At 42.8% G+C, this 57,354-nt stretch carries 42 protein-coding genes and 1 pseudogene; 13 read left to right on the forward strand and 30 right to left on the reverse strand.

Annotation, left to right across the window (positions count from 1 at the left end):
- The 7 genes and pseudogenes from ATE34_RS09645 to ATE34_RS09680 all read right to left on the reverse strand — a co-directional run.
- The coding region (locus tag ATE34_RS09645) for an Sgo0707 family adhesin (RefSeq protein ID WP_084911889.1) at nt 1–2,160 on the reverse strand (2,160 nt) is incomplete at its 3' end.
- A 590-nt stretch (nt 2,161–2,750) separates the two neighbouring features.
- Entirely contained in the window at nt 2,751–4,097 is a 1,347-nt protein-coding gene (glnA, locus tag ATE34_RS09650; RefSeq protein WP_001122897.1) for a type I glutamate--ammonia ligase, read from the reverse strand.
- A 36-nt stretch (nt 4,098–4,133) separates the two neighbouring features.
- A complete protein-coding gene (gene glnR / locus ATE34_RS09655; RefSeq protein ID WP_000659550.1) occupies nt 4,134–4,490 on the reverse strand; it encodes a transcriptional repressor GlnR in 357 nt (118 codons plus the stop codon).
- A gap of 76 nt (nt 4,491–4,566) precedes the next feature.
- Complete coding sequence (locus ATE34_RS09660; protein WP_084853030.1) at nt 4,567–5,094, reverse strand: FUSC family protein; 528 nt, start codon at nt 5,092–5,094, stop codon at nt 4,567–4,569.
- A 133-nt stretch (nt 5,095–5,227) separates the two neighbouring features.
- A pseudogene (locus tag ATE34_RS09665) lies at nt 5,228–9,875 on the reverse strand (antigen I/II family LPXTG-anchored adhesin).
- 161 nt (nt 9,876–10,036) lie between these two features.
- Nucleotides 10,037–11,236, reverse strand: coding sequence for a phosphoglycerate kinase (locus ATE34_RS09670; RefSeq protein ID WP_001096767.1), 1,200 nt, complete (start codon nt 11,234–11,236; stop codon nt 10,037–10,039).
- A 242-nt stretch (nt 11,237–11,478) separates the two neighbouring features.
- Nucleotides 11,479–16,209 carry an endo-beta-N-acetylglucosaminidase gene (locus tag ATE34_RS09680; RefSeq protein WP_084911890.1) on the reverse strand — a complete coding sequence of 1,577 codons (4,731 nt, stop codon included), beginning with the start codon at nt 16,207–16,209 and terminating at the stop codon, nt 11,479–11,481.
- 333 nt (nt 16,210–16,542) lie between these two features.
- Between ATE34_RS09680 and ATE34_RS09685 the strand changes: the two genes are divergently transcribed.
- Nucleotides 16,543–18,174 (forward strand): Na/Pi cotransporter family protein, encoded by a 1,632-nt coding sequence (locus ATE34_RS09685; RefSeq protein WP_084911892.1) that lies wholly within the window; start codon nt 16,543–16,545, stop codon nt 18,172–18,174.
- Between the two features lie 93 nt (nt 18,175–18,267).
- Here ATE34_RS09685 and ATE34_RS09690 read toward each other — a convergent pair whose 3' ends face one another.
- The gene (locus ATE34_RS09690; protein ID WP_061598653.1) at nt 18,268–18,564 is read right to left on the reverse strand and encodes a bacteriocin immunity family protein; all 297 of its coding nucleotides are present in this window, start codon (nt 18,562–18,564) and stop codon (nt 18,268–18,270) included.
- An 18-nt stretch (nt 18,565–18,582) separates the two neighbouring features.
- Complete coding sequence (gene pepA, locus ATE34_RS09695; RefSeq protein ID WP_061598656.1) at nt 18,583–19,647, reverse strand: glutamyl aminopeptidase; 1,065 nt, start codon at nt 19,645–19,647, stop codon at nt 18,583–18,585.
- A gap of 237 nt (nt 19,648–19,884) precedes the next feature.
- On the opposite strand from pepA, the gene ATE34_RS09700 reads away from it, so the two are divergent.
- The 4 genes from ATE34_RS09700 (at nt 19,885) to ATE34_RS09715 (ending at nt 23,609) form a co-directional block, all read left to right on the forward strand.
- Nucleotides 19,885–20,844 (forward strand): ABC transporter permease, encoded by a 960-nt coding sequence (locus ATE34_RS09700; RefSeq protein ID WP_084911893.1) that lies wholly within the window; start codon nt 19,885–19,887, stop codon nt 20,842–20,844.
- Nucleotides 20,834–21,790 carry an iron chelate uptake ABC transporter family permease subunit gene (locus ATE34_RS09705; RefSeq protein WP_009730633.1) on the forward strand — a complete coding sequence of 319 codons (957 nt, stop codon included), beginning with the start codon at nt 20,834–20,836 and terminating at the stop codon, nt 21,788–21,790. The genes ATE34_RS09700 and ATE34_RS09705 overlap by 11 nt, the downstream gene beginning before the upstream one ends.
- Nucleotides 21,787–22,539, forward strand: a complete 753-nt coding sequence (locus ATE34_RS09710) for an iron ABC transporter ATP-binding protein (protein ID WP_084911895.1) — start codon at nt 21,787–21,789, stop codon at nt 22,537–22,539. Before ATE34_RS09705 ends, ATE34_RS09710 begins: the two co-directional genes overlap by 4 nt.
- A 98-nt stretch (nt 22,540–22,637) precedes the next feature.
- Nucleotides 22,638–23,609: a siderophore ABC transporter substrate-binding protein gene (locus tag ATE34_RS09715; protein WP_061598664.1), complete on the forward strand. Its 972-nt coding sequence runs from the start codon at nt 22,638–22,640 to the stop codon at nt 23,607–23,609.
- Nucleotides 23,610–23,641: 32 nt separating this feature from the next.
- Here the strand turns inward: ATE34_RS09715 and yidD are convergent, their stop codons facing one another.
- The 12 genes from yidD to treP form a co-directional block, all read right to left on the reverse strand.
- On the reverse strand, nt 23,642–23,884 hold the full coding sequence (gene yidD / locus ATE34_RS09720) for a membrane protein insertion efficiency factor YidD (RefSeq protein ID WP_061598666.1): 243 nt from the start codon (nt 23,882–23,884) through the stop codon (nt 23,642–23,644).
- On the reverse strand, nt 23,884–24,606 hold the full coding sequence (locus ATE34_RS09725) for a pseudouridine synthase (protein ID WP_061598668.1): 723 nt from the start codon (nt 24,604–24,606) through the stop codon (nt 23,884–23,886). The genes yidD and ATE34_RS09725 overlap by 1 nt, the downstream gene beginning before the upstream one ends.
- On the reverse strand, nt 24,593–25,162 hold the full coding sequence (scpB, locus tag ATE34_RS09730) for an SMC-Scp complex subunit ScpB (RefSeq protein ID WP_061598670.1): 570 nt from the start codon (nt 25,160–25,162) through the stop codon (nt 24,593–24,595). Before scpB ends, ATE34_RS09725 begins: the two co-directional genes overlap by 14 nt.
- A gap of 18 nt (nt 25,163–25,180) precedes the next feature.
- Nucleotides 25,181–25,909: a segregation/condensation protein A gene (locus tag ATE34_RS09735; protein WP_084911897.1), complete on the reverse strand. Its 729-nt coding sequence runs from the start codon at nt 25,907–25,909 to the stop codon at nt 25,181–25,183.
- Nucleotides 25,909–26,643, reverse strand: coding sequence for a site-specific tyrosine recombinase XerD (gene xerD, locus ATE34_RS09740; protein WP_324250055.1), 735 nt, complete (start codon nt 26,641–26,643; stop codon nt 25,909–25,911). The genes ATE34_RS09735 and xerD overlap by 1 nt, the downstream gene beginning before the upstream one ends.
- Nucleotides 26,640–27,101 carry a cyclic-di-AMP-binding protein CbpB gene (cbpB, locus tag ATE34_RS09745; protein WP_000560696.1) on the reverse strand — a complete coding sequence of 154 codons (462 nt, stop codon included), beginning with the start codon at nt 27,099–27,101 and terminating at the stop codon, nt 26,640–26,642. The genes xerD and cbpB overlap by 4 nt, the downstream gene beginning before the upstream one ends.
- A complete protein-coding gene (locus tag ATE34_RS09750; RefSeq protein WP_084911901.1) occupies nt 27,098–27,619 on the reverse strand; it encodes a metallophosphoesterase in 522 nt (173 codons plus the stop codon). The genes cbpB and ATE34_RS09750 overlap by 4 nt, the downstream gene beginning before the upstream one ends.
- Nucleotides 27,595–28,605 (reverse strand): nucleoside-triphosphate diphosphatase, encoded by a 1,011-nt coding sequence (locus ATE34_RS09755; RefSeq protein WP_394335042.1) that lies wholly within the window; start codon nt 28,603–28,605, stop codon nt 27,595–27,597. Before ATE34_RS09755 ends, ATE34_RS09750 begins: the two co-directional genes overlap by 25 nt.
- The gene (racE, locus tag ATE34_RS09760; RefSeq protein WP_000370379.1) at nt 28,563–29,357 is read right to left on the reverse strand and encodes a glutamate racemase; all 795 of its coding nucleotides are present in this window, start codon (nt 29,355–29,357) and stop codon (nt 28,563–28,565) included. The genes ATE34_RS09755 and racE overlap by 43 nt, the downstream gene beginning before the upstream one ends.
- Before the next feature lie 205 nt (nt 29,358–29,562).
- The gene (locus tag ATE34_RS09765; RefSeq protein WP_000364980.1) at nt 29,563–29,808 is read right to left on the reverse strand and encodes a YneF family protein; all 246 of its coding nucleotides are present in this window, start codon (nt 29,806–29,808) and stop codon (nt 29,563–29,565) included.
- A gap of 144 nt (nt 29,809–29,952) precedes the next feature.
- Nucleotides 29,953–31,578 carry an alpha,alpha-phosphotrehalase gene (gene treC / locus ATE34_RS09770; protein ID WP_084911905.1) on the reverse strand — a complete coding sequence of 542 codons (1,626 nt, stop codon included), beginning with the start codon at nt 31,576–31,578 and terminating at the stop codon, nt 29,953–29,955.
- 62 nt (nt 31,579–31,640) lie between these two features.
- A complete protein-coding gene (gene treP, locus ATE34_RS09775) occupies nt 31,641–33,608 on the reverse strand; it encodes a PTS system trehalose-specific EIIBC component (protein WP_180382698.1) in 1,968 nt (655 codons plus the stop codon).
- 184 nt (nt 33,609–33,792) lie between these two features.
- Between treP and treR the strand changes: the two genes are divergently transcribed.
- Nucleotides 33,793–34,506 (forward strand): trehalose operon repressor, encoded by a 714-nt coding sequence (gene treR, locus ATE34_RS09780; RefSeq protein ID WP_084911909.1) that lies wholly within the window; start codon nt 33,793–33,795, stop codon nt 34,504–34,506.
- A 252-nt stretch (nt 34,507–34,758) separates the two neighbouring features.
- On the forward strand, nt 34,759–39,879 hold the full coding sequence (locus ATE34_RS09785) for an SIALI-17 repeat-containing surface protein (protein ID WP_084911911.1): 5,121 nt from the start codon (nt 34,759–34,761) through the stop codon (nt 39,877–39,879).
- A gap of 68 nt (nt 39,880–39,947) precedes the next feature.
- Here ATE34_RS09785 and mraY read toward each other — a convergent pair whose 3' ends face one another.
- From mraY to rsmH, 4 genes are read right to left on the reverse strand one after another with little or no spacing between them, the layout of a single operon-like run.
- Entirely contained in the window at nt 39,948–40,928 is a 981-nt protein-coding gene (gene mraY, locus ATE34_RS09790; RefSeq protein WP_084911912.1) for a phospho-N-acetylmuramoyl-pentapeptide-transferase, read from the reverse strand.
- A gap of 1 nt (nt 40,929) precedes the next feature.
- Entirely contained in the window at nt 40,930–43,185 is a 2,256-nt protein-coding gene (gene pbp2x, locus ATE34_RS09795) for a penicillin-binding protein PBP2X (protein ID WP_084911914.1), read from the reverse strand.
- Between the two features lie 3 nt (nt 43,186–43,188).
- Complete coding sequence (ftsL, locus tag ATE34_RS09800) at nt 43,189–43,506, reverse strand: cell division protein FtsL (protein ID WP_000840799.1); 318 nt, start codon at nt 43,504–43,506, stop codon at nt 43,189–43,191.
- Nucleotides 43,507–43,516: 10 nt separating this feature from the next.
- Entirely contained in the window at nt 43,517–44,467 is a 951-nt protein-coding gene (gene rsmH, locus ATE34_RS09805) for a 16S rRNA (cytosine(1402)-N(4))-methyltransferase RsmH (RefSeq protein WP_000159386.1), read from the reverse strand.
- 165 nt (nt 44,468–44,632) lie between these two features.
- On the opposite strand from rsmH, the gene ATE34_RS09810 reads away from it, so the two are divergent.
- The 6 genes from ATE34_RS09810 (at nt 44,633) to ATE34_RS09835 (ending at nt 53,385) form a co-directional block, all read left to right on the forward strand.
- Nucleotides 44,633–44,827, forward strand: a complete 195-nt coding sequence (locus ATE34_RS09810; protein ID WP_001082470.1) for a helix-turn-helix transcriptional regulator — start codon at nt 44,633–44,635, stop codon at nt 44,825–44,827.
- Between the two features lie 15 nt (nt 44,828–44,842).
- Complete coding sequence (locus ATE34_RS09815; RefSeq protein ID WP_084911916.1) at nt 44,843–45,385, forward strand: DUF3278 domain-containing protein; 543 nt, start codon at nt 44,843–44,845, stop codon at nt 45,383–45,385.
- 10 nt (nt 45,386–45,395) lie between these two features.
- Nucleotides 45,396–45,737, forward strand: coding sequence for a hypothetical protein (locus ATE34_RS11250; protein ID WP_084911918.1), 342 nt, complete (start codon nt 45,396–45,398; stop codon nt 45,735–45,737).
- A gap of 12 nt (nt 45,738–45,749) precedes the next feature.
- A complete protein-coding gene (locus tag ATE34_RS09825) occupies nt 45,750–46,328 on the forward strand; it encodes a DUF3278 domain-containing protein (protein WP_084911920.1) in 579 nt (192 codons plus the stop codon).
- Nucleotides 46,325–46,801 carry a glutathione peroxidase gene (locus tag ATE34_RS09830; protein WP_084911921.1) on the forward strand — a complete coding sequence of 159 codons (477 nt, stop codon included), beginning with the start codon at nt 46,325–46,327 and terminating at the stop codon, nt 46,799–46,801. The genes ATE34_RS09825 and ATE34_RS09830 overlap by 4 nt, the downstream gene beginning before the upstream one ends.
- Before the next feature lie 341 nt (nt 46,802–47,142).
- Nucleotides 47,143–53,385 carry an alpha-L-fucosidase gene (locus ATE34_RS09835; protein WP_084911922.1) on the forward strand — a complete coding sequence of 2,081 codons (6,243 nt, stop codon included), beginning with the start codon at nt 47,143–47,145 and terminating at the stop codon, nt 53,383–53,385.
- A gap of 141 nt (nt 53,386–53,526) precedes the next feature.
- On the opposite strand, the gene ATE34_RS09840 is transcribed toward ATE34_RS09835, so the two are convergent.
- From ATE34_RS09840 to ATE34_RS09860, 5 genes are all read right to left on the reverse strand, one after another.
- The gene (locus ATE34_RS09840; protein WP_000900121.1) at nt 53,527–54,315 is read right to left on the reverse strand and encodes an ADP-ribosylglycohydrolase family protein; all 789 of its coding nucleotides are present in this window, start codon (nt 54,313–54,315) and stop codon (nt 53,527–53,529) included.
- A gap of 112 nt (nt 54,316–54,427) precedes the next feature.
- Nucleotides 54,428–54,712: a DUF5960 family protein gene (locus ATE34_RS09845; RefSeq protein WP_061598700.1), complete on the reverse strand. Its 285-nt coding sequence runs from the start codon at nt 54,710–54,712 to the stop codon at nt 54,428–54,430.
- Nucleotides 54,705–55,067, reverse strand: coding sequence for a hypothetical protein (locus tag ATE34_RS09850; protein WP_061598701.1), 363 nt, complete (start codon nt 55,065–55,067; stop codon nt 54,705–54,707). Before ATE34_RS09850 ends, ATE34_RS09845 begins: the two co-directional genes overlap by 8 nt.
- A complete protein-coding gene (locus tag ATE34_RS09855) occupies nt 55,064–56,479 on the reverse strand; it encodes a Y-family DNA polymerase (RefSeq protein WP_061598703.1) in 1,416 nt (471 codons plus the stop codon). The genes ATE34_RS09850 and ATE34_RS09855 overlap by 4 nt, the downstream gene beginning before the upstream one ends.
- 3 nt (nt 56,480–56,482) lie before the next feature.
- A complete protein-coding gene (locus ATE34_RS09860) occupies nt 56,483–57,169 on the reverse strand; it encodes a LexA family transcriptional regulator (protein WP_061598705.1) in 687 nt (228 codons plus the stop codon).
- Between the last annotated feature and the right edge of the window lie 185 nt (nt 57,170–57,354).

Consider the following 57,354-nt stretch of genomic DNA (forward strand, 5'->3'; position numbering starts at 1 on the left):
CACCTTACCATTGGCTGGAGCTGAGTCTGATGACAAAGCCTTAAACTCATAACCGTCGAAGGTCTTTTGCTCAGTCGTATAGTCTTCGCCCACTGGGGCATTGGTCTTCACTTGAGTTGGACCTTCCAATACATTGCCATCTTCGTCAACGTATTTCACGTCCACATTACCAGTTTTTGGTGTTGGAGTTGGATTTTTTGTTGTGTTCGTATCAGCAGCAACTAGCCCATCATCAACATGAGCAGTGTTATCAATACGTTGACCTTTGACATCGGCATCTACTTTGACTTGGAAAGTAACTTTGAAAGTTTCCCCGCTAGCTACATTTTTAGTCCAAGTGAGTGTCTTATCTGTCAGTGTTCCACCATTGTCAGCAGAATTTTCCACATATGTTGTATGTTCTGGAACATTATCTGAAATTGTGACGTCTCTCGCTGAATCCGTGGTATTTGTATAAGTCACAGTATAAGTCAATGTATCATTGGCATTTGTTTCTTGACCGTCAATACTTGTACCTGTACCATCCACAACATCTTTCACAGGTTTAGTAAATTCTTCAAGTACCCATTTACCGATGAACTTCACATCTCCATTTTCAACAACTTCTGAAACCTTATCGTAACCTTTGAATACCCAGTTTCCTTCTGGAACAGATACTTTAGTAGTTGTTGGTTGAGTAGGATTTACAGTCGTTCCATTTGCAAGACCTGATACTTTAGCTGGTAACAAGTTTGTAACTTCTTGTGGAAGGGTCTTACCAGGTGTACCGCTCTCAAATTCATGAATCTTGTTGTAAAGTAAGGTCGTTGTTACCTTGTTTGATGCGAAATAAAGGTTATCTGGTTGCATAGCTACAATGTTTTCGATAGGTCCTGAAGCTTTGTCACCAACCTTATTATTTGTTACTGTATTATAAGTAATACGAATAGGTGTTCCGGCCTTATCTTTGTTCAAGTAGGCAGCAGCCATCTTGACAGTTACTTTTTGACCTGACTTCTCAACAGTATAGTCTGTATCCTTTGCCAACACAACACCATCTGCATCAACTGTAAGATCTTTGAAATCTAAACGATCATCAAAGGTATCAACGAAATCAAGGCTTGATAAAGCTGCAATGATTTCTTTACCTGGTTTTGGAATCTTGAAAAGAGTTTTATAAGTAACTGCCTCTCCTGCTTGTGCTGGGATTTGAGCTGGATCTACCTCCTTTTCTGGGGCAAACTGTACTTGTTCCATGTAAAGAGAGAAAGTTGCAGAGGCATAGTTCGCTGAACGGTAACCAAAGTTCATGGTGTTGTTAACTGAGCGTAGGGCTAAACCGGAAATATTATTTTCGGCCTCCGCACCACTTGTACCACCACCTGGGCCTGCATTCCAAACAGTTTTATCACCTTCTTGAACCGCTTCCAAATTATTGCGGTTGTTCATCACTCGCTTGTCAACGCTAGTGTTGTAATTGGTAACATAGAAAGCTTCCTTGGTATTCCATAGACCATTTGCATCAATATCAGTTGGTTTCATCACCAATTTCATGTCAGGTTCTGAACCATCTGAATACTTAAGTTCTGCTGTTATATCTGCATCAACCGTAAAGGTATTTTTCATGACATCGTCATGTGCCTCATCAACATATGCGATATTCCCAATTTCAAATTGGTTTGCTCCCCATAAATTAGAAACGTTGAAAAAGTTAACTGTTTTCTTATTAACATCAGCCATTTGAGCCGGAGCTTCTGAGTTGTTGATATAATGAAGAGTAACTTTATTAATCGTTAAATAAGCATCTACTTGCTTACCATTGACTGTTCCAGCATTGGCAAATTTCAAAGACAAAGGTTTATCAAAGGTTTGATCTTCCTTTTTGGTTTTATCTACCTTGAGGGTGAAATTTTCCATTGGATAACCAGGATATTTATGTTGTAGATCTCCAAAACCTGGAGCATCCATATGGTATTGCTGCACGGCAGATGACTTAGATACAACACTCATGTTATCCGTAGTTAACTGAAACTGGTAAAGACTTAGTGCAGAAAGATCTGTGTCATCCTTTATTTCTTGCGGTGCCGCAAAAAGGCCTTGAAACGGCAGTAAGAAAAACGCTAAAACAAAGGTTATCATTCCAACGATTGTCTTTTTAAGCCTGTTTTTCGACTTTATCATTCTTTTTCTCCTTATTAAATTTCTTTTTACTTTTTATGATTACACATAAAAAGAAATTTATTGCCATTCTCCATATGGTAAGAACTCCGTTATTAGTACCCAAATTAGTAGTTTTCTCAGCTAACCTACCAATTCTTATCAAAAGAGCTTGTCAATAAATGCTTTTTAGTTTAGCACTCAAAGTAAAAGTTAAAGACAAGAGTTATAGCTCTCAGAGAGACTAGTAACCCACACTCAATTATATCATTAATCAAGCATTTTGGGCAAGCACTTCATTAAATTTTTCTTAAACAAAAAAAGGTCAATTAAAAGCAGATATAAAAAATATTTACTTTTTTTGTAGTGTTACAATAGATGTGAGACAAAGTAGAAAATCGCCATTAAATACCATCGTTATAAAGAAAATCTAAACATAAACTTGATATCGCTTTCTGATATTTGTCAGAATATTCCCATTCTGATGCATAATTGTAAGCTAGATAAAAAATATGAATTACCTATATTTTCTATACTAAAATCTGTATCAAAATACATTTATAACTTTGCAAACGAAAAAAGATTGCCCATTCGGACAACCTCTTTTCTACTATTTAATACAAATCTAGATAATTATCAACTTCCCATTGCGACACAAAGGTTGCATAGCTAGCCCACTCGATACGTTTGGCTTCAAGGAAACTAGTGTAGATGTGTTCACCTAGGGCTGCCTTGACTACTTCATCCTCAGTCAAAGCTTTCAAGGCGTTATGAAGAGTTGATGGAAGATCAGTGATTCCAGCTTCCTTACGCTCTTCTGCTGTCATGATGTAGATATTTTCTTCGATAGGAGCTGGTGCTTCGATTTTGTTTTCAATACCATGCAAACCAACTTCCAAAAGAACCGCCATAGCGATGTATGGGTTTGCCATTGGGTCCACTGAACGCAACTCAAGACGAGTTCCCATACCACGTGAAGCTGGTACGCGCACAAGTGGCGAACGGTTACGACCAGCCCAAGCAATGTAAACAGGCGCTTCATAACCTGGAACCAAACGTTTGTATGAGTTAACTGTTGGGTTCATGATGGCAGTATAGTTGTAGGCATGCTTGATCAAACCACCAAGGAAATGGTAGGCCGTTTCAGACAACTGCATTCCTTTTGGATCATTTGGATCAAAGAAGGCATTGTTTCCTTCTGCATCAAACAAGGACATATTACAGTGCATACCTGATCCAGCGATACCAAATTTTGGTTTCGCCATAAAGGTTGCGTAAAGACCGTGTTTACGAGCAATCGTTTTAACAACGAGTTTAAAGATTTGAATCTTATCACAAGCACGGAGGACTTCATCATACTTGAAGTCAATTTCGTGTTGTCCAACCGCAACCTCGTGGTGACTTGCTTCCACTTCAAATCCCATTTTGGTCAAGACATTAACGATTTCACGACGTGTATTATCCGCAAGGTCTGTAGGTGCCAAATCAAAGTAGCCACCCTTATCATTTACCTCAAGAGTCGGATCCCCATTTTCATCCAGTTTAAATAGGAAGAATTCTGGCTCTGGTCCAAGGTTGAAGGATTTGAATCCTACTTCTTCCATATGGCGAAGAGCACGTTTCAAATTGCCACGAGGGTCACCTGCAAATGGTTTACCTTCTGTTGTATAGACATCACAGATCAAACCTGCAACACTTCCGTTTTCATCTCCCCAAGGGAAGACTGTCCATGTATCCAAGTCTGGGTACAAGTACATATCTGACTCATTGATACGTACAAAACCTTCAATAGAAGATCCATCAAACATAGCCTTGTTTGACAAGACTTTATCTAACTGTTCATCTGTAGCAGGAATTTCGACGTTTTTCATCGTTCCCAAAATATCTGAGAACATGAGACGAATAAAGGTAACATTTTTTTCCTTGACTTCACGACGAATATCTGCAGCTGTGATTGGCATGGTTTTTCTCCTTAATATATGACTACTTGCGATTGCCTAACCGCGACCAAAAGGTGAATGTGCTGAAGCAAAGCGTCCCTGCTGAAGGAGTTCATTATGAAGTGCGCGACGCACCTCTGTCTGACTCACCACTTTCTTGGACTTCGCCTCACGTTCAGCATATTTTTTCTTAATGGCAGCGATATTGTAGCCTTCAGAGATATAATCTTTGATTTCAAGCAGACGATCCATATCATTCAACGAATACATGCGACGGTTTCCTTCGTTTCGATCAGGTTTAATCAACTCTTGATCTTCATAATAACGAATCTGACGCGCCGAGAGATCGGTCAACTTCATAACACTGCCAATAGGAAAAACAGCCATATTTCGGCGAAATTCTTTTTCCTTCATTTACATTTTCCTTCTTTCTGTCTATTATAGTCTAAAAAAAGACAAACGTCAATTGATAATGTCATAAAATGTAACATTATTTTTCTTTTTTCTCTAAAAAGAGATGAATACGATCAATATCATAATTTACGAGAATTGCGACAAAAACTCCCATGAAAGTTTCCGATACACGCGCAAACACGTACAAAAATGTTTCTCCGCTTGGTATTGATAGGGTAATGATTAACATAGCCGCTACACCACCGATAACTCCTGCCTTGTTGTTCATAGCAACATTTGTCATAATGGTTAACATGGTACAAATCGGAACAACTAGTAAGGTTACCCAAAAGGCTCCATGAAATAAAGTGTTTAAGAGGAAAAAGACAAGGGCGTAAAAACCTCCGATGCTATTTCCTAAGATACGCGAAGTTCCAAAATGGACACTCTTATCAAAGCTTTCTCGTAGACTGAAGACCGCTGTTAACGCTCCGATTTGAAGCCCCTTCCAGCCAAAAAAACCAAAAATCAAGAGAACTAGAAAAACGGCAATCCCCGTTTTGAAAGTCCGCATACCAAGTTTGAACTGTGACTTATCAAATTTATATTTTTTAAAATAACTCATAATCTCAACTTTCTACTACCATTTTAACATAAATCAGTTGATTTTATGAGTGAAAATCAATAGGAAGCGTTTTTAATTTCGGACTATAAAAAAGAGGAAACAGAGTTCCTCTTTTCTATTTAACTTTTAGAGCTTAGTTGCTTTCGTCTTCTTTTCGTTTCAACTGACCAAGTCCTAAAACTCCTACTAAAGCTGCTAGACCAAGATATGGCATGTAGCTTGAATCATTTGTACCTGTTTGAGGTAGAGTAGGGTTTCCTTTTGGATTTGGATTAGAATTAGGAGTTGTTGGTTCCTCTGGTTTCTTAGGTTCTGGCGTTGTCGTGCGAACTGTATTTGAGGCGTAAGCAACTTTGTTCACAGTATTTACATAGGTATTTTCAAAAGTTCCGACAGCAATTCGTTTCATTTGAATATAAGTCTCAGCCTGGAATGGAGAATCCAACTGAATCTCTTGAAGGAATTCCTTCTTGAAGCGAATGGTAATCATTCCCTTATCTTGGTCATGTTCAACCTGTGTTTCAGCGGTTAAGTCTGTCCCTGCCTTGATAACACGACCGTCTTTCAATCGGATATCAACCTTGGCAAGAACTTTATAGTTTCCAGTGTATTGATCACCTTTTTGGTCATAATCATCTACAAAACTATAGTCATTCAAGTCCTCAGAATGATTTTGTGGAATCAAACCACCGATTAAACGATAATTGAAGTACTGGTTCAACGGAATAGTTTGGCCATCAATATTGTCACTACTTGGATCCATACTGATTGTCACATCTTTTTTAGGTGTGATTTTCGGTACATTGTTGACAACTACTTCTGTAGCATAGCCATTTCCAAAATCAATTTGGTAGGCTTTGTTTTCATACTTACCACCCGTTTGACCAAATTCAGGTTTAACTGTCATCGGATCTGTGATGAGCAATGATTTTCCTGCTGCTACATAGTTCTTGTAGAATTCGGCTGGATTATCAGCTGAGAAGAGTTGGAAAGCACCTTTAACAGTGATGTTTGCTTTCTTCAACAAGTCCTGAACTTTCTTAGGAGCAGCTTCTAAACTATCAAATTGTTGAACACTGATACCTGATACAAGGTTGCCCTCTAGATCACGAATCTTAACCAATTCTGGTTGAAGGGTTAAGGCTTCTTCTGGATAATCATCTACATAGTAGAAGCCGTTTTGGATTGCTTCCTTAGAAGATTTATCACCTTTATATTGATCCAAATCCCATGTTAATTCGTAGTAGTTCGTTGAACCAGCTAGAACTTCTTTGCCATCAATATTCACACCTTGCTTGTTCTTGTTAACTTTCAAAGGCTTGATGTAGTTGTTGTTTGGATTGTCAGGATCATTTGGTTTACCTGGAGTCGTTACACGAACAATATTTGACTTAACACCGTAGGCATCGTTGACTGTCAATGTAAAGTTATTTGTATAAGTCGCCCCATCATTCAAGACACGACCAACAACCGTTGGATAAAGAGTTTCAACAGGTTTAGTTAAATCAGCATTGTATGTTGCCAATGTCTCATCAGTAGCCTTAAAGGTTACAGTGTGACTAGCTTTGTCATAGCTTGTTTCAAAACCTTTGCTTGCAGCCTTGGTTGCTTCCAAATCAAACTGATAACCAGTTGGAAGTGGATCTACCAATACAAATGAAGTTGTTTTTGGACGACCAGCTGTCAACGCTTCTGTTTTCAACTCAAACTTCACTACAGACTGCTTAGCAACTAGAGTACGATCGATATCTACTCCATCCTCATTTTTAATTTCTTTATTAATCTGAGGTTGTGCAAATAGACGATTGTAATGGAAGTGAACTGTTGGCACCGCTGGTGGTGTTGGCAACTGCTTAGGAGTTGGTGCTACCGGCGGAGTTGGCAATGGATCATAATTTGGCTCTTCTGGTTTTGATGGCTCTGGTTGATCTGGAGTCTTAACTGGTGGAGTTGGCTCATTTTCGTAGCTTGGTGCTACTGGAGCTGGGTCCAATGGTTTCTCCGTTTCATATGTTGGCTCTTCTGGTTTTGATGGCTCCGGTTGATCTGGAGTTTTTACCGGTGGTGTTGGCTCATTTTCATAGCTTGGTGCTACTGGAGCTGGGTCCAATGGTTTCTCTGTCTCATATGTTGGCTCTTCTGGTTTTGATGGTTCCGGTTGATCTGGAGTTTTTACCGGTGGTGTTGGCTCATTTTCATAGCTTGGCGCTACTGGAGCAGGATCCAATGGTTTCTCTGTCTCATAAGTAGGAGCTTGTGGTGCAGTCGGTGCTACTGGCGGAGTTGGTTTTTCCTTGGTAATTTTTGGAACATTAACGGCACGAATCTTACCATTGAGTGAGTACCAGATGTTTGGTCTTTTACCTGTATCAACCGCCATAACTGGATCAGAAGGAACTACTAAAGTAGCAGAAGTTGCACCAACTGTCACACGGTTAGTTGTTCCTGACATTCGAATTGCTCCTGCACCATACCAAGAGTTTGGAGCATCTGATGAATCCCATCCTGAATTAGGCTGGCTATTTTTATACATTGTCCAGCGAGCTCCACCTTGCCCTTGTTTAAAGTTCAGGGTTTCTGTGGCATAAATCTTTCCGTCTTTTTCTCCAACAGAGGAACCAGAAATTTTAATAAAGTTACCAGTGTAATCCTTGGCCATCTCAATAGAATTATTTTCTCTATTTAGAGATGCTACTGAAAGAAGGGCATTGTCAAAATTAATTGGTTGGTCATTTTCATCATAGAAGGTAAATTCATTTTTAATGAAAATTGAAGTCCCTTTTTCAACATCACCAGTGTAAGCAGAAGCAAAGACTCCCAAAGTTGGGTCACTAAAGATTCCCAACCAAACTTTCCCAGTAGGATTTTGGAATTTTGAAGATGGATCTACAGTATATTTATAAACAATCTTCGAAATCTTTTTACCGTTGTAGTATGAATTCTGAAGGTTGGTATAAGTCGCAGTTACGCTTTGCCCACGTTCTAGAAGAACAGAGCCCCATTTAACTTCTGTTTTATTTCCTACATTGGTAGTCCAATCAGATTTGTCTCCAATATTACCATACAATTCCACTGAAGAAGTAGTCGCACCGTTCTCCAAGTTCTTGACATTGAGATTGTCTAACTGAAGATTTTTCTTGCCATATTGTACTGTGTCTTTCTTAAAGGCTTCATCAACTGCTGCTGCTGTAAGAAGTTTTCCTTCTGTTTTAAGGTCCAGTTGAGCTTTTGGTTCTAAATCATAAACCAAACTCTGAGCTGATGGCTTAGACAAGTAACCATCTTTATCTTTATTCTTTTCAAGTTCTTCAAGAGCTGCCTTAATTTTGGCCTGCTCATCCTGATAAGCCTTAAGCTTGGCTGGATACTCATCTACATCTTTCTTATACTTGGCAAGATCAGCTTCATATTTTGCTAATTTAGCTTCATAATCTGTTTTAGCCACGGCATTACGTTGCTTGATTTCTTCATTCTCAGCTTTAAGCACTGCATTTTTGGCCTTGTTGTCTTCAACAGCCTTTTCATAGGCTGCTTTTGCATCGGCATTTGCTTTTTGAACGCGAGCTAGTTCTGTCTGATAAGCTGCTAGCTTAGTTTGGTAGTCTGTTTCGTTAGCTGCATTCGCTTGTTTAACTTCCGCCAAATCTGCTTCGTATTTCTTCATCGCAGCTTCATAAGTCGATTTTGCAGCAGCGTTACGTTGCTTAATCGCTTCATTTTCAGCTTGAATGGCTGTATTTTTTGCAGTATTTTCTTTTACTGCTTTATCATATGCCTCTTTAGCTTCAGCATTAGCTTTTTGTACTCGAGCTAATTCTGTCTGGTAAGCTGCTAATTTAGCTTGATAATCAGCATCATTATCTTCTTTAGCTTTCTTAATAGCTGCAAGATCTGCTTCATACTGCTTCATACTGCTTCATCGCCGCGTCATAGTTCGCTTTTGCAGTTTCATTACGTTGTTTAATGGCTTCATTTTCAGCTTGAAGCGCTTCGTTTTTCTCAGTATTTTCTTTTACTGCTTTTTCATAAGCCTCTTTAGCTTCAGCATTAGCTTTTTGTACTCGAGCTAATTCTGTCTGGTAATCTGAAAGTTTATTTTGATAATCCTGTTGACTATCTTCATTTGCTTTTTTGACAGTTGCTAAATCTTTTTGATATTGTGCTAGCTTAGCCTCATATTCTGCTTTAGCTGTTGCATTGGCAGTATTGATTTTTTCAACTTCTTCTTGATGACTTTTTAGATCTTTTTGATACTTGTCATCCGCTGCTTTGTTTTCAGCATTGATTTTATCTGTTTCAGCCTGATGAGTTGCTGCTGCTTTTTTATATGCTTCAGTAGATGTCTTTATTTCTTCAGCCTGTTTAGCATAATCACTTTTGATTTCATCTTGTTTTTGTGCATTCTCTGTAGCAGTTGTGGCTGTTCCTTTGTCTTTTGTTTCATCTTGAACCACCTTAACTCCTGCAGTTTTTGCATCAGCAACGGCTTTATCCAAATCAGCTGATGATACTTCTACTGGCAAAGCTGAGTCTTTGGAACCAGCCTTAGCTTGGCTTTCTTTGGCAACTTGGCTCATTTCACCCTGAGCTTCAGGTAAATTTGTGGCCGGGTTTCCTGTAGTAGCCACCTCAACTGTACTTGTACTAGTTGTCTCTGTAACTTCATCAGCAAAAACTGCCTGATCTGCAAAAGCAATCAAAGCAGTTCCTAAAACAGCACCACACAATGTTTTCGCAACTTTGCTTTTACGAAATCCATAGACTTCTTTTTTATTTTTCATTATAAGCCATTTCCTTATCTAAATTTAGTCGTTACTTCCTATATTAACACTTCACAAGGCAAGATGCAAATATTTAATCCTTTTCTTTTCATATATGCAATAATATACATTTAAAAAGGTACAAAAAAGAAGATGGCGAAACCATCTTCTTAATTATACTCTTATTTTTCTGTGAGTGCAGCCAATCCTGGCAATACTTTACCTTCAAGGAGTTCCATTGATGCTCCACCACCAGTAGAGATCCATGAGAACTTGTCTGCACGACCAAGGTTGATAGCTGCGGCAGCTGAGTCACCACCACCGATGATTGATTTCACGCCTGGTTGTTTCACGATAGCGTCCATAACACCGATTGTACCAGCTTGGAAGTCTGGGTTTTCAAATACACCCATTGGTCCGTTCCATACAACTGTCTTCGCACCAGTCAATTCTTGATCGAATTTAGCGATAGATTTTGGACCGATGTCAAGACCAAGGAAACCTGGGTCAACTGCTTCACCTTCAGTGTCTTTCACTTCAGTGTAGTCAGCAAATGCGTTTGCTTCTTTTGAGTCAACTGGCAAGATCAATTTGCCGTTTGCTTTTTCAAGAAGAGCTTTCGCAACATCCAATTTGTCTTCTTCAACAAGTGAGTTACCGATTTCGATACCTTGTGCTTTGTAGAATGTGTAAGTCATCCCACCACCGATAAGAACTTTATCAGCTTTTTCAAGCAAGTTTTCGATAACACCGATCTTGTCTGAAACTTTTGAACCACCAAGGATAGCCACGAATGGACGTTCTGGAGCTTCAACAGCTTCTTGGATGTAAGCAATTTCGTTTTCAAGAAGGAAACCAGCAACAGCTTTTTCAACGTTTGCTGAGATACCAACGTTAGATGCGTGTGCACGGTGAGCTGTACCGAATGCATCGTTTACGAAGATACCATCTCCAAGTGATGCCCAGTATTTACCAAGTTCAGGATCATTTTTAGATTCTTTCTTGCCATCAACATCTTCGAAACGAGTGTTTTCAACCAAGAGAACTTGTCCATCTTCAAGAGCGTTGATTGCTGCTTCCAATTCAGCACCACGTGTAACACCTGGGATAAATTTAACTTCTTGTCCTAACTTAGCAGCCAAGTCAGCAGCTACAGGAGCGAGTGATTTACCTTCTTTGTCTGCTTCTTCTTTTACACGGCCAAGGTGAGAGAAGAGGATTGCACGTCCACCTTGTTCAAGGATGTACTTGATAGTTGGAAGAGCTGCAGTGATACGGTTGTCATTAGTAATCACGCCATCTTTAACAGGTACGTTGAAGTCAACACGAACGAGAACTTTTTTCCCTTTCAAGTCAACGTCTTTAACAGTCAATTTTGCCATTAGATATGACTCCTTCTTTTTTTATACGTGTTAATTATATCACAAAATCAACAAAAGAGATAGAAAAACCCTAAACTTTTCTTGTTCTTTCTTATAATTAAAACTAGCATTTTTTAAAATCAAATCTAGAAAAACCTTATCAAATAAGTAATCAATGCGAGATAAAATAATCAAAACAAGGTTTGACTGCAGCCAAACCTTGTTTTTAGTTTTTATGAGGAAATCCAAGAATTCTAAATCGATTAGTCTTCTTTCTTCTTTCTAGCAAGCAAGCCATAACCACTCATTGCTCCGAGAAGTCCCAGAGCTACTAGACTGGCATCTGTTTCAACACCAGTATTTGGAAGTTGATTTTTTGCTTTTTCTGCTTTGACTGGTGTTTCCACCATTGAATTGTCTGTACTTGGTACTAGCTGTTCAACTTTTTCCTTGGTACCAATTTCAACAATTTCTGGGACAGCTTCCTTGAGAACTTCAGTCGAACGAAGGGTACGATTGCCTTGGGCATCTACTTCTACTAGACGACGAACTTGACCTTCCACACCTGCTTGAACTAGCTGGCGTTGTCCTTTGAGAAGAGCTGCATTTGGTCGTTCCTGATGTTCGAAGGAAACTGTTCCCTCTTCAACTTCCAGTTTCGGAGTTTCTAGAACTAAATCTTTCACACCCTCAGCCGGTTGGTTACTTGACAGAACTTTTGTTCCAACTTCTGTGATTTCTGGGATAGCTTCCTTGAGAACTTCAGTTGAACGAAGGGTGCGATTGCCTTGGGCATCTACTTCAACTAGACGACGAACTTGGCCTTCCGCTCCTGCTTGAACTAGCTGGCGTTGTCCTTTGAGAAGCTCGGCGTTTGGTCGCTCCTGACGTTCAAAGGCTGTTGTTTCAGTTTCAATAACTAGTTCAGGGAGAGCTTCAACCGTTGGAGCCACTTCATTTGGATCCATGCTTCCAACATGATGGCTTTCTTCTGCAGGTGCTAGTTTCTTATTCAACTTTTCTTTCATTTCCGCAAAAGCTTGTGGTGTTGGCATCTCTGAAGCCAACAAAGTTTCTGCTTGTTCAATCAACTCAGCTTTAGGATCTTTTTCACGGATAGATTCGAGCAAACCTTCTAATTCTTCTCTAGCTGTCTGATAACGCTGATTTCCATCCAAGTCTGTCCCTGCTTGTTTCAACTCATTCAAAGCCCGGTTGACTTCTTCTTGGCTAGCATTGTGGTTTTCTGCTACAGCTTTCGCTGCATTGAGCTTCTCTACTAGTACTGCTTGTTTGTCCTCGCTAGAGAAGGTGTAGGCAAGGGTTGACTGACGGCCTTGGGCAGCAGTGATTTCTTGTTTGAGGTACTCATCATTGACTGCAGCCTTTGGAGAAACCAAAACATCAAACTCAGCGGTGTGTCCCTTGTAATGCAAGGTCAAGGTCTGGCGTCCAGTCTTTTGAGAACCGTAGCCCGTAATTTCAACACCTTGATCAGTAAAGCTGTGAGTCTCTTCTGTCTCATCATCATAGAGAACTCCGAAGCGACCTTCAGAGAGATCCAGTTGATCCCCTACTAGATAGTCTGTTTTTGGTTTCTTCGTAATGTACAAGCCCGCTACTTCTTTTGGTTTTCCTTCATCTTGACCAGTCACTTGTACTTTTAAGTCACTAGTAACTGGAAGTCCAAGGTAGCTAACTGTGAGCTTCTGTTCCCCTTTTTGATGAGCGTCGTATCCAGATACCGTCACACCTGAGTGAGTAAGGTTAATCAGCTCGTCGGCTTGTCCCCCTTCGTATTGAACACGGAGTGTTCCGCCTCTGAGATCAAGTTTTTCTCCCTCTTTGTAAACCGTCTTTTTAGGTTCTTTGTCCAGGCTAACCGCAGAAATTTTTCTCTCATCCTGCGGAATCGCTACTGCCAAGGTGTTACTGATTTCTTTGCCAGGTAGTTGGGTACGATAATAGAGGAGATTTGGTTGCTTGTCAAAGGCCAATGGTACTGTTGCTAGGTCGTCACCATTTTCAGACTTCAAAGTTGCAATTGGTGTTTGTGAATCCGCCTTGTCGTAAACGGTGATGGTTGCACCTGCCGGAACATCAGAGAAGCCAAGTTGAACTTGATGGTTTCCAAGTGAACGGGCAGCTACCTTAGCCATTGGAATATTTTGACTTTCTGTGTCCAAGGTTTCGTACATCTTCCAGTTGTAGATACGAATGGCTTTCCATGGTGTCCCGTTATCTGAAGTGATAACTTTTAGGCGCCAGTCTTGAGCGGTGATTGGTTTATCAAGGGTGATATCCGTCACGTGCGCTTTATTGCCACGGACTTCCTTAGCTAACTTCCATTCACCATCCGCATCCTTATAATAAAGGTCAAAGTCTTTGGTGTTCATCAAACCATCGTTTACGGATTCTCCACCAGCTCCCGCATGATCCATGACCCATCTAACAACACGACGTGGTTGGGTCAAACGAATATCTACACTACCACTCAACTGAGCTGAAGACCACTTGTCTGACAGACTTGTAATCGTACCGTTCAACATGCCTTCGATGCCTTCCCCGCCTTCAGTATTCGGGAAAGTGCTACCAATAACCGTTGCCCCTGGAACAATATTTTCAGCCAAAGGTCTTGGGAGAGTTGTATCCTGAACAGTCATGCCCCAGTTAAATGATGCAGTTGCAGCTTCTGAACGGAGGCCATTTTTACCAACTGCAACGACTTTCAATTCTTGAGTCGTACCAGTCGCATTAGCAGAACGGCTAACTTTTGGCAAGTAGATGGTTGAAGCAGATGAACCTGTCAATAAGCGCCAGTTGTCACCGTCTTTTTCGTAGACTTCATAGAAATCTGCATCTTGGTTACCCGTAAATTGAACCACTGCTTCAGCTTCTTGGGCATTCTTGAGAGATTGTTTCACAACAGAAAGTCCCGTCAGCGCTTGTGGTGCTTGGTGATTGTCTGAAATTGTTAATTGACCTAAGTTGAACTGATAATCTTTTACAGCACCTTCATGTTCGAAGAAGAGTTTAACTGCATAGATAGTCTTTCCTGCTAGTGAGCTGAGGTCAAATTCTTCATTTGTCCAGTTATCAGAGAGAGTCAGTTCTTTCCATGCAGCTGCATCCTCAAATTTGTAGTCTGGAGTCGTAGAGAAGGCCATATAAACTTTCGAGCCTTTTCCTCCCTTATGGGCAACACGAAGTTTGGTTTTCTCCGTTACTTCTAGTTTGGTAGAATACAAATTCACATCCTGGTCCGTCTTACCAGCTACATCACCTGAGAATTTAAGAGAGTTCCCACCATTATAGGCATCTGTAAAATCATATTCTGCATGAAGTTTTTCACCTGTCGAAGTCTGCCACCAGCGCCATGTTGGCAAAACACCTGAAACAGAACGGTAGTTCCACTCAGAATCCTTAGAAACTTTACCGTCAACAAACCATTTTCTACCATGACCTGTATTAAAAGAGGTCGTGAAGGTCCGGCCTACTGCTGGAGTGCGGTCCGCAACTAAATTAGCAATTCCATACCACTCTTTATCACCTGGTTTTTGAGCTGTTGGATCCCCTTGGTAACCTGTAAAGAAGATGTCTTCGTTCTTGTGGTAGTCTTCACCTGTTTTTCCTAGACTGGTAATCGTATCTGGTGCAAAAAGTCCAAGTGACAAGCGCAACTTGCCATTTTCATCTAAGAGAGCATCCCAGTTGACCTTGGTCTTATATGAACCACCTTGCTGCAATTCCAAGCCTGCAAAGACATCATATTGACTACGCTCTAGCCATTTAGCCATCTCTACGGAGTGGTCATTCTTTTCCTTGTTCCAGTTGAAATTGGCAAAAAATTGATCTGCAGGGACCTTGTCACCTTCTTTTTGCATGAACTGATAGTTGTAATCGCCTAGACCATCTTCGTGGTAACGACCGTATTTGTAGGTCATGGCATCGTACCAAGCATACTTGATTGGATGGTTGACTTTGGCTGCGTATTCTTTTGTATAGAGCATGAATTGGCGCATTTTTTCACCAAGAGGTTCTACCAATTCACCCGTTGTTTCTTGGTTGATGAAATAGCCATCAAAGCCATAGTACTTAGCGAGTTCAACGAGTTTGCGTGCAATTGGGAAAGTGCCATCTTCATCTTGTTTCAAGGCAGCGGCAAATTTCTCTTGGTCAGCAATGCTGTTTGACCAGTTGAAAAAGAGGGTTCCATAAACGGGAACTCCGTTGCGGTGCCCTGCATCAATGACATCGGGAGTTGGAACTAGACCTTCCCAGAAGACCATTGAATCCAAGTATTGCCAGTAGTCAAAAGCGTAGGCCTTGAATTCTTCTCCACCAACTGAAGCATGGTCTTTGGCCTTTGAGTTGGTGTTTGCTAGTGCTTGAACCTTGGCTCTTCTGCTTGCTTTTTCGTTAACCAACTGACCTCTGTGGCGCTTGGCGAGTTCAACTGAGGAACGGTTAATGGGATCATCCTCACGCGCACCCGGTTCCCATTTCAACAAATCTTCCCATGTATCAAATTTGATTTCTTTTGGTCGGAGACTCTTTTCTTCATTTTTAGGAACGTCTGCTAGAGTCGGTTTGTCGGCTTTCTTCTCAGCAACTTGAGGAGCTTCCTCTGATTTGACTTCTTCTTTTCCAGTTGGTTGAGCAGGTTTGTCAGCTTTATCCGTCGGAGCAGGCTTTGCTTCTTCTTTTTCATTAACTAGATCCGTTATTGCTGGAGTGTTTTCTGAAATAGGTTGCTCAGCTACTGTGTTCTCTGTTTCCTCTAATTGCTTTTCGATAGCTGCGGTGTCTGGATTAGTTGTTTCACTGGCACTTGTCGCTTGAGTGCTCGTATTAGTAGCTGTTTCAGGGGCAGAGACCTGTTCGGCAAGAGCTGGGCTTGCGAATAGAGCTGAACCAATCATCAAGGAACAAGCCCCGATTGACAGTTTACGAATACTGTAACGGCAACGTTTTTCAAAAAATAGATCTTTCATCTTATCCTCCCAATAAAATATAAAGTAAGCGCTTTACTTTTTTGATAAAAAGTAACTGTTCTCAGTGCTCACCACCAGAACAGGATCATCTTCATTTTATCCTATATGAAAGCGATGTCAATCTATTTAACATAAAAACTATAACTAGGATAATAATCAGTAAAATTTGGACACAATCCTATAAATCATCTATCTTAAAGGGAAACTATCTCTCATTTTAAAAGAAAGTTCTTGTTTCTCATGAAAATTTCAGCTAAACACTTGTGAGATTTACTTTTATCCTTTAAAATAGAATAGGAGAAATTCCGTTATTATTTTTCGGAGGAAAAAGAAATGTCCATTAATTGGCAGGAAATTTTATTTCACTTTTTAGGTGGTCTGGGACTATTTTTATATAGTATCAAGACCATGGGAGACGGTTTGCAACAAGCTGCTGGAGATCGCCTTCGTTTTTACATTGACAAATATACCAGCAATCCCTTCTTCGGTGTGCTGGTTGGTATCGGTATGACGGCGCTGATTCAATCAAGTTCTGGTGTTACAGTCATTACAGTGGGACTTGTCAGTGCAGGACTTTTGACCTTGCGTCAGGCTATCGGTATTGTCATGGGTGCCAATATTGGAACCACCGTTACATCCTTTATCATCGGTTTTAAGCTAGGAGATTACGCCTTACCTATGCTCTTTATCGGAGCAGTTTGTCTCTTCTTCACCAAGAATCGCTCCATCAATAACATTGGACGGATTATCTTTGGTGTAGGAGGTATCTTCTTCGCTCTCAATCTTATGAGCGGTGCAATGGAACCCCTAAAAGACCTGCAAGTCTTTAGAGACTACATGGTTGAACTAAGTAAGAGTCCTATTCTAGGTGTCTTTGTCGGAACTGGACTGACCCTACTCATTCAGGCTTCATCCGCAACTATCGGTATCTTACAGAACCTGTACGCAAGTGGTTTGATTGACCTACAAGGTGCCCTACCGGTCTTGTTTGGTGATAATATCGGAACGACCATTACAGCCATCATTGCTTCTCTTGGAGCCAATATCGCTGCCAAACGTGTTGCCGGTGCCCACGTTGCCTTTAATGTGATTGGTACGGTTATCTGTATTGTCTTCCTTGTACCTTTCACTGGCTTGATTCAATGGTTTGAATCTGCACTCAATCTAGCTCCAGAAATGACCATCGCCTTTGCACACGGGACCTTTAATATTACAAATACCATTATCCAGTTCCCATTCATCGGTGCCTTAGCTTACCTTGTAACCAAGCTCATTCCTGGTGAAGATGAAGTTGTTAAATACGAGGCTCTCTACTTGGATGAACAACTCATCAAACAGGCGCCTTCTATCGCTCTAGGAAATGCCAAAAAAGAACTTCTTCACTTGGGGAACTATGCTGCAAAAGCTTTTGACCTTTCTTATAGCTATATCATCGGTTTGGATGAAAAGGTAGCTGAAAAAGGGCACAAGACAGAGGAAGCCATCAACACCATCGATGAAAAACTCACTCGTTACCTCATCAGACTCTCAAGCGAATCCTTGAGCCAAAAGGAAAGCGAAATCTTAACCAATATCCTCGATTCGTCTCGTGATTTGGAACGGATTGGAGACCACGCAGAAGGTTTGATCAACCTAACAGACTATCTCCAACGTAAGAATGTCCACTTCTCTGAGGCCGCTTTAAAAGAGCTAGCTGAGATTTATCATGCCACCACTGAGTTTATCAAGGACGCCCTTGATAGTGTGGAAAATAACGATATTGAAAAGGCTCAAAGTCTGATTGAACGCCATAAAGAAATCAACAATATGGAACGCATCCTCAGAAAGACCCATATCAAACGCCTTAATAAAGGTGAGTGTTCAACACAAGCCGGGGTCAACTTTATCGACATCATTTCCCATTACACTCGTGTATCTGACCACGCCATGAACCTTGCTGAAAAGGTCATCGCTGAACAAATTTAATAGGTAAGAAGCCACCTTGACTTAGGTGGTTTTTTCGTCTCTTAATCAAGAATATTTTTTCTAACGTAAAAAATGCTTTAATTCACAATGGAATCAAAGCATTTTAAATAACTCTCCAAACATAATAGCAGAAACCGCGGTTCCTCTGTACTTAGCTTCTTCTCTTTTGATAAAGCGAGCCAAGTTGAGCAACTCAGGTGCTGGGTGTTTGGGATTGGTGAGCAATTCACGGGTGACCAGTCCTGAGAGTCGGACTGCTAGTAATTGCTCATTTGTAGTAGGTAGTTTTTTAGCAGTCTCTAGGAGAGCAGCAACTAAATATTCACTCAAGCCCTGACGGGCATGGTTATAGAGATCTTTTATAAGACTTTCTAGGTTTGGTTCTACCATCCCGACACTCCCTTATGCTTAATAATTTTTAATCAAATCAACAGTTGAGCGGTCCAATTTTTTCACCAAGGCTTGCAAGAAAGCTTGAGCTTCTAGGAAGTCATCCATAGCGTAGAGGGTTTGGTGAGAATGGATATAACGAGCGCAGACACCGATAGTTGTAGATGGGACACCACCATTTTTCAAATGAGCCGCTCCAGCGTCTGTTCCGCCTTTTCCACAGTAGTATTGGTACTTGATGCCAGCTTCTTCAGCCGTTGTCAAAAGGAAATCCTTCATACCTGGGAGGAGCAAGTGACCTGGATCATAGAAGCGAATCAAGGTTCCATCCCCAATCTTGCCTTGGCCACCATAAACATCACCAGCAGGTGAACAGTCAACAGCTAGGAAAACTTCTGGATCAAACTTAGTTGTAGATGTATGAGCGCCACGCAGACCAACTTCTTCTTGGACATTGGCACCAAGATAGAGTTCATTTCCGAGTTTTTGACCTGAAAGGGCTTCTGCTAGCTCGCTAACCATGAGAACCCCGTAGCGGTTGTCCCAAGCTTTTGAGATGATATTCTTTTCATTGGCTGTAAGAATTGCGCTACTATCAGGGACAATCGTGTCACCAGGACGGATGCCAAAACTTTCTGCCTCAGCCTTGTCTGCAAAACCACCATCAAAAACGATATCCGAGATAGCAGGCATGGTTGGTCCGCCCTTTCCACGTGTCAAATGTGGAGGAACAGAACCTGAGATTACAGGAATTTCACGACCGTCACGAGTAAAGAGTTTGAAACGTTGGCTGCTGACTACCATTGGATTCCAACCACCAATTTCAACGACACGGAAGGTACCATCTGGCTTAATCTCACTGACCATAAAACCAACTTCGTCCATGTGAGAAGCGACTAAGACGCGTGGTGCATCCGTAGCTTCTGAATGTTTAATTCCGAAAATACCACCCAAGCCATCTGTCACTACTTCATCCACATGCGGAGTCAACTTTTCACGAAGATAAGTCCGGACAGGCGCTTCATGACCTGAGATCGCAGCAAGCTCTGTTACTTCTTTGATTTTTGAAAATAATGTTGTCATATCAGTTCCTTCTTTCTGTCCTCCATTTTACCACTTTTTATAAGAGAAGGATAGTGGGAAGGTGGATTGGTTTTTACTCAGTTTTTCCAATAAAAGAGAGTGGCAGATGTAATTTCAGGAATTTTTCTTTCTTTTTACATTAAATTGTCAGAAAAATTATTGACAGATTAAAAAAATCGTGTTACATTTATATCCGCAGGTATCTTTCGATACCAAATCTACACGAAAGGACGGGGTATGAAACTCTCTCATATTTTAACAGGCTTACTTCTACTCCTAGTCTTTCTCTCCATTACCATTGGAACCAGTGATTTTTCTTGGGAAAAATTCTTTGCTTTTGACCAGCAGACCTGGCTTCTCTTTCAAGAGTCTCGTCTTCCAAGAACCATCAGTATTCTCCTCGCAGCCTCCAGTATGAGCATGGCAGGACTCCTCATGCAGACCATTACCCAAAATCAGTTTGCTGCACCAAGCACAGTTGGAACGACTGAAGCCGCCAAACTGGGAATGGTGCTAAGCCTCTTTGTCTTTCCGTCTGCGAGTCTGACCCAAAAGATGCTCTTTGCTTTTGGCTCATCTATTTTATTTACCCTCTTCTTCCTGGCCTTTATGACTATTTTTTCTGTAAAGGAAAGGTGGATGTTGCCCTTGATCGGTATCATCTATAGTGGGATTATCGGTTCTATCACAGAAGTTATCGCCTATCGTTTCAATCTGGTTCAGAGTATGACGGCCTGGACCCAGGGCTCCTTCTCCATGATTCAGACCCATCAGTATGAGTGGCTCTTCTTAGGCCTCATTATCCTGATAGCCGTTTGGAAATTATCCCAAACTTTTACCATCATGAATCTAGGGAAAGAAACCAGTGAAAGTTTGGGGATTTCTTACTCCCTACTGGAAAAACTGGCCCTCTTTCTCATTGCATTAACGACAAGCGTCACCATGATTACCGTGGGTGCCTTGCCTTTTCTCGGGGTCATCGTTCCCAATCTGGTCCGCAAGCGCTATGGAGATAACCTGAGTCAAACCAAACTCATCGTCGCTCTGGTCGGAGCCAATCTGGTTCTAGCCTGCGACATCCTCTCTCGAGTTCTCATTCGGCCCTATGAGCTGTCTGTCAGTCTCTTGCTAGGAATCATCGGTAGCCTCTTCTTTATCCTGCTTCTATGGAGAGGGGGACGAAAAGATGCAGTTTAAAAGCAAACATACCAAGCTCTTCTGCCTTCTCATTATTCTGGCCATCGTAGCTTGTCTCCTCTACTTTTGGCCTATCACCCAGCTGTCTGCCTTTGCTTGGAAACTTCGTTCTCAAAAGATTGTCGTTTATCTCTTGGTAGCTATCGCGACAGGGATTTCGACCATTAGTTTTCAAACCCTGACGGAAAATCGCTTCCTGACACCTAGTATTTTGGGAATCGAATCCTTCTATGTCTTGCTACAAACCCTGCTACTGGTTTTTGAAAGCAAATTTCTACAGCTTGAAAAGTCTCCTGTCTTAGAATTTTTAATCTTACTTCTTGTCCAATCCCTCTTCTTTCTTGCCTTACAAGGCTACTTGAAGACACTGATGAAACAAGATCTGGTCTTCATTCTGCTAATCTGTCTAGCACTCGGAAGTCTCTTTCGAAATATCAGTACCTTCCTCCAAGTCCTGATGGATCCAAATGAATACGATAAACTGCAGAACAGTCTCTTTGCCTCCTTTCAGCATCTCAACACTTCCATCCTAGCCATCGGTTCTCTAATCATCCTCGCTTTGACAATCTTTTTCTTTCGAAAAGCAGTTATTCTGGATGTCTTGCACCTGCAAAGAGAAACGGCTCAGATACTGGGACTCGATGTTGAAAAAGAACAGAGAGAACTCCTCTGGGGCATCGTACTTTTGACCTCAACGGCAACTGCCTTGGTAGGACCTATGGCCTTCTTCGGCTTTATGCTGGCCAATCTCACTTACCTGATTGTCAAAGATTATCGACACAAGTTACTCTTTATCGTGGCTATTCTGATTGGATTTATTAGCTTGACCTTGGGGCAAGCCCTCATTGAACGAGTCTTTGCACTGGAAATTCGCATCAGCATGATTATCGAGAGTGTGGGTGGCTTCTTATTCTTTATCTTACTTTATAGGAGGGCACGTCGGTGAAACTGGAAAACATTGACAAATCCATTCAAAAACAGGATATTTTGCAAGACATTTCGCTTGAAGTCAGTCCTCAGAAACTGACAGCCTTTATTGGTCCAAATGGTGCTGGAAAATCAACTCTCCTCTCCATTATGAGCAGACTAATCAAGAAGGATCAGGGAATTCTCAGTATCAAAGGTCGTGAAATTGAAAGTTGGAATTCGCAAGAACTGGCTCGAGAGCTTACCATCCTAAAGCAGAAAATTAATTATCAAGCCAAATTGACTGTTGAAGAATTGGTCAGCTTTGGACGTTTTCCCTACAGCCGTGGTCGACTGAGAGCAGAAGACTGGGGAAAAATCCGAGAAACTCTGGACTATCTGGAACTGACAAGCTTAAAAGACCGCTATATCGATAGTCTGTCTGGAGGACAGCTTCAACGTGTCTTTATCGCTATGGTACTGGCCCAGGATACAGACTTTATCTTGCTAGACGAACCGCTCAACAATCTCGATATCAAGCAAAGTGTCAGCATGATGCAGATTCTTCGGCGACTGGTGGAGGAACTTGGCAAAACCATTATCATCGTCCTCCACGATATCAACATGGCTAGCCAATATGCGGATGAAATTGTTGCCTTCAAGGATGGTCAAGTCTTTTGCAAGGGAACGACTGCTCAAATCATGCAGGCTGACCTGCTCAGTCAACTCTATGAGATTCCCATCACGCTGGCTGATATCAATGGCAAAAAGATCTGTATCTATAGCTAGTAACATAGAAACTCGAGTTAGAAAACCCTCTGTCTCTTAGCTAACAAGCCTATCTAAGAGACCCCTACATCGTTATCACATTTTAAAAAGGAGAAATCATGAAAACATCCCTTAAACTTTATCTCACAGCCCTAGCGGCTAGCTTCTTGCTCCTACTTGGTGCATGTAGTACAAATACAAACTCAAGCACTAGTAAGACGGAGTCAAGTAGCTCTGCTCCAACAGAGATAACCATTAAAAATTCATTAGACGAGGTCAAACTTTCAAAGGTTCCTGAAAAGATTGTGACCTTTGATCTCGGTGCTGCGGATACTATTCGCGCTTTAGGATTTGAAAAGAATATCGTCGGAATGCCTACAAAAACTGTTCCGACTTACCTAAAAGATCTTGCAGGAAATGTCAACAATGTGGGTTCCATGGTTGAGCCAGACCTAGAAGCCATTGCTGCTCTTGAACCGGATTTGATTATCGCTTCTCCACGTACCCAAAAATTCGTAGACAAATTCAAAGAAATCGCCCCAACTGTGCTCTTCCAAGCAAGCAAGGACGACTACTGGACTTCAACCAAGGCCAACATCGAATCCCTAGCAAGTGCCTTCGGTGAAACTGGTACACAGAAAGCCAAGGAAGAATTGGCTAACCTGGACAAGAGCATTCAGGAAGTCGCTACTAAAAACGAAAGTTCTGACAAAAAAGCCCTTGCTATCCTCCTCAATGAAGGAAAAATGGCTGCCTTTGGTGCCCAATCTCGTTTCTCTTTCTTGTATCAAACCTTGAAATTCAAGCCAACAGACACTCAATTTGAAGACTCTCGTCATGGCCAGGAAGTAAGCTTTGAAAGTGTCAAAGAAATCAATCCTGACATCCTCTTTGTCATCAACCGTACCCTTGCCATCGGTGGGGACAACTCAAGCAACGATGGCGTCCTAGAAAATGCCCTCATCGCCGAGACTCCTGCTGCTAAAAACAGTAAAATCATCCAACTAACACCAGACCTCTGGTATCTAAGTGGTGGCGGTCTTGAATCAACCAAACTCATGATTGAAGACGCACAAAAAGCTTTGAAATAAACAAGAAAACCCAACATCAAATGATGTTGGGTTTATTTTTCTTCTTGATTTCGTTTGAGGGAAAAATGGTCTGGGACGGGATCTTTTCCTATTGGAGACCAGGGGTGACAACGTAAAATCCGAGCCAAGCCCATCAAAACACCCTTGAAACCATGTTTTTCAATAGCCTGAATCATGTAGTTGGAACAAGTCGGCTCAAAGCGACAAGAGGGTGGAAAGGCCGGTGAGATAAAACGTTGGTAAAAGCGTACTGGTGCTATTAAGATTCGTTTCATTATTTCTTGGTTACAGCCATGGTGTGTAGTTGGCTGATTTCTTTTTTATTAAGACGACGGGATTCACCTGGACGAAGACCTGTCAAGTCTAAGTGTCCAAAACGTGTCCGAGACAACTTATCCACTTGCAGACCGACGGCTTCAAACATCTTTTTAACCTGATGATTACGCCCCTCATGGATAGTCAACTGTACCACTGAGCGGTTTTTAACTGGGTCCACTTTGAGAATCTCATAGACAGCCGGCTTGGTTTTCTTGCCATCAATCTCCACTCCTCGTGTCAAGGGACGAAGGTTTTCCTTATTGGCAACACCTTTGACACGCGCGACATAGACTTTGTCAATCTCATTACGGGGGTGAATCATTTCATCCGTAAAGTCCCCATCATTGGTCAAAATTAAAACACCTGATGTATCCCAGTCCAAACGTCCCACAGGGTAAATGCGCTCTTTGACATTGGGCAAGAGGTCGACAACAGTCTTGCGGCCCTTGTCGTCTGTCACACTGGAAATCACACCGCGTGGTTTGTTAAGTAGATAATAAACCTTTTCTTCATTGTAGATCGGCTGACCTTCAACTTCGACCTTGTCACCAGCCTTGATGGTCGTTGCGAGTTCACGTACCACTTGGCCGTTGACCGTCACCAAGCCTTGCTTGATCAACTCTTCTGCTTTTCTCCTACTGGCCACACCTGCGTGGGCAATATATTTATTGATTCTCATCTTCTTCTATCCTTTCACCAAATAATTGGCTTTCTTGGGCCTGAATCTCAAGCTCATCAATCACTGGCAATTCTTCCAAATGATTTATCCCCATGTAATCTAGGAAATAATCCGTAGTCACATAGAGATTGGGGCGACCCAACACTTCTTTTTTCCCGTCTTCTCGTATCAAGTCAAATGCCTGCAACTTTGCCAAAGCCCCACTCGAATTGACCCCACGGATAGCATCAATTTCTATCCGCGTAATCGGTTGCTTGTAGGCAATGATAGACAAGGTCTCAAGGGCAGCCCGAGATAAACTCTGGTTAATGGGCGCCTTGGAGTATTCCTTCAAAATCGCTGCAAATTGAGGCTTGGTCACCAATCTATAAGCACTACCTGTCTCAATCAGGGACAAGCTCGACTCTTGGTCTTTTTCATACTTTTGGGCTAATTTTTCTAAACTCTGCTGGATGCCTGTCGGAGGAAGCGATAGGAGTTCAGCCAACTGACGGACCCGAATCCCATCTTCACCTGCTACAAACAAGAGCGCTTCTATTTCTGCTAAAGTACTCATCTTTCCTCTCTATCAAGTCTAGCTTTGTGCCTCTTGACTTTCTTCCTTCTTTTCCATGAGATAGATATCTCCGAAACTCTCCTCTTGAACAAGGATCAGTTCTTGGGTTTTGATTAACTCTAAGGTCGCCAAAAAGAGGGTAATGACCTCTTGGACATTCTGGGCTTCCTTGAACAAATCCTGCAAGCGCAACTGGTCTCGTCCAGTCAAGGACTCCTTTACGATGACCATCATATCCTCAATCTTATACTCATCCCGCAAAATGGTCGTATGGTTCTGAGCGAACTCCTCTTTTTTCTTGGCTAGGATATTTGAAAAAGCCAAAAAGAGGTCAATGGTCGTCCTATCATGCACAAGCTCCGCATCCTCGTAAATCAACTCTGTTGGCGCTTTAGAATAGTACTGGGCCCGATCTTGGTGCTTAGCCTCCAAGTGCTCACCCAAGAGCTTGAACTTGCGGTATTCTTCGATTTGAGAGAGGAGATCCTGCTCCAGGTCGTCCTCCAAATCAGCCACTTCTGCTACCTTTGGCAAGAGCTTGCGGCTCTTGATCAGCATCAGCTGACTGGCCATAACCATATACTCACCTGTCACTTCCAGACGCATGGCCTGCAGGGTTGAGACATAGGCTAGATACTGTTCGATGACTTCTGTGATGGGCACATCGTAAATATCCATCTGATACTTGGAGACTAGGTGCAGGAGCAAGTCCAAGGGCCCTTCAAAATCTTTTAATTTAATATCCATTATCTATATTTTTCTAAGGTCAGAACTGTTTTTAATCCTAATTTTTTTGCAATTTCGTACAAATCGACCTTGTTTTCTATTTGTCTTAGAATGAACTGTTCCCGCAAGGCTTGGGCTGATAAGGTTGGGAAACCTTTCTCCTTGACAAAAGATTCTAGCTGACGAAAGGCCCACTGACGAGAATAGGCTTTCCCTCCCCTTTCAAAAAGATAGGTCTGCCCCATCAAGGGTTCCAATTCTGAAATCAAGGTCGTGGGAATGGTAACAATCCTCTGTTGGGAAGCCTTGTTGATTCTCAACACCTGAAAATCAAGATTGATATCCGCAATCTTGAGGGATAAAATCTCACTTGGTAACAAGCCCATTTCCAAGATAAGAAGCGCCAGCAAGCGTCCTTCTGAATAATTACTTTCCTGCCAAAAAGAGTCTAAGTTTAGAATCTCTGGTTTTTCAGTCTTCTTTTCAGCTTGCTTGGCTAATTCCAGACGGTAAAAACTGTCCACCTCCCCTTTTTGATAGAGAAAGTAGAGAAATTGGTTACAGGCCGAAAGTTTTCGCTTCTGGGCGCTGATTTTTAGATTGGCTAGCTGGGCTTGGTAAATCTTGAGACTAGTTTCAGAGATCCGCTCACCTACAATGTCTAAAAATTGCTCCAGATCATACTTATAGGACTGCTTGGAATTGGCAGACAAGCCCTGCTTTTCTTCTAAAAAGGCTGAAATCCTATCTCTCATTTGCATCGAATCTCATATTCCTTACTAAAGTCATGCAAGAGGGCATTGACGGCCTTGAGGATAGACTTGCGCGTGATGATTCCTTGAAAAATCCCTTCATCATCTACTACTGGCAAGAAGGGTTCATCCACCAGTTTATGGAGGACTTCAGTGATGTTATAGTCTGGAGCGACGACTGCCACATCTGTCTTGGTCATATTGACGATATCTGTCGTTGCCATCTGTTCATCCGTCAAACCTTGCTCCATTTGATAAGCCAAAATGTCTCTCAGACCAATGGTTCCGACAAAGCGTTTGTCAAAGGTCACAACAGGGATACGGGTATAGGTGATTTGGCTCAGCACTAGAATCGCATGGTCAGCGTTATGGGTATCAATCAAAGCTGCTAGATTCTCAGCAGGGGTAAGAAAAGTTTCTTCCTGCTCCAGTAAAAATGCTTCAAATTCCTTGGCAATCATCGAGCGAACTCCTTGGACAAGCCTGGATAAATCTCATGATCACGTGTCAAAAAGTCTACTTTGAAATAGCTGTCATCAATCTCCACTCGAGCATAGAGACATTCTCTGATAGTCCCTCGTGGTTGGCTGATGGAGCCTGGATTTAAAAAGAGTGTTTTGCCTTCCATCCAAGCACTTGGCACATGCAAATGACCATAGAGACAGATGTCGGCATCTTCTTCCTGAGCCCAGTAGTCCAACTTTTGAAAGTTGAAATTGATATCAAACAAGTGTCCATGCGTCTGGATGATCTTTGTAGGACCAAGTTGAGTCACCAAACGTTCTGGGTAGCCGGCATAAAAGTCCATGTTGCCTTTGACGACATGGATGCCTTCCCAAAGGGGAGAATCTGGACGGAGTTCTGAGTCACCATCGTGAAAAATGGCATCAGCTTTCCCCAGATAGCGATCACGAATTTCTTCCACAATCAAGCTATCGCCATGGGAATCACTCATTACAATGATGGTTTGCTTTGCCATGATGGAAATACCTCCAAAAGTTTCTTAACGGCTAAGGCACGGTGGGATTGGCTATTTTTTTCTTCAAGGGTTAATTCAGCTGCTGACTTGCCTGTCTCTCCCACAAGGAAGAGGGGATCATAACCAAAGCCATTTTCACCCTTGGGTTCAAAGTTGATATAACCTGGCCAGTCAGCTTCAACCACCAAGCTTTCCTTGTTTGGACTAGCTACGACTAGGGTTGTGTGGAATTGAGCTGAGCGGTCCTTGAGGTCAAAGACCATGGCCAATTCGTGCAAGAGTTTGGCGTTGTTTTCACGATCAGTCGCTCCCACTCCTGCAAAACGGGCTGACCAAACACCTGGCAAGCCACCAAGGACATCGACTTTGAGACCTGAGTCATCTGCTAGCACCATCTTGCCTGTTAATTGGGAAATGGTTTCTGCCTTGAGGCGAGCATTTTCTTCAAAAGTCATGCCTGTTTCAGCTACTTCAGGTAGATCTGGATAGTCATTGAGATTTTCCACATCATAGCCTAGTTTGTCAAAGATAGCACGAAATTCCTTGGTCTTGCCTTCGTTACGAGTCGCAATCAATAAAGTTTCTCTGACCTTGTTAGTCTCAAAGAAGTCTTCTACATCGACTCCTTCTTTAGGCAATTCGACATGCAAAAGCTTTCCATTTTCAACCAAGAGCAGAGCTCCCTGACGTTGGATGACTTCTAGATTGCGGCCTGCTTCGGCATTTAAAATCTCAACGATAAAGGAGAGCAGACGGAAGTTAGAAGACCAGCGCATCACCGTGATCGTAATCGGAAAGCCATTTTCTTCGTCACGAAAAATCCGCGCTAAATCCATAAAATCAAGCTCGAGAGGATCTTTGATAAGGCTATAGATGCCTCCATAGACATCCCAGACACCGACATACCAGTCCTGGTCATCCTTGTATTCATAAATTTTATTTGTCATAAAGTTACATGCTCCACATGAATCTCTTTTTCCAGCCATTCTGCTCCAATTTGGGCAAAACTTTGGCTATTGGCTGTTGTGTAAAAACGATGTTGAAGAGGTCCCGCATCTCGGCTACGATTGATTTCAAAATAGTTAAGCAAAACCGAGATATCCCGCACACACTCTGCCCCACTATCGATGAGCTGAACCTTTGGTCCCATAACATTTTGGATGATAGGGCGAAGGAGTGGGTAATGGGTACAACCCAAAATCAGGCTATCCACCTTTCCAACCAAGGGACGCAGGGTTTCATAGACCACTTTCTTTGTTACACTGGTCGACAGGGCACCAGACTCCACCAAGGGGGCAAACTTGGGACAGGCCAAACTTTCCACCTGTAAATCCGGATCCAGATCATGGATTTTTTGACGATAGATGTCTGATTGGACCGTCATGGGTGTTCCAATTACTCCGATTTTCCCGCCTTGACTGGACTTGATAGCTGCCGAAGCTCCTGGCAAAATCACGCCTAGGACAGGAATATCAAGTTGGGCCTTGATTTCTTCCCAGACGACTGCAGTCGCAGTATTACAAGCAATGACAATCATCTTGACATCCTTGGTCAAGAGAAAGTTGACCAACTGCCAAGTATATTCACGAATTTGCTCAGCAGGACGAGGACCATAGGGTGCCCGTGCCGAATCTCCAATATAGACGATTTCTTCATGGGGAAGCTGGCGCATGAGCTCACGAACAACGGTCAAGCCCCCGACACCCGAATCCAAAAAACCAATTGGTCGATTATCCATACAGTCTTCTTTCTAGTCTTTTTTCTGATTGATAGTTCATCATGATTACTCGTCCTAAATGAACGGATAGACAGCTTGATAAAATGTCAACTGCCTCTCTTTTAATCATAATCAAATATCAATAGAATGCAAGGAAAAAGTCTTATCCTTGAGAACTATTGAACATAGTGAGAAGTCTGGAACTTTCATCCCAGACTTTTCCTATTTATTTCTTTTTATTGTTAGCAAGAGCTGCTTTTTGTTGGCGGATGATTTGGTGGTAAACTTGTTGTACCTTGGCTTCGCTTGGCTTTTGACCATTTGCACTCAAGAGAGCACGAACTGCCTCAGCGTTCAAACGTGGGTTGTCCGCAAATTCTTTTTCGATTTGCTTACGAACCAAGTACATCCCTCCAAGAGCTCCTCCTAGAAAAGCTAGCACAATCAAGATAATTGCTAAAAGTAAGTCCATTCTTTTTCTCCTGTTTCTTTTTGAGTCTTCTATATTATACCATAAAGTGACTTTCCTGACTAGTTTGTTTTACGCTTTCAAAAAGGGCAATAGACGACAAAAAAGGAGCCCTGCATTTCAATGAAAGAGAGCTCCTTGCTGCGTTTAATTTACATAAACAGCCAGTGTTTGATACGGTTTAAGCAGAATTTTTTCTGATACTTCTACATCTTCATAGTTTGAAATCAGAATCTGTCCATTTTGGTAGTCTACTGGTAAGTCGATTTCCACTTCTGTGGCATAAAAGTTATTGAGGACCAGTAACTTTTCATCCTCATACTGACGTTCAAAAGCATAGACTTGCTTGCTGTCTTCAAAGGCTGGTTTGTAGCTTCCTTCTGAAATAATCGGCATTTCCTTACGAAGTCGAATCAAGTTTTGGTAGAAGGCGAAAATTGGGCCTTTGATTTCATTTTCTACGTTGATCTGAGGGTAGGATTTTCCTGCCTTCAACCAAGGAGTTCCTCTTGTGAAACCAGCATTTTCTGAGGCATCCCACTGCATAGGAGTTCGTGAGTTATCACGCGACTTTGCCTGAATAATCTGGAAAGCTTCTTGCTCACTTTTTCCTTCTTTTAAGAGCATCTGATAAGCATTGATGGACTCGACATCCACATAGTCAGCCATGGAATCATAGTCTGGGTCAACCATTCCGATTTCCTCACCCATATAGATATAAGGTGTCCCACGTGACAGATGAATGCTTGCCGCCAACATAGTCGCCCCTTCATTACGGAAGTTCTTAACATCCACAAAGCGGTTCAAAGCTCGCGGTTGGTCGTGATTGTTCCAGAAAAGGGCGCTCCAGCCGTTTTTGTCACTCATTTCCTTGCCCCAGCTATGGTAAAGACCTTTCAACTCTTCGAAATCAAAGGGAGCTAAAGTCCACTTCTGCCCATCCTTGTAGTCCACCTTGAGATGATGGAAATTAAAGGTCATGGATAATTCCTGACGTTCAGGCGAAGAATAGAGGACACAGTTTTCCATGGTTGTAGAGGACATTTCCCCAACTGTCATAAAGCTATCGTCTGATCCAAAAGTGGCTTGGTTCATCATGCGCAAATAGTCATGAACGATGGGCTTGTCTGTGTAAGCTGGCTTTCCTTCATTTTCAGGACAATCCACTAAGACCTCATCCTTGCCGATCAAATTGATCACATCAAATCGGAAACCTTTAACTCCCTTATCACGCCAAAAATTAACAACCTTGAAAAGTTCCTTACGGACATTAGGATTGCGCCAATTAAGGTCAGCCTGGGTCTCATCAAAGAGGTGGAGATAATATTTCCCCGTATTCCCGAAAGGTGCCCAGGCAGAGCCACCAAACTTAGACTGCCAGTCTGTCGGTTGGTCTTGGATGAAGAAAAAGTCTTGGTAGTACTGGTCGCCAGCTAGGGCTTTCTGAAACCATTCGTGTTCTGTCGAGCAATGATTGAGCACCATATCTAACATAAAGTCAATCTTGTGCTCTTTACCGACACGTACCATCTCTTCAAAATCAGCCATATCACCAAAAAGAGGATCTACTGACATATAATCTGAAATATCGTAACCATTATCCCGTTGGGGGCTTGGATAAAATGGATTGAGCCAGACCATATCCACGCCCAGTTTGGCTAGATAGGGAATTTTTTCGATAATCCCACGGAAATCCCCAATACCATTTCCAGTGGTGTCTTTATATGATTTTGGATAGATTTGATAGACTACTTTTCCTTTATCAAGTGTCATCTATTTCTCCTTTTCTGATAAAAGGGAGGAACCTCTGTTCCTTCCCTGTTTTATTATTTTAATTAGATTCGTGTAGCGACCATGAGAGCTTCGCCAGCTTGGATAGTTGTTGGATAAGTTCCAGTGATAGTCGCTGTATAAGCATCTTGGTTCGTGATGATAACTGGAGTTTCTGTCACGAGACCCGCAGCCTTAATAGCATCTATATCAAAACGAATCAATTTCTGACCAACTGTGACATGGTCTCCTTGGGCTACAAGACTTTCAAAACCTTTGCCATCAAGACCTACTGTATCCATACCGATGTGGATGAGCAATTCCACCCCCTCATCAGAGACAATACCGATAGCATGCTTAGTAGGGAAAAGAACCGTCACTGTCCCATTGACTGGAGAAGTCAACTCACCTTGGCTTGGTTCAATGACTAGACCTTGTCCCATGACGCCTGATGCAAAAACAGGGTCTGTCGCTTGACTCAATTCTTTCACCTGACCTGTAAGTGGGCTGACAATCTCTACTGGAGCAAGGGTTACTGGTTCATGACTGACAAATTCTGCCTCTTCTTGGGCAACGAATTCTGCTTGCAAGGCTGTATCGTCCTCAGTTTTTGTAAAGAGGCCTGCCTTACGGAAGAAGAAAGTCAATAGCATTGGTACAATAATAGCAACTAGCATGGTTCCTGCAAACGGCAGCATGTATTGAGGTTGAATAGAGAGGATACCTGGCAAACCTCCGATACCGATAGAAGCCGCAGTTACATTGAATGTAACGGACAACATGCCTGCAAGGGCTGAACCAATCATCCCAGCTACAAATGGATAGATGTATTTGACATTGACCCCAAAGAGGGCTGGTTCTGTAACACCGAGATAGGCTGAAATGGTTGCGGGAAGTGAAATCTGAGCCTCACGCTCATCATGACGATGCATGAAATAATAGGCAAATACAGCAGAACCTTGGGCAATATTTGAAAGAGCAATCATTGGCCAGAGGGCAGTCCCGCCAGCATCCGCAATCAATTGTGTATCGATGGCATTGGTCATATGGTGCAAACCTGTGATGACAAATGGAGCGTAGAGGGCACCAAAAATCGCACCGAAGAGCCATTTAACTGGACCCGTCAAACCTGCCAAGACAACTGATGAGAGTCCTTGCCCGATTGTCCAACCGATTGGCCCCAATACAGTATGAGCCAAAATCAAAGCTGGAATCAATGACAAGAAAGGTACAAAAATCATCGAAATCACTTCTGGGATATGCTTGCGCCAGAAAATTTCAAGATAAGACAGACTCAAACCTGCAAGCAAGGCTGGGATAACTTGGGCTTGATAACCGATACGATTAACAGTAAAGTAACCAAAATTCCAAACCCAGTTTGCTGCAATTTCTGATGCAGGTGTTGAGGCAACTGAATAGGCATTGAGCAACTGAGGTGAAACCAAACAGATCCCGAGTACAATTCCCAAGATTTGGCTGGTTCCCATCTTACGAGAGACAGACCAGGTAATCCCTACTGGTAAGAACTGGAATATTGCTTCACCAGGCAGCCAGAGGAAGTGATTGACTCCTGACCAAAACTGAGAGGATTCTGTGATAGTCTTGCCATCCAACATTGACCAATGCACGCCTTCCAAGACATTACGGAAACCGAGGATTAGTCCTCCGACAATCAAGGCTGGAATAATCGGCGTAAAGATTTCTGCTAGAGTGGTCATGACACGTTGGACCAGGTTTTGATTGCTCTTAGCTGCAGACTTGGCTGCTTCTTTAGAAACACCCTCAATGCCTGAAACAGCTGTAAAATCATTATAAAAGATCGGCACGTCATTTCCAATGATTACCTGAAATTGACCGGCATTGGTAAAGGTCCCTTTGACAGCCGGAATCGACTCAATAGCCTTGACATTGGCCTTCTTTTCGTCTCCGAGAACAAAGCGCATCCGTGTCGCACAGTGGGTTACGGCAGTGACATTCTCCTTGCCTCCGATCGCTTGAAGCAGATCTTTGGCTTCTTGTTCAAATTTTCCCATTTGATTCTCCTTATACTTGTCAAAGCAAGTTTTATTTGATAAGACTATTGTAAACGATACCAAACTTGTAGGCAACTTGTTTGTTGTAAAAAGAGGATATTTTTGTAAATTTTCTAGCACTTGTATGGTAAAATAGATACAAGTTTGCATAGAATAAAACTCAAAACCTATTTAAGGAAGCAAGATGAAGAAATACCAACAATTATTTAAGCAAATCCAAAAAACTATTCAAAACGAGACTTACGCTGTCGGAGATTTCCTCCCTAGCGAGCACGATCTCATGAATCAGTATCAGGTGAGCCGTGACACCGTTCGAAAAGCTCTGTCCCTCCTCCAAGAGGAAGGATTGATTAAGAAGATAAGGGGGCAAGGTTCTCAAGTAGTCAAAGAAGAAACCGTCAATTTCCCCGTCTCTAACCTAACCAGCTACCAAGAACTGGTTCAAGAACTTGGACTGCGTTCTAAAACCAATGTGGTCAGTCTGGATAAAATCATTATCGATAAAAAATCCTCACTGATAACCGGCTTTCCAGAGTTTCGGATGGTTTGGAAGGTGGTCCGCCAACGTGTAGTGGATGACCTGGTATCGGTTCTGGATACGGACTATCTGGATATGGAACTAATCCCGAATCTCACTCGCCAAATCGCCGAGCAGTCTATCTACTCGTATATAGAGGACGACCTCAAACTCCTTATTGATTATGCTCAGAAAGAAATCACCATTGACCACACGGATGATCGAGACAAGATTCTCATGGACATTGGCAAAGACCCTTATGTCGTTTCGATTAAATCAAAAGTCTATCTCCAAGACGGGCGCCAGTTCCAATTCACCGAAAGTCGCCATAAATTAGAAAAATTTCACTTTGTTGACTTTGCCAAAAGACATCCGAAATAAACACTTACAGTTGGGGATAATCTCAACTGTTTTTTGTAGTAAACGATCTAGTTGATAGTTGAAAAAGAGGGACTGCTTGCTACTTATTCTACTATTTTAAGAAAAAACAACAGCAAATATGTATCTTGCTAAAAAGCTCTTGACAAATGCTAAACGACCATTAGAATGGGAGGTGAGGAGATAAATAGAAACAAAATAAACGAAACTGCTTTATAAAATGTAAGCGGTTTCGAATAAATGAAGGAGGGTTTTATGAAAAAACACTTTTGGGAAAAATCCTGTCGCTATAGCATCCGCAAACTAACGGTTGGGACTGCTTCTGTTTTACTGGGAGCTGTTTTTCTATCTAGTCATACAGTCACAGCTGATGGTATTGAAGTGCAGCAAAATGACCCAAGTATTGTCGAGACTACAACTAAACCTGATAGTGGATCAGAGCAGATTGAACCGACCGAGACCGCTAAACCAGCTCTAGTTGAGACTCCAAGTACCGAAAGCAAACCAGCCGAGGAGACTCAGCCTACAAGTAGTCAAGCTAGTAGTGAAGCTGTTATAGACTCAAAAGAAAACAAGGAGAGCGAGAAGACAGAACTGCCAGTGACAAAGCAAGAAAACTATCAACTCAACTACAATCAACCAACACCCCCTTCCTATGATGGTTGGGAAAAACAAGCCCTTCCTGTCGGAAATGGAGAGATGGGAGCCAAGGTTTTCGGACTCATTGGGGAAGAGAGAATCCAGTACAACGAAAAGACCCTCTGGTCAGGAGGACCACAACCCGATAGCACCGACTATAACGGAGGAAACTACAAGGATCGCTACAAGGTTTTAGCAGAGATACGTAAAGCCCTCGAAGCTGGTGACCGCCAAAAGGCAAAACAGCTCGCCGAACAAAATCTAGTTGGACCAAACAACGCTCAGTACGGACGTTACCTAGCCTTTGGGGATATCTTCATGGTCTTCAATAACCAGAAAAAAGGACTAGATACTGTAACTGATTATCATCGTGGTTTGGATATCACAGAAGCCACTACGACCACTTCTTACACCCAAGATGGGACAACCTTCAAACGCGAAACCTTCTCCAGCTATCCTGATGATGTTACTGTGACCCACTTGACCAAAAAAGGAAACAAGACACTTGACTTTACCCTTTGGAACAGTTTGACAGAAGACTTGCTTGCTAATGGAAATTACTCTTGGGAATATTCCAACTATAAGAATGGTCTTGTCACTACAGATGCAAACGGAATCCTTCTAAAGGGAACTGTCAAAGATAACGGCCTCAAATTTGCATCCTATCTAGGAATTAAAACGGACGGAAAGGTGACTGTTCAGGACGAAACTCTGACCGTTACAGGCGCAAGTTATGCGACCCTTTATCTCAGTGCCAAGACTAACTTTGCCCAGAATCCAAAAACCAACTATCGAACAGATATCGACCTCGAAAAAACAGTTAAAAGGATTGTCGAAGCCGCTAAGGCCAAAGACTACGAGACACTTAAAAAGAACCATATCAAGGATTATCAAAGTCTCTTTAACCGCGTTAAACTAAATCTAGGTGGAAGCAAGACTGCTCAAACGACAAAAGAGGCCCTTCAAAGCTATAACCCTAGCAAAGGGCAAAAACTGGAAGAACTCTTCTTCCAATACGGACGTTATCTACTTATCAGTTCGTCTCGTGATCGGACAGATGCCCTTCCTGCCAACCTGCAGGGAGTCTGGAATGCCGTAGACAATCCACCTTGGAACGCTGACTACCATCTCAATGTCAATTTGCAAATGAACTACTGGCCAGCTTACATGAGCAACCTTGCTGAAACAGCCAAGCCAATGATTAATTACATTGACGACATGCGCTACTATGGTCGTATCGCTGCCAAAGAATACGCTGGTATCGAATCCAAAGATGGACAAGAAAATGGTTGGCTGGTCCACACCCAGGCTACACCATTTGGCTGGACTACTCCTGGTTGGAATTACTATTGGGGCTGGTCGCCAGCTGCTAATGCCTGGATGATGCAAAATGTCTATGACTACTATAAATTCACCAAGGACGAAACTTATCTCAAAGAAAAGATTTATCCTATGCTCAAGGAAACCGCTAAGTTCTGGAACTCCTTCTTGCACTATGACCAGGCCAGCGACCGTTGGGTGTCTTCTCCATCCTACTCACCAGAACACGGTACCATCACCATCGGAAATACCTTTGACCAGTCGCTAGTCTGGCAGCTATTCCACGACTACATGGAAGTCGCTAGACATCTGAATGTCGACCAAGACTTAGTCACAGAGGTCAAGGCTAAATTTGACAAACTGAAACCCCTTCATATCAACAATGAGGGACGTATCAAGGAGTGGTACGAGGAGGACAGTCCGCAATTCACTAACGAAGGCATTGAAAATAACCACCGCCATGTTTCCCATCTGGTTGGTCTCTTCCCAGGTACACTCTTTAGCAAGGATCAGGCTAAATACCTAGAGGCTGCGCGTGCTACCCTCAACCATCGCGGAGATGGTGGTACTGGTTGGTCTAAGGCTAATAAAATCAACCTCTGGGCTCGTCTCTTAGACGGTAACCGTGCCCATCGCTTGCTTGCGGAACAACTCAAGTACTCCACCCTAGAAAACCTTTGGGATACCCACGCACCATTCCAAATCGATGGAAACTTTGGGGCAACTAGTGGGATGGCAGAAATGCTCCTGCAATCTCATACTGGCTATATTGCACCATTACCAGCCCTTCCAGATGCTTGGAAAGACGGACAGGTTTCTGGCTTGATTGCCCGTGGTAACTTTGAAGTCAGCATGAAGTGGAAAGATAAAAACCTTCAAAGCTTGTCCTTCCTTTCAAATGTCGGTGGAGACTTAGTTGTAGACTATCCAAATATCGAAGCCAGTCAGGTTAAGGTCAATGGCAAACCAGTCAAGGCAACTGTCCTCAAAGATGGCCGCATCCAACTGGCAACACAAAAAGGTGATGTCATTACCTTTGAACATTTCCCTGGTCGTGTAACCAGTCTGACAGCAGTTCGACAAAATGGAGTCACTGCCGAACTTACCTTTAACCAAGTAGAAGGCGCTACCCACTATGTCATCCAAAGACAAGTGAAAGACGAATCTGACCAAACCTCTGCGACCAGAGAATTTGTAACCAATCAAACCCACTTTATTGATCGATCACTGGATCCTCAACATGCCTACACCTACACCGTCAAGGCTATGCTGGGCGAACTTGCCACACAAGTTTCTGAACAAGCCACTGTCGAAACCTATAGCGAGTTGATGGACGACCGAGATAGCCGTATCCAGTACGGAGCTGCCTTTGGAAACTGGGCAGACTCAGAATTATTTGGAGGAACAGAGAAATTTGCTGATCTTTCAAAAGGAGACTACTCAGACGAAGATCTCACTGCTACCATTCCTTTCACTGGCGTTGGTATCGAAATCTATGGACTGAAATCGTCTGAACTAGGTCTTGCCACTGCTAAAATTGATGGCAAAGAGGTCGGCGAACTTGATTTCCATACTGCTGGGGCAACTGAAAAAGGTAGCCTCATCGGCCGCTTCACAGGATTGTCAGAAGGACCTCACACATTGACTCTTAGTGTTAAACGTCAGCACAAACACCGTGGTAGTGAGCGCTCGAAAATTTCCTTAGACTACTTCAAGATCCTATCAGGAACAGGCAACACGATTGAAAAAATGGATGATCGTGATTCGCGCATCCAGTATGGTTCCCAGTTTAAGGACTGGTCTGACCCTGAACTCTACAGAGGTACGGAAAAATACGCTGACATTAACAACAGCTACCCAAGTACTGCTTCAGAAGCTCAGGCAACTATTTCCTTTACAGGGACAGGTATTCGTATCTTTGGCTTGAAGAGCCTCGCTCTTGGACGAGCACGTGTTACACTAGATGGCAAAGAAATGTCAAGTCTAGACTTCTACACTTCAGGTCCAACTGAAAAGAGGGCCTTTATTGGCGAATTTACAAATCTCACTGATGGTCCGCACACCCTAACATTACGTGTTGATCCAGATTCGCCAGAAGGTCGCAAGAAAATCTCTCTTGACTCCTTTGATATCATCAAAGCTCCAGCTGTTGGTTTAGATAGCCCTAGCATCGCGCCTCTTAAGGAAAATGACAAAACCATTTCCTTAAGCCTACCAGCTGGAGATTGGGAAGCTATCGCAGTGACCTTCCCAGGTGTCAAAGATCCTCTAGTCTTACGCAAAGTGGATGAAACGCATCTGGTTACAAGTGGAGATCAGACTATCCTATCAGTCCAAGACAATCAAGTTCAAATCCCAATCCCTGAGGCTACTGATAGACAAACTGGAAAAGCGATTGAAGCTTATGCCATTCAAGGAACTAGCACAAGCAGTCCTGTCGTAGCCGTCTTTACTAAAAAAGATGAGAAAAAGGTTGACGAGAAGCAACCAACTACAAGCAAGGGGGACGAACCAGCTCCTACTGTAAAAATTCCCGAATACACCGAGCCTATCGGAACAGCAGGACAAGAAGAGCCACCTACTGTTGAAAAACCTGAATACACTAAACCTATCGGAACTGCGGGAGAAGAAGAAGATCCAACAGTAAAAATACCTGAATACACCGAGCCTATCGGAACGGCAGGGCAAGAGGAAGCCCCTACTGTTGAAAAACCTGAGTACACCGAATCGATCGGAACAGCAGGGCAAGAGGAAGCTCCTACTGTTGAAAAACCTGAGTACACTGACCCTATCGGAACTAGCGGAGATCAGGCTGCTCCGACCCTTAGCTTTCCTGATTATCCAGTTCGAGTCTTGAAAAATAAGGAGACTGGAGTGGAAATCATCGGTGGAGCCAGCGACTTAGAAGGAATTTCTCACGTTTCTAGCCAACGTGTCTTAGCTCAAGAACTCTTTGGCAAGACCTATGATGCTTACGACCTACAACTTAAAAATCCAACCGATCATAGCTTGCAGCCAAAAGGCTCTGTCTTGGTTCGCTTGCCTATTTCAGCTAACGTAGAAAAGGTCTACTACATCACTCCGACCAAGGAGTTGCAAGTCCTTGATTTCACCGTTCGAGACAGAAAGGTAGAATTCATCACTAGTCATTTCAGTACCTATGCTGTCGTCTATCAAGCTGCTGGAACAAGCTCTAACACAGAGGAAAAAACAAGTGCTTCAGATACAGAAACCTTAGCACACGAGACTGAACAACTTTCATCTAGTCCTAGCCTTGCTAAAACTGGATATCATTCTCCTAAAGAAGAACTTCCAGCAACAGGAGATGCGTCCAACCCACTCCTCTTCTTAGCAGGCCTCAGCCTAGCCCTCACAGCCACTTTTATGTTAAAAGGAAGAAAGGATGACTCCAACTAACCTTTAAGCACACAAAAACAGGATGAAGGTGATCTTCATCCTGTTTTATTTTGTAATCAAAGGTTATTTTATAGTAGGTATAAAACGGCTAGGGTCAAGAGACTTGCTAGAAGCCCAACTACCCAAAAGAAGAAGTCAACCTTCCACTCACTCCAAGGATTGCCCTTGCCTGAGAATCCTCCAAGCTCAAAATGATGATGCACAGGTGTCATACGGAAAATACGTTTCCCACCACTAAGTTTAAAGTAGGTGACCTGCATCATAACAGAGCTTGTCTCAAAGACGTAGATAATCCCAATCAACAAAAGAGTCCATTCTTGATGGAGCGCCATAGAGATAGCTGCCAGCATCCCACCAAGAGCCAAACTTCCCACATCACCCATGAAGACCTTGGCAGGTTTGTGGTTAAAGACGAAGAAACCTAGCAAACCACCAATCATGGTAAGAATCACAAGAAGAATATCCAGTTGATTTTGCATATAAGCAATCACACCGTAAGCTGATAAGCTAATCACCACGGAAATACTCGCTAAGCCGTCAATCCCGTCAGTCAGATTCACCGCATTTGAAAAGCCAACTAGCCAGAAAAGGGCAAAGAAAATATAGAAAATACCCAAATGAACTTGGTAGCCAAAAACTGAAAGCATATCGCCACCGCGCTCATAAAAGAGGTAGAAAATCACTCCTCCAAGAAGCTGGAGAGCAAGCTTTTGCTTAGGATTCAAGCCTTCGTTAATCTTACGGAAAATTTTGAGGAAATCATCCAAAAAGCCTACCAAACCATACAAAACCAAGATAAACAAAATCATGCCTACGTTGTTGGTCAATTGTTGGGTAAAGAGAGCAAGCAGAAAGCTCACAACTACTGCAACGATAAGGAAGACAAGACCTCCCATGGTTGGAGTCCCAGCTTTAGCTTGGTGTTGTTTGACATCCTCGTGCATCTGCTGACCCGTAATCTGTGCTTTTCGATAAAATCGGATAAAGGCTGGAATGCCAATCAAGGTCAATAGAAAGGCTAGAATTCCAGCACTAATGGAACTAATCATCTTAATCTCCTAAAGTTATTTTCATTTTTTTAAGGTCTTTGAGGGCCGTATTGGCACGGACACTTTGTTTCTTGACCGTTTTGCCACTACCTTCCCACTCGACTTCTATATTCAGCCATTTGGCAAATGTTTGCACATTTTCATCTGTCCAGCCATACATATCAGGCATTTCTTCGACCTTATCAGACAGGATCAAGATTTGCTGGTTGGCTTCCAAATTATCTCCTTCAGAAACAGAGAGATCCTTAATCTTGGTTCCTGTTCCGATAACGATTGGTTGGATAAGGTTTCGGCGCAATTCTTCTGCTAGGTCACCTGGGGTAAAGTCCTTGGTAGCAGGCATGGCATAGCTTGTCGTCTTGCTGACCTGATCCAAGTTCTTGGCAGTTGACTGAAGATTGAGGGATTCTTTCATGGCAGAAGCTCGCTCAAGTATCGGGTTGGCAAACTCTCCTAGCTGAACGCCTGAATAATGCTCTGGCTGTTGCACTGTCACATAGAGGATAAAGTCAGGATTTTCTGCAGGATGCATCGACACAACAGAGAAGATATAGTTGGTTGAACCAGTAAGATAACCACCATTTTTCTCATCCGCAATCTGAGCAGTCCCTGATTTAAGGGCCACATTCTGACCTGGAACATTGACAGTTGCTTTTCCTGTACTGTGGTTGTACATGGTACCGTAGACAGGATCTGTCCCGACCATGACCATGTGATCCCGAGTAGAGGATGCTGCCGCTTTTGATACAGGATTTCCGACGATTTCCTTTTGAGACTTACGAACAGACTGGTCATTTGGATCATAGAGGGCACTGATAAATTTCGGCTCCAACATAACCCCATCATTGGCAATAGCTGTAAAGGCACGAAGCATCTGGGTCTGGGTGACAGAGATCCCTTGTCCAAATGCACTCATGGCAATATTGACAATGTTATCAGCAGGTAATTGACCTGTGTACTCATCTGTCAGACCAAAACGGGTCGGTACCCCAAACTTAAAGCGATTGAGATAGTCCAGCCAGGTTGCATCTCCCATCTTTTGCTCAAGCAAGGTCATCCCGATATTACTTGAGTGGGCAAATCCTTGAGAGAAAGTCATGGTGCCACCACTGGTCAATCCTTCATTGACGTCCCAGTCTCGAATGGTCGCATCAGCTATTTTCAATTCACTACTGTTAAAGTATTCCCCACCAGGGAAGGTATTGTTATCAATAGCTGAGGCCAACATCATCACCTTCATGGTGGAGCCTGGTTCATAGTTACTTTGATAGAGGATATCACGCCAGACAAAGTCTTTCGTGATGCCATCCTTGGTATCTGCGTTAAAGGTCGGTCGTTGAGTCGTAGCCAGGATTTCCCCTGTTTTAGCGCTGACCAAGGTAGCCGTCATATACTTGCCTTTTACCTTTTCCTGGAAGGCATCCATCTGAGTTTCCATAAAGGATTGCAAGGGACTAGAAAGGGTTGTGTAGACATCCTTTCCATCTACCGTTTGTTGGGAAGCTTGATCTGTACCCGGAACAATATTTCCCAGGCGATCCTTCTCATAGGTGATAATCCCATCTGTACCCGCCAGAATGCTATTTAAAGAACTCTCCAAACCAGATGTTCCAATCAAGCTCTTGGTACCATCCTCATTTTCATGAAGTTGCGCTAAACCAATAAAGGAAGAAGCAAACTGTCCATTGGGATAACTACGGTTAGGGCTTGTTGTAAAGTCAACCCCCTCGACACCAGCAGTTTTGAGGTCATTTTTAATAGCCATCATATTGGCATAGGTGATCCCATTTCCCTTGGTACCAAAAGACACCTGTTTTAGATCTGGCTGAGAAAGCTGTTCTTTGACATAGGACTCCTCCATATCCAAATACTTATGGAAAATTTCAGCTACCTTATTAAATTGAGAATCCTCTACATAGAGAATCTTGCCTGTTGCCGACTTGTAGGTCTTGTCAATAACGGCATAGATATTATAAGATGTCGCATCCTCAGCAATAGGTGTTCCATTACGATCGTAGATAGTCCCTCGTTTTGCAGGAATCGTCTTGGTTGTTTGGTGAACCTTTTTGGCTTCTTGAACCAAGTCCTTACCAAATTTTTTACCCGTTCCGATAATGACCGCAAAGTTGACCAAAAAGACAGCGAAGAGTATGACAGCCAATAAACTCAGGCTTTTCCCTACTCTTCGGCGATTTTCTTCTGGAGATTTACGGTTACGGACGGCATAACGGATGATTTTTTCTTTCCACTGTTTCATTTCTTACTCCGTTGCTCGGATATTTTCGTTATTCAGCTGCAAATTCTTAGAGTTTGCAATTTCTTTCAAACGTTCTGAACGAATCAATTCATTGACCTCTTGCTTGGCATCGTCGAGCTCTGTTTTCTTTTCTTCGATTTGAGCATTGACCTTGGTCAATTCATTCTGAACTTGTAATAGCTTGGTCTGCATAAACACAACGCTAACTGCCAGGATAATCATTGTTGCAGCAATCGAAACATAGAAGGCCTTTTCCACACGTGAAAAACCTTTAAACTTCGTTTGCAATAACTGGCTTGTTTTTTCGATTCTTTCTGCCATGTTTTTCCTCTTACTTATGAATTTTTCTGGCCACGCGCAACTTGGCTGAATGCGAACGGTTGTTGGCTTCTAGCTCTTCAGCACTTGGCAAGATTGGCTTACGGGATACCAATTCCATCTTGGGCTTAAGATCATCTGGAATGAAGGGCAAGCCTTTGGGAACTTCCACTGTTGAAGCTTCTTTAAATAATTGCTTGGTCAAGCGGTCTTCCAGCGAATGGAAGGTAATGACCGAGATTCTACCATCCAGAGCCAGCATATCCATGGCCTGCTGGATGGATTCATCTGCTGCACCCAGCTCATCATTGACTTCGATTCGGATAGCCTGGAAAATCTGCTTGGCAGGGTGCCCCTTTTTCTTGAGTTCCTTGGCGGGCTTTGCTGACTTGATAATCTCTGCCAACTCCGTCGTCGTCTCGATTGGTTTCACCTCACGCGCCTGCTCAATCTTGCGGGCAATCTGTTTAGAGAATTTGTCCTCGCCATATTTGAAAAAAATCCGAACCAAGTCATGATAGTCATAATGATTGACCACCTCATAGGCCGTCAGACGAGCTTCCTGATTCATCCGCATATCCAGTGGTGCATCCTTTTTATAAGAAAAGCCACGCTCACGCTGATCCAGCTGGGGACTGGACACTCCCAAATCATAACAAATTCCATCAATTTCCTGGACACCAGCCTCCTGCAAACGTGCCTGCAAATGACGGAAGTTATCCTTGATAAAGGTTACCATCCCCTTTTCGATATAGGGTGCCAAACGTTTTTGCGCATTGTCAATAGCATTCTGGTCCTGGTCAAAAGCATAGAGATGCCCTTTTTCGCTCAATTTACTTAATAAATATTCGCTATGGCCTGCTCCACCCAAAGTCGCATCCACGTAGATACCGTCAGGTTTTACGTCAAGCATATCAATCGTTTCATGAAGCAAGACCGTTACATGATGAAATTCTTTTGTCATATCTTATCTATTTTACCACAAATCTGACCAGCTTGCACTTGTCAGATAAATAGGTCAAAAAAAGTAAGATTTCTTTAAGAAATATGTCAAATATGCTTGACATCTATTTCATAGAAGAATATAATATAGTCAAATATATACGACACAAATCAGAAAGGAGACCAGATGAATCGTGTCAAAGAATTCCGCAAGGAACTGGGCATTTCACAACTCGAGCTAGCCAAGGATATCGGTGTCTCGAGACAGACAATCAACATGATTGAAAATGACAAGTACAATCCAACCTTGGAACTCTGTCTCAATCTCGCCCGCAGCCTCCAAACTGACCTTAATAGTCTCTTTTGGGAAGACGATTTTTAAAAAAGGAGCAAACAAATGAAAAAAGAAACCCTCACTGAAAAACTCATCAAACGCACATACGGCATTTCTGGTCCCCTTGACGAACACAAGCGGCGCGAGGCCGATCGTATCGGGAATCAGGTCTTTATCGTTCTCTTTTATCTGATGATATTTGGCAACCTCATCCCCTTTGTCCTTGCTTATAAATACCCACAAATTGTCGCTATCGGCTATCCTCTCGTGGTGTTTGGCATTTCGATGATGGTTGCCCTCTATGTGGTCTCTCAAACCAAGAAAACGGGCATCACAGCTATTGATCCCGAAATGTTAAGTAAGAAAGAAAGTAAACAACTGCATTTTCCTGGTCTAAAAGCCGGTCTGATCTACGGCATGGGCATGTTCTTTGGAATACCGCTTCTGAATGTCCTAACCGATGATAGCAAGGATTATCTTGGTTCTCTTTTAAATGCAGGACATTTTGTATCAACTATCCTAGCTACCTTCTTCTTCGGATTGACCATACAAATTATCGTCTCTCTTCGCATTCGAAAATCCAAGAAAAACCAAGAAGACGACTAGGGGGTGCCTTATGAAATCACTAGCTAGACTACTGATCAGTCATGTTTTTATCAGTATCTTTGTTACCTTTTTCCTACTTTCTGGACATATTGAGCATCCCTTCTTGATTATCTTTCTTTTATTCCTTCCTGTATTGAACATGGGACAGAGATTCCAGAAAATCCAATCAAAAAAAATACGTCTTCTAAACGCATCTCTCTGTTTTATCCTCGTATCCTTTCCACAACTTTTAACAAATCCTATGGATTGGAGATACCTGGTATTTCTAATAATCTGTATCATTTTTAGCTTGGTTTACTTCTATACTCTCTATCAACTCTTTAAAGAAGTCAATCAAAAATCGCTCATTTAGGAGATTACTCCCATGAAAAAAGAAGATTTCACCACTCGCTTACTCAAATTATTCTTTCACATACAAGGCCCCTTTGATGAATGCCGCCAAGAGATAATCTACAGAGCTTGTGCGCGTTCCTTGATCCAAATCGTTTACTCTTCCTTCTTTCTCTTCCTGTTCTATATTTTGTTCGGACGCTTTATAGAAATTGTTCGATCGCTTATGCCCTACCTCTATTTTGGACTCATTCTGTTCATGAGTATAAAAGCTCAAAGAGCCGTACAAGAGCTTCATCTTGAAAAGGATGACAAATCAGAAATCATCTACAAAACCTACAGCAAACGCCAAATAAAAGTTCGTAGTTGGTTGGTATTTATAAGTATTGAGATTGGCTTATTTGCTCTGTTGCTCTTTCATAAACTCTTCGTTCAACAGATGTCCCTTTCAACTTTCTTGGAAAAAATCATCCAAACAGAGATAATGATCCCCTTACTGGTCTTTGGTCTTAGTATTGGAGCAATCTTTGGGACTATGGTCTACTGCTTTTTATCGGAACACGAGGTGAAACACTCTGAATCAGGAATGCATAAGGAGAATATAGAAAAATGACCAGTATATATAATTTTTCAATTTTAAACCAAAATAACCAAGCAACTCCCCTGGAGAGCTATCGTGGCAAGGTTCTCTTGATTGTCAACACTGCTACAGGATGTGGTTTAACGCCCCAGTACCAGGGACTTCAAGAACTCTATGAACGCTATCATGATAAGGGCTTTGAAATCCTAGATTTTCCTTGCAATCAGTTCATGGGACAAGCACCCGGCAGTTCAGAAGAAATCAATAGCTTCTGTAGCCTACACTATCAGACAACTTTTCCTCGGTTTGCCAAGGTCAAGGTCAATGGCAAGGAAGCAGATCCTCTTTATGTTTGGCTAAAAGACCAGAAAGCTGGTCCGCTAGGAAAACGAATCGAATGGAATTTTGCTAAGTTTCTCATTGGTCGAGATGGGCAAGTCCTTGAGCGCTTCTCTTCCAAAACAGACCCCCAAACCATCCAAGAGTCTCTCCAAAAGATACTCTAATTTCTTTTTAAAACGTGTCCTTTCATTTAGTTTGAGACTTGAAAGGATGCTTTTTTTCTTTAAAAAGTAACTTATTTTCTTTAATTTATATTTATTTTTTGCTTTTTCGCTATTGCAATTCTGTCTTTAATTTAGTATATTTGTTATATTAAGAGTTTTCAGTCATTTTAAGGGAGAAATGACCTTTTAAATTTTTTACCTCAAAATGAAAGCGCTTTATAAACAGGAGGTAAGGTAGCTTACAAATTATCAGAGAGTTTTTTCATTAAATCAAGTTGTAACCAAGTCAGACTTGGGCTTGGGCAGTAGCTGACTGCCTTTCTAAAAACTAGGAGTATATTATGAATCGATACCTTTTTGAAAAAGGGCAAACATTTAGCATTCGGAAGTTAACTGTGGGCGTAGCCTCTGTCATCGTCGGACTGGCATTTTTTGCTTCTGGAACCGTACGTGCAGATGAAACGTCTCCTACCGCAACATCCAATTTAGACCAGCAAATTGAACAAGTCGCAGATATAGAAGAAAGCAAGGCTGAACAAGTCAAAGAAGAAGGCCGTGTAGAAGCTGAAAAACAAGAAACACCTGCTACCGATACCAACAGTGCTGACTTGCTCCCTGAAGGCATTCAGGACCGTGCCTATCCCGACACACCTGTCAAAAAACTCGATACGACTACTATCGTTGACCAGAAAGCTAGTCCAAAGGTAGAAACTGAGAGCATTCTAAAGGATAAGGAAGAAGCGCCAAAAGAAGCTGAGAATGGAAACCGGGCTATTATTAACGGTGGTCAAGACCTCAAACACATCAACTACGAGGGACAACCTGCAACTGCTGCTACTATGGTTTACAGCACTTACAATGCAGGGGAGCAACGTTACCTCGTTTCAGGCTCAGGTATCTTTGTAGCCCCTAACCTGATCCTTACCGTTGCTCATAACTTCCTAGAAGCAAATAAAGAAACTGGAGAAGGTCACATTCGTGGTGGGAAATCTGCCCAGTTCTACTATAACGTTGGTTCAAACAGCGAAAAGAAAAACTCACTGCCATCTTCTGGAACTACGGTTTTATTCAGAGAAAAGGACATCCATTTCTGGAATAAGAAAGAGTTTGGACAAGGCTATAAGAACGACCTTGCTCTTGTAGAAGCTCCTATTCCTCTTCCGATTGCTAGTCCAAACAAAGCAGCAACCTTTGCGCCTTTAGCGGAGCACAAGACACATCAGCCGGGAGAAGTCATCAGCACGATTGGCTACCCAACTGACTCAAGCTCAAAAGAACTGAAACAACCTATCCTAGCTGGTCAGCTTTACAAGGCAGATGGGACCATCCGATCTGTTGAATCCTATGATGATAAGGGAACGACCGGTATCACCTACCAAACCACTTCTGTATCTGGTTTGTCTGGTGGTGGAATTGTGGATAGCCAAGGAAAAGTTCTGGGGGTTCACCAACACGGAACCGTTGACAATGGTGTTCCTGAAAAGGATCGCTTTGGTGGCGGACTCGTCCTTTCACCTGAACAACTGAAATGGGTGAAGGACTTGATTGCCAAATATGGTGTGAAAGGCTGGTACCAGGGAGACAACGGAAATCGTTACTACTTTACTGATGAGGGGCGTATGCTTCGGAATGAGAAAGCTGTTATCGGAAGCAACGAATATTCCTTCAACCAAGATGGGATTGCTACCTTGACCAAGGGAGTTGAATACGGTCGTGTGGTTATTCAACACGAAGACGAAGAAGGAAATCCTGTCAAAGATAATGATACCTTCATCGAACAGACAGCTGTTGATTCTCCATTTGACTACAATTTCAAAAAAGAAATCGAGAAAACAGACTTCTATCAAAAGAATAAAGACAAATACGAAATTGTATCCATTGATGGCGTAGCAGTCAATAAACAGCTAAAAGATACTTGGGCTGAAGAGCACAATGTTGTCAGCAAAGCGCCTGCCGGTACACGTGTCATCAAGGTGGTCTATAAAGTCAACAAAGGCTCTTTCAAAGTTTACTACCGTCAAAAAGGAACCACTACTGAACTAGCGGAAGCGACAGTTGATAACAATGACGGTCAAGAGTATGATGTTTCCTTTGTCAACACCTTCCATGCCAAAGACATTGCTGGCTACCGTCCAGTAAAAGTTAGCTTGGAAGCAAGAATCCAGCAAAAAGGTGTTAATGAGGTCGTCTTTGAATACGAGCCAGTCGCTGATACAGCTAATCCAACGACTCCGACTCCTCCAGCCGCTCATCCAGAAGATAAGGAAACTGAGATTGGCAACCACGGACCTCTTCCAAGCAAGGCTCAACTTGATTACCACAAGGAAGAATTGGCAGCCTTCATCCACTACGGAATGAACACTTATACCAATTCTGAATGGGGAAATGGGAAAGAAGACCCTCGATACTTCAATCCAACCAACTTGGATACAGACCAATGGATTCGCACCCTGAAGGAAACTGGCTTCAAACGAACCATTATGGTTGTTAAACACCACGACGGTTTCGTTGCTTACCCTTCTAAGTATACGGATCATACTGTAGCTGCCAGCCCATGGAAAGATGGAAAGGGTGACCTTCTCGAAGAAGTTTCCAAGTCTGCTAGCAAGTACGACATGAACATGGGTGTTTACCTATCACCATGGGATGCCAACCATCCTAAATACCATGTCGCAACCGAAAAGGAATACAACCAATACTATCTCAACCAGCTGAAAGAAATCCTTGGAAATCCAAAATACGGAAATAAAGGGAAATTCATCGAAGTTTGGATGGACGGTGCGCGTGGTAGCGGTGCCCAAAAAGTAACCTATACTTTTGATGAGTGGTTCAAATATATCAAAGAAGCTGAAGGAGATATCGCCATCTTCTCTGCTCAACCGACAAGCGTTCGCTGGATCGGAAATGAACGTGGTATCGCAGGTGACCCTGTATGGCATAAAGTGAAAAGAGCCAACATCACAGACGATGTGAAAAACGAATACCTCAACCATGGTGACCCAGATGGTGATATGTACTCTGTGGGGGAAGCTGACGTTTCGATCCGTTCTGGTTGGTTCTACCATGACAATCAACAGCCGAAATCACTCAAAGAGTTGATGGACATCTACTTCAAGTCTGTTGGTCGTGGAACGCCTCTCCTTCTCAACATTCCACCAAACAAAGAAGGAAAATTCGCAGATGCGGATGTGGCTCGCTTGAAGGAGTTCAAAGCAACCCTAGACCAAATGTATACGACTGACTTTGCCAAAGGTGCTACTGTAACAGCAAGTTCTACTCGTCAGAACCATCTCTACAAGGAAAGTCACCTGACAGACGGTAAAGATGATACTAGCTGGGCGCTCTCAAATGATGCCACAACCGGTAGCTTTACAGTCGATTTAGGACAAAAGAGACGCTTTGACGTTGTCGAACTCAAAGAAGACATCGCCAAAGGTCAACGTATCTCTGGTTTCAAGATTGAAGTCGAAATCAACGGTCGCTGGGTGACTTACGGTGAAGGTTCAACTGTTGGTTACCGTCGCTTGATTCAAGGTAAACCTGTAGAGGCACAAAAAATCCGTGTGACCATCACAGGAGCACAGGCTACACCTATCTTGAACAACTTCTCAGTCTACAAAACGCCAAGTAGTATTGAAAAGACAGATGGCTACCCTCTTGGACTTGAATACCACTCAAACACAACAGCAGATACAGCCGGAACAACTTGGTACAATGAATCTGAAGGAGTTCGTGGCACTTCTATGTGGACCAATCAAAAAGATGCCAAAGTCAGCTATACCTTCACAGGAACCAAGGCCTATGTCGTCTCTACAGTCGACCCAGGTCATGGAGAAATGTCCGTCTACGTTGATGGTCAAAAAGTTGCGGATGTGCAAACTAAGAACGCTAGCCGTAAACGTAGCCAAAAAGTATATGAAACAGACGATTTGGCACCTGGCCAACATACCATTACTCTTGTAAATAAAACAGGTGAACCAATTGCTACAGAAGGGATCTACACCCTAAACAATGATAGCAAGGGAATGTTTGAACTCGAGTCTACTAACTACGAAGTCGAAAAAGGAAAACCAGTCACTATTAAAATTAAACGTGTTGGTGGAAGCAAGGGAGCTGCTACTGTTCGCTTCATCACGGAACCTGGAACTGGAGTTCACGGTAAAGTTTACCAAGATACAACTCAAGATGTGACTTTTGAAGATGGAGAAACAGAAAAGACTGTGACCATCCCAACGATTGACTTTACAGAACAAGCCGACTCTATCTTTGACTTTAAAGCCAAGCTCACTTCTGTTTCTGATGGTGCCCTGCTCGGTTTCGCTACCGATGCAACCATCCAAGTGATGAAAGCTGAATTGCTGATCAAGGATCAAACAAGTTATGATGACCAAGCTAGTCAGTTGGATTACAGTCCTGGCTGGCACCATGAAACCAATTCGGCAGATAAATACCAAAAGACGGAGTCTTGGGCTTCCTTTGGTCGCTTAACTGATGAGCAAAAGAAAAAAACAACTGTCACAGCCTACTTCTACGGTACTGGACTTGATATCAAGGGCTATGTTGATCCAAATCATGGTATCTACAAAGTCTTCCTAGATGGCAAAGAAGTTCCTTATCAAGATGGCATGGGAAATGCGTCGACTATTGATGGTAAGAAATACTTTAGCGGTCACGCTACCCAACGCCAAGGCAATCAAACGCTGGTTAGCCTAAAAGGTCTGGACGAAAACTTGCACGCAGTCACCCTTCAACTCGATCCTGATCGAAACGATTTGTCTCGAAATATCGGTATTCAGGTAGACCAATTTATCACTCGTGGCGAAGGCAGTGAACTCTACAGCAAGGCAGATATCATCCAGTCTATCTCAAAATGGAAAGATGATCTGTCCAACTTTGACCCAGCAGGCTTGAAAAATACGGCTACCGCACGCCAAGCTTTCCAAGCAAATCTAGAAAAATTGAGAAACCAGCTCAGTGCTGATGCAGTAGATGTTCAGGATGTCATGTTGACGGTCAGCACCTTACAAGATATCCTATCCAAGGATGAGAACTATCAAAGAGGCCAAGAGGAACCTAGCCCAGAGCAACCGGAACAGCCAGAAGAACCTGAGAAACCAGCTGAACCAAAACAACCGGAAATTGAGTACGATAAGGCTATGGACAGCTTGACGAAAGCTATCGAGAAAAAAGTCGCTGAGCTTGGATCCAACAATGAAGCTAAGAAGCAATTGTTAGCAATTGCTGACCAAGCCATTGCTGCAATCCAAGAAGCTAAAACTCAGGAAGCAGTCAATCAAGCGCTAGAAACTGCTCTCGAACAAATCAGCAAGCTCGAAGCAGCTCAGCCTGAGAAACCTGCTGAACCTGAAAAACCAGTTCAACCGGAAAAACCGACTCAACCGGAAAAACCGGCGCAACCTGAGAAACCAGTTCAACCGGAAAAACCGGCGCAACCTGAAACTCCAGCTCAACCGGAACAACCTGCTCAGCCGGAAAAACCGGCGCAACCGGAAACTCCAGCTCAATCTGAACAACCTGCTCAGCCTGAAAAACCAGCGCAACCGGAAACTCCAGCTCAACCGGAAAAACCAGCTGAGTCTGAGAAGCCGGCTCAACCTGAGAAACCAGTTCAACCGGAAAAACCGGCGCAACCGGAAAAACCTGCTCAGCCGGAAAATCCGACTCAACCGGAAACTCCAGCTCAACCGGAACAACCTGCTCAGCCGGAAAAACCGGCGCAACCGGAAACTCCAGCTCAACCGGAACAACCTGCTCAGCCGGAAAAACCGGCGCAACCGGAAACTCCAGCTCAATCTGAACAACCTGCTCAGCCGGAAAAACCAGCGCAACCGGAAACTCCAGCTCAACCGGAAAAACCAGCTGAGTCTGAGAAGCCGGCTCAACCTGAGAAACCAGTTCAACCTGAAAAACCGGCGCAACCGGAAAAACCTGCTCAGCCTGAAAATCCGACTCAACCTGAGAAACCAGTTCAACCGGAAAAACCTGCTCAACCTGAAAAGCCAGTGCATCCGGAAAAACCTGCTCAACCGGAAAAACCAATTACTTCTTCAAGTCCTGAGGAAGGGGTTAAAGACCTTGTCTTTACACTTCCAAGCTTGGAAATCGTCAATAAGGTCGTACCGTTCAAGACTATCCGTCGCGAAAACCCACAATTAGACAAAGGAAAAGAGCAAGTTCTATCAGAAGGAAAAGACGGTCTCTTAGTCGAGTATGTTGAAGTGGACGGTGACAATCGCAAGGTTCTCCAAACAGAAGCAACTCCAGCTCAAGATCGAGTGATTGAGGTAGGTAGCAAACAAAGCTCTGTTGGAACAGAAGCGCCACCAGTTGTGACTCTTCCTGAGTATGTTCTACCAAGAGAGACTGAAAAACCGACTCCAGCCGTAACAGATAATTCATCAGCAAAAGATGAAAAAGCTCCTGTTACAGCTACGGTCAAAGAAGACAAGGAAAGAGAACTCCCTGCAACTGGAGAACAAGAAGCAACTGCCTTCCTCTTCTTGGCAGCCATTACTTCTATCTTGTCTCTCCTCATCTTCCAAAAGAATTTCAAAGACGAATAACCCTCTTTGATTGATTCTTTTCCATTATTTCAGTTCCCCCGTTGAGAAGACCATTTGGTCTTCTCTTTTTCTATCTGTAAAATTAAAAAACATCCACAAATTTATATGGATGTTTTAGTATAAAATTCTAAACTAAGGTTATCATTGAGGATAGGTATTTTCAAAGTCAACTACGATTTCAAGCAAACGGTCATCTAAAAAAGTCAAAGCCTCTTGTCTAATGTCTTCAGGAATGCCATAGTAAGCTTCAGCGATCCCTCCACAGATAGCAGCGATAGTATCGCTATCTCCTCCGATGGAAATCGCATTTCGGATAGCATCCTCGAAATTTTCAGACTCAAAGAAGGCCTCTAAGGCCTGGGGAACAGAGCCCTGACAAGTCACGTCAAAAGTGTAATCCTCTCTGATGTCGTCCAGAGTAAAGTCCATAGGATAGTAATTCTTATCAATATGGTCCCTGATTTCATCCATACTAGCACCATTTCGTGCCAAGAAAATTGCTACAGCCGTCGCTTCAGCTCCCTTTATGCCCTCAGGATGATTATGAGTCACTGCTGTAACCGCTTGTGACAAAGACTTGGCTTGCTCTATACTTTCTGCCGCAAAACCGACAGCACTAATGCGCATAGCGGCGCCATTACCATAACTACCATAGGATTGAGGATCCTCAGAAAAAATCCAATGGAAAAAGTGACCTCCATAACCACAATCGGGATAATGACGGCCGACTTTCTGCATATACTTGACAGAATTTTTTGACAGTTGACTCCAGTCTTCCTTACTGGCCAATAAGGCTTTAGCAACCGCCAAAGTCATAATACTATCATCGGTCGGGCAAGAATTCTGGGTGAACAAATCAAACTCTTTGCTTTTATGATTATCCGCCTCGAATCGAGAACCAACAATATCTCCAATAACCGCTCCTAGCATGATTTACCTCCTGCAATATTCTCTACCCTTATGAAAATAGAATCAATTAAATTCTTTTGAAATTTATTTTATTATAGCATATTTAGACATTTTTCAGGGACTTGGACAGGCTCTATGCTTGCAGTCCCATATAGGCATAGGTTCGATTTCTGGGGCACTCTTTTTCTGTCACTATCCTAAAATAAAAGCGATGCTCCCGCCCATCCTTGGCATTTTCCTTGTTCAAGACGAAGTAGTTCTTCTGATTCATTGCCATGGTTCGTAGGATATCATCGATTAAAAAAGTCAAGGGAACATTCATGGCAGAGTATTTTTGGAAATCCTCTTCAAAGCGGATGTAACTATCTGAAAAATAATCCATCTGTAGTTTGTTTTCATACAGCTCTTTTCTAGTCATAAACTTCCTCCTCCCACAGTCGAATTTCGAGGATATCTACAATCTCTACCAGCCTATATCCCTCATTTGTCCTAATAGATAGAGTTTGAGGTGATAATTCGCTCACCTCACCGATGATCGTCATTTTTTGCTTTCTTTCCTTGACAACAAAACATCCCTTCAATTGACCAACATAAAGCTGAGAAAGCAAGAGTAGCTTCTCAACTGAATTCAAATTCGTCGAAAAATCAACACGATTTTTTTCTTCACCAAGCGAGCTAGTATGCTCTGAGAGGAAAAAGCCCATCCACTTCTGCATTCCTGGATCTTGATAGTCTCGCGCAGATTGAAAAGGTAAGTAAGAACGATCAATCATTGTAATCCATCTAATCCTCCAGCAGAATGCCCACCAATCAGCTTGCTTCTGGCAAGACTCCTAGAGGCTTCTTCCAGTGCATTGGCCTTTAAGAGAGAAGTGAAGCCAAATTGTTCCCGAATGGAGTCAATAGCCGTCTGGAGCCTTTCTTCTTTTTCTAACTTGTCAACATCATCAAAGAGGGAGATCAAGCCAAAGGACTCATCCACAAATCCTGAATAGTTGACTCCGACACTTCTGACCGCTCCAGAAGTGTATTTGCTATGAAATAGCTTCAAAACATAATCCGTTAAGACAGCTGTATTATTGGTCGGTTCGACCTTCATTTGTGTACGAATAGACGGCCTGACCTCCTGTTTAGAGAAACCAACATAGAGAGAGACAAGGGTTGTTTTCTTTCCCGCCCTTCTCAGTCTAATAGCCACCTGCTCCGCCATTTCTCGGAGAATAATTTCGATATCCCGTAGCTTCACGTAGTCTCTCGGCAAGATTTGAGAATTTCCTAATCCCTGAGACTTGGCTTTATAGGGCATGTGAACATTGCTTTCATCAATCCCGTTAGCATGAAACCACAAACGCAGGCCAGCCTGACCGATAGCTTTCTTTAGCTGGTCTGGGTTGCTGGTGGCTAGTTCTTTAATCGAAAAAATCCCCAGAGCATGCAAGCGTTTCTCCATCCGCCTGCCAATCCCCCAAAAGTCCGTCATCTTGGGAATGGCCCAGACCTTCTCTTCCACGTCTTGATAAGACCAATTGGCCCTCATGGTCGGAGTGTGCTTGGCCTCATTATCCAGAGCCAACTTGGCCAGCAAGGGATTGGCATTGGACATCCCCACCGTAGAATAGATCCCTGTCTGCCTCCAAATATCCCTCTGAATGCGAGCAGAAAGCATATCCAGCTTGTCTTTGCGAGAAATCTGCCTGTCTGGGATGAAATAATTGAGCGAACTAGTCAGGTCAATAAAGCCCTCATCGATAGAGTAGGGATAAATATCATCTGGACTGCCATAATTTTGAAAGATTCGCTGGATTTCCATATTGACTGCGATGTACTCATCCATCCGAGGAGGGACAATCAAGGTAACTTGGGCCCAATCTTCGATGTAGCGCACATAGTCTGAATCTGTAGGCAACCCCTGCTTTCTGGCATTATAGTAGGAAAATTTGCGGGTCTTGATATCAAAGGGCAGATCATAGGCCCGGCCAACATTTGACTTGCCAAAAATCTTCTTAAACATGGGAGAGGAAGCTAGGATCAGGCCAGTCGAATTATCCGCGCGACTCATGACACAAAGTGAGGTCTTCAGCGGATGCAAGCCCCTTCTCACACACTCGACACTGGCATAAAAGGATTTCATATCGACAAAGGCAATATCACTCTTGGGCTCTCTGGAATAATCAAAGTAGCCCATGGGCTAACCCTCCATCGGCACAAAGTTCCCAACGATAATCCCCACAATCCGAGGATCATCCTCATAGGAGATGAAAATGTCCTTGTATTTAGGATTGATAGAGACCAGACGCAAGCCATCTTCCTCCCGATAGACCCGTTTGATATAGGTCTGGTTGTTACAAACCACTGCATAAACCGCCCCGTCATAGTCAAATCCTGTCTCTCGAATCAGAGCAACTGAACCATTTTGATATTTAGGTTCCATAGAGTCCCCAGACACCCAGGACGCAAAATCATGGGCTAGTTCCTCATTAAAGTAAACCGTATCAAAATTCTGGTCACCGTAGACCGATGCCCCGATCCCTGCTGACATGCGTTCATAGACGTGATACTCGTAGAGGCGCTCTGGCATGGTCGTCACTTTCTGAGTTTGTTCTTCTTTAGCCAGGTTGCGAGCATAGAGCACAACCTTGTCCTTCCCTTGCTTGGAGAGGCTATTGTAAAGACGAACAATCTCAATCTGAGTAAAATAGCCTTTTGCCACTTTTAAAATCTTCTCCAGCTGAGCAACCTTCTCCTTGGATGGTTCCTTAATCCCGCGTTCCCAAGCGGAGTAAGCCTGAAAACTAATCCCTAATTCCTCTGCAATTTCCTTCTGTGTCAATTTTAACTCTTTTCTCCGAGCCTTGAGTTTTTCTGGTTGGTACATGATTCACCTCCTAGTGTGATGCTTTAATGAACATTATCTCCCTTAGAAAGACTAATCGACGGTTGAGCTTACATTTTCAAAACTCAACCAATTTAGTTTAGTTTTATTATATAAAAAAAGTGGACGATTGTCCACTGGGAAAATCAAGTTTAAACAGCAACACTTATCTATTTTGAACAAAAAAA

Origin of the sequence: Streptococcus oralis subsp. tigurinus, from assembly GCF_002093545.1 — a bacterium.
Classification (GTDB): Bacteria; Bacillota; Bacilli; order Lactobacillales; family Streptococcaceae; genus Streptococcus; species Streptococcus oralis_C.

Bases quoted from the DNA above. Each gene is read 5' to 3' on its own strand.
- ATE34_RS09680 (WP_084911890.1), bottom strand. From the start codon at position 16,209: ATGAAAGATCTATTTTTTGAAAAACGTTGCCGTTACAGTATTCGTAAA.
- ATE34_RS09860 (WP_061598705.1), bottom strand. From the start codon at position 57,169: ATGTACCAACCAGAAAAACTCAAGGCTCGGAGAAAAGAGTTAAAATTG.
- xerD (WP_324250055.1), bottom strand. From the start codon at position 26,643: ATGAGAGATAGGATTTCAGCCTTTTTAGAAGAAAAGCAGGGCTTGTCT.
- ATE34_RS09810 (WP_001082470.1), top strand. From the start codon at position 44,633: ATGAATCGTGTCAAAGAATTCCGCAAGGAACTGGGCATTTCACAACTC.
- racE (WP_000370379.1), bottom strand. From the start codon at position 29,357: ATGGATAATCGACCAATTGGTTTTTTGGATTCGGGTGTCGGGGGCTTG.
- ATE34_RS09690 (WP_061598653.1), bottom strand. From the start codon at position 18,564: ATGGTAGAACCAAACCTAGAAAGTCTTATAAAAGATCTCTATAACCAT.
- rsmH (WP_000159386.1), bottom strand. From the start codon at position 44,467: ATGACAAAAGAATTTCATCATGTAACGGTCTTGCTTCATGAAACGATT.
- yidD (WP_061598666.1), bottom strand. From the start codon at position 23,884: ATGAAACGAATCTTAATAGCACCAGTACGCTTTTACCAACGTTTTATC.
- ATE34_RS09840 (WP_000900121.1), bottom strand. From the start codon at position 54,315: ATGCTAGGAGCGGTTATTGGAGATATTGTTGGTTCTCGATTCGAGGCG.
- ATE34_RS09825 (WP_084911920.1), top strand. From the start codon at position 45,750: ATGAAAAAAGAAGATTTCACCACTCGCTTACTCAAATTATTCTTTCAC.
- cbpB (WP_000560696.1), bottom strand. From the start codon at position 27,101: ATGATTGCCAAGGAATTTGAAGCATTTTTACTGGAGCAGGAAGAAACT.
- scpB (WP_061598670.1), bottom strand. From the start codon at position 25,162: ATGAGTACTTTAGCAGAAATAGAAGCGCTCTTGTTTGTAGCAGGTGAA.
- pbp2x (WP_084911914.1), bottom strand. From the start codon at position 43,185: ATGAAACAGTGGAAAGAAAAAATCATCCGTTATGCCGTCCGTAACCGT.
- pepA (WP_061598656.1), bottom strand. From the start codon at position 19,647: ATGACAACATTATTTTCAAAAATCAAAGAAGTAACAGAGCTTGCTGCG.
- mraY (WP_084911912.1), bottom strand. From the start codon at position 40,928: ATGATTAGTTCCATTAGTGCTGGAATTCTAGCCTTTCTATTGACCTTG.
- ATE34_RS09700 (WP_084911893.1), top strand. From the start codon at position 19,885: ATGAAACTCTCTCATATTTTAACAGGCTTACTTCTACTCCTAGTCTTT.
- ATE34_RS09715 (WP_061598664.1), top strand. From the start codon at position 22,638: ATGAAAACATCCCTTAAACTTTATCTCACAGCCCTAGCGGCTAGCTTC.
- treP (WP_180382698.1), bottom strand. From the start codon at position 33,608: ATGGGAAAATTTGAACAAGAAGCCAAAGATCTGCTTCAAGCGATCGGA.
- treR (WP_084911909.1), top strand. From the start codon at position 33,793: ATGAAGAAATACCAACAATTATTTAAGCAAATCCAAAAAACTATTCAA.
- ATE34_RS09845 (WP_061598700.1), bottom strand. From the start codon at position 54,712: ATGACTAGAAAAGAGCTGTATGAAAACAAACTACAGATGGATTATTTT.
- treC (WP_084911905.1), bottom strand. From the start codon at position 31,578: ATGACACTTGATAAAGGAAAAGTAGTCTATCAAATCTATCCAAAATCA.
- ATE34_RS09735 (WP_084911897.1), bottom strand. From the start codon at position 25,909: ATGGATATTAAATTAAAAGATTTTGAAGGGCCCTTGGACTTGCTCCTG.
- glnA (WP_001122897.1), bottom strand. From the start codon at position 4,097: ATGCCAATCACAGCTGCAGATATTCGTCGTGAAGTCAAGGAAAAAAAT.
- ATE34_RS09785 (WP_084911911.1), top strand. From the start codon at position 34,759: ATGAAAAAACACTTTTGGGAAAAATCCTGTCGCTATAGCATCCGCAAA.
- ATE34_RS09705 (WP_009730633.1), top strand. From the start codon at position 20,834: ATGCAGTTTAAAAGCAAACATACCAAGCTCTTCTGCCTTCTCATTATT.
- ATE34_RS09855 (WP_061598703.1), bottom strand. From the start codon at position 56,479: ATGGGCTACTTTGATTATTCCAGAGAGCCCAAGAGTGATATTGCCTTT.
- ftsL (WP_000840799.1), bottom strand. From the start codon at position 43,506: ATGGCAGAAAGAATCGAAAAAACAAGCCAGTTATTGCAAACGAAGTTT.
- glnR (WP_000659550.1), bottom strand. From the start codon at position 4,490: ATGAAGGAAAAAGAATTTCGCCGAAATATGGCTGTTTTTCCTATTGGC.
- ATE34_RS09755 (WP_394335042.1), bottom strand. From the start codon at position 28,605: ATGGCTGGAAAAAGAGATTCATGTGGAGCATGTAACTTTATGACAAAT.
- ATE34_RS09725 (WP_061598668.1), bottom strand. From the start codon at position 24,606: ATGAGAATCAATAAATATATTGCCCACGCAGGTGTGGCCAGTAGGAGA.
- ATE34_RS09750 (WP_084911901.1), bottom strand. From the start codon at position 27,619: ATGGCAAAGCAAACCATCATTGTAATGAGTGATTCCCATGGCGATAGC.
- ATE34_RS09765 (WP_000364980.1), bottom strand. From the start codon at position 29,808: ATGGACTTACTTTTAGCAATTATCTTGATTGTGCTAGCTTTTCTAGGA.
- ATE34_RS09830 (WP_084911921.1), top strand. From the start codon at position 46,325: ATGACCAGTATATATAATTTTTCAATTTTAAACCAAAATAACCAAGCA.
- ATE34_RS09850 (WP_061598701.1), bottom strand. From the start codon at position 55,067: ATGATTGATCGTTCTTACTTACCTTTTCAATCTGCGCGAGACTATCAA.
- ATE34_RS09815 (WP_084911916.1), top strand. From the start codon at position 44,843: ATGAAAAAAGAAACCCTCACTGAAAAACTCATCAAACGCACATACGGC.
- ATE34_RS09685 (WP_084911892.1), top strand. From the start codon at position 16,543: ATGTCCATTAATTGGCAGGAAATTTTATTTCACTTTTTAGGTGGTCTG.
- ATE34_RS09670 (WP_001096767.1), bottom strand. From the start codon at position 11,236: ATGGCAAAATTGACTGTTAAAGACGTTGACTTGAAAGGGAAAAAAGTT.
- ATE34_RS09835 (WP_084911922.1), top strand. From the start codon at position 47,143: ATGAATCGATACCTTTTTGAAAAAGGGCAAACATTTAGCATTCGGAAG.
- ATE34_RS09660 (WP_084853030.1), bottom strand. From the start codon at position 5,094: ATGAGTTATTTTAAAAAATATAAATTTGATAAGTCACAGTTCAAACTT.
- ATE34_RS11250 (WP_084911918.1), top strand. From the start codon at position 45,396: ATGAAATCACTAGCTAGACTACTGATCAGTCATGTTTTTATCAGTATC.